This is a genomic window from Caulobacter sp., from assembly GCF_039596335.1.
Classification (GTDB): domain Bacteria; phylum Pseudomonadota; class Alphaproteobacteria; order Caulobacterales; family Caulobacteraceae; genus Caulobacter.
Genome location: NZ_JBCNJZ010000005.1, coordinates 56,001 through 113,671, shown reverse-complemented (window position 1 = coordinate 113,671; position 57,671 = coordinate 56,001). Strand labels below are relative to the sequence as shown.

General features: G+C 67.4%; 55 protein-coding genes (2 of these 55 cut by a window edge). 41 read left to right on the top strand and 14 right to left on the bottom strand.

Features of this window, described 5'->3' with window-relative positions:
• The 11 genes from ABDW31_RS11945 to ABDW31_RS11895 form a co-directional block, all read right to left on the bottom strand.
• Positions 1–698: the 5' end (the start) of a monovalent cation/H+ antiporter subunit A gene (locus tag ABDW31_RS11945; RefSeq protein ID WP_184718583.1), read on the bottom strand. 2,215 nt of this gene lie to the left of the window's left edge; 698 of the gene's 2,913 nt are visible here — the first part of the coding sequence; its start codon is at positions 696–698; its stop codon lies beyond the left edge, outside the window.
• Positions 699–880: 182 nt separating this feature from the next.
• Entirely contained in the window at positions 881–3,379 is a 2,499-nt protein-coding gene (locus ABDW31_RS11940; RefSeq protein ID WP_184718582.1) for a TonB-dependent receptor, read from the bottom strand.
• Between the two features lie 118 nt (positions 3,380–3,497).
• Positions 3,498–4,433, bottom strand: coding sequence for a FecR domain-containing protein (locus ABDW31_RS11935; RefSeq protein WP_184718580.1), 936 nt, complete (start codon positions 4,431–4,433; stop codon positions 3,498–3,500).
• Complete coding sequence (locus tag ABDW31_RS11930; RefSeq protein WP_184718578.1) at positions 4,433–4,957, bottom strand: sigma-70 family RNA polymerase sigma factor; 525 nt, start codon at positions 4,955–4,957, stop codon at positions 4,433–4,435. Before ABDW31_RS11930 ends, ABDW31_RS11935 begins: the two co-directional genes overlap by 1 nt.
• A gap of 42 nt (positions 4,958–4,999) precedes the next feature.
• The gene (locus ABDW31_RS11925; RefSeq protein ID WP_343698882.1) at positions 5,000–7,951 is read right to left on the bottom strand and encodes a TonB-dependent receptor; all 2,952 of its coding nucleotides are present in this window, start codon (positions 7,949–7,951) and stop codon (positions 5,000–5,002) included.
• A 104-nt stretch (positions 7,952–8,055) separates the two neighbouring features.
• A complete protein-coding gene (locus tag ABDW31_RS11920) occupies positions 8,056–9,051 on the bottom strand; it encodes a FecR domain-containing protein (protein ID WP_184718576.1) in 996 nt (331 codons plus the stop codon).
• A gap of 87 nt (positions 9,052–9,138) precedes the next feature.
• Entirely contained in the window at positions 9,139–9,714 is a 576-nt protein-coding gene (locus tag ABDW31_RS11915; RefSeq protein ID WP_184718574.1) for an RNA polymerase sigma factor, read from the bottom strand.
• Positions 9,715–9,871: 157 nt separating this feature from the next.
• Entirely contained in the window at positions 9,872–12,652 is a 2,781-nt protein-coding gene (locus tag ABDW31_RS11910; protein WP_184718572.1) for a TonB-dependent receptor, read from the bottom strand.
• 152 nt (positions 12,653–12,804) lie between these two features.
• A complete protein-coding gene (locus ABDW31_RS11905; RefSeq protein WP_184718570.1) occupies positions 12,805–14,127 on the bottom strand; it encodes a hypothetical protein in 1,323 nt (440 codons plus the stop codon).
• 76 nt (positions 14,128–14,203) lie between these two features.
• Entirely contained in the window at positions 14,204–17,260 is a 3,057-nt protein-coding gene (locus ABDW31_RS11900) for a TonB-dependent receptor (protein ID WP_184718568.1), read from the bottom strand.
• A 49-nt stretch (positions 17,261–17,309) separates the two neighbouring features.
• The gene (locus ABDW31_RS11895; RefSeq protein ID WP_343698881.1) at positions 17,310–18,644 is read right to left on the bottom strand and encodes a dicarboxylate/amino acid:cation symporter; all 1,335 of its coding nucleotides are present in this window, start codon (positions 18,642–18,644) and stop codon (positions 17,310–17,312) included.
• Between the two features lie 246 nt (positions 18,645–18,890).
• Between ABDW31_RS11895 and ABDW31_RS11890 the strand changes: the two genes are divergently transcribed.
• Positions 18,891–20,729, top strand: a complete 1,839-nt coding sequence (locus ABDW31_RS11890; RefSeq protein WP_184718564.1) for an ATP-binding protein — start codon at positions 18,891–18,893, stop codon at positions 20,727–20,729.
• The gene (locus ABDW31_RS11885; RefSeq protein ID WP_184718562.1) at positions 20,729–22,081 is read left to right on the top strand and encodes a sigma-54 dependent transcriptional regulator; all 1,353 of its coding nucleotides are present in this window, start codon (positions 20,729–20,731) and stop codon (positions 22,079–22,081) included. Before ABDW31_RS11890 ends, ABDW31_RS11885 begins: the two co-directional genes overlap by 1 nt.
• Here the strand turns inward: ABDW31_RS11885 and ABDW31_RS11880 are convergent.
• The 3 genes from ABDW31_RS11880 to ABDW31_RS11870 form a co-directional block, all read right to left on the bottom strand.
• Complete coding sequence (locus ABDW31_RS11880) at positions 22,078–23,058, bottom strand: alpha/beta hydrolase (RefSeq protein WP_184718560.1); 981 nt, start codon at positions 23,056–23,058, stop codon at positions 22,078–22,080. The genes ABDW31_RS11885 and ABDW31_RS11880 overlap by 4 nt on opposite strands.
• A gap of 60 nt (positions 23,059–23,118) precedes the next feature.
• On the bottom strand, positions 23,119–26,232 hold the full coding sequence (locus tag ABDW31_RS11875) for a sugar-binding domain-containing protein (RefSeq protein ID WP_184718558.1): 3,114 nt from the start codon (positions 26,230–26,232) through the stop codon (positions 23,119–23,121).
• Positions 26,233–26,341: 109 nt separating this feature from the next.
• Complete coding sequence (locus ABDW31_RS11870) at positions 26,342–29,119, bottom strand: TonB-dependent receptor (RefSeq protein WP_184718556.1); 2,778 nt, start codon at positions 29,117–29,119, stop codon at positions 26,342–26,344.
• A 309-nt stretch (positions 29,120–29,428) separates the two neighbouring features.
• Here ABDW31_RS11870 and ABDW31_RS11865 point away from each other — a divergent pair, with 309 nt between their 5' ends.
• The 39 genes from ABDW31_RS11865 to ABDW31_RS11675 form a co-directional block, all read left to right on the top strand.
• Positions 29,429–30,709: a family 43 glycosylhydrolase gene (locus tag ABDW31_RS11865; RefSeq protein WP_221444659.1), complete on the top strand. Its 1,281-nt coding sequence runs from the start codon at positions 29,429–29,431 to the stop codon at positions 30,707–30,709.
• A gap of 94 nt (positions 30,710–30,803) precedes the next feature.
• Complete coding sequence (locus ABDW31_RS11860) at positions 30,804–31,457, top strand: hypothetical protein (protein ID WP_184718554.1); 654 nt, start codon at positions 30,804–30,806, stop codon at positions 31,455–31,457.
• Positions 31,458–31,469: 12 nt separating this feature from the next.
• Complete coding sequence (locus tag ABDW31_RS11855) at positions 31,470–32,474, top strand: hypothetical protein (protein WP_184718552.1); 1,005 nt, start codon at positions 31,470–31,472, stop codon at positions 32,472–32,474.
• Between the two features lie 378 nt (positions 32,475–32,852).
• Complete coding sequence (locus ABDW31_RS11850; RefSeq protein WP_343698880.1) at positions 32,853–35,333, top strand: DNA-directed RNA polymerase; 2,481 nt, start codon at positions 32,853–32,855, stop codon at positions 35,331–35,333.
• 72 nt (positions 35,334–35,405) lie between these two features.
• Entirely contained in the window at positions 35,406–35,858 is a 453-nt protein-coding gene (locus tag ABDW31_RS11845; RefSeq protein WP_343698879.1) for a hypothetical protein, read from the top strand.
• Positions 35,859–35,939: 81 nt separating this feature from the next.
• Complete coding sequence (locus ABDW31_RS11840) at positions 35,940–36,173, top strand: hypothetical protein (RefSeq protein ID WP_343698878.1); 234 nt, start codon at positions 35,940–35,942, stop codon at positions 36,171–36,173.
• Positions 36,174–36,176: 3 nt separating this feature from the next.
• Positions 36,177–36,470 (top strand): hypothetical protein, encoded by a 294-nt coding sequence (locus ABDW31_RS11835; protein WP_343698877.1) that lies wholly within the window; start codon positions 36,177–36,179, stop codon positions 36,468–36,470.
• Positions 36,467–36,883, top strand: coding sequence for a hypothetical protein (locus tag ABDW31_RS11830; protein WP_343698876.1), 417 nt, complete (start codon positions 36,467–36,469; stop codon positions 36,881–36,883). Before ABDW31_RS11835 ends, ABDW31_RS11830 begins: the two co-directional genes overlap by 4 nt.
• A complete protein-coding gene (locus tag ABDW31_RS11825) occupies positions 36,883–37,044 on the top strand; it encodes a hypothetical protein (protein WP_343698875.1) in 162 nt (53 codons plus the stop codon). The genes ABDW31_RS11830 and ABDW31_RS11825 overlap by 1 nt, the downstream gene beginning before the upstream one ends.
• 45 nt (positions 37,045–37,089) lie before the next feature.
• On the top strand, positions 37,090–37,329 hold the full coding sequence (locus tag ABDW31_RS11820; RefSeq protein ID WP_343698874.1) for a hypothetical protein: 240 nt from the start codon (positions 37,090–37,092) through the stop codon (positions 37,327–37,329).
• A gap of 11 nt (positions 37,330–37,340) precedes the next feature.
• Positions 37,341–38,003 (top strand): hypothetical protein, encoded by a 663-nt coding sequence (locus ABDW31_RS11815; RefSeq protein WP_343698873.1) that lies wholly within the window; start codon positions 37,341–37,343, stop codon positions 38,001–38,003.
• Positions 37,993–38,475, top strand: coding sequence for a RusA family crossover junction endodeoxyribonuclease (locus ABDW31_RS11810; RefSeq protein ID WP_343698872.1), 483 nt, complete (start codon positions 37,993–37,995; stop codon positions 38,473–38,475). The genes ABDW31_RS11815 and ABDW31_RS11810 overlap by 11 nt, the downstream gene beginning before the upstream one ends.
• An 8-nt stretch (positions 38,476–38,483) precedes the next feature.
• Positions 38,484–38,945: an N-acetylmuramoyl-L-alanine amidase gene (locus ABDW31_RS11805; protein WP_343698871.1), complete on the top strand. Its 462-nt coding sequence runs from the start codon at positions 38,484–38,486 to the stop codon at positions 38,943–38,945.
• A 29-nt stretch (positions 38,946–38,974) separates the two neighbouring features.
• Complete coding sequence (locus ABDW31_RS11800; protein ID WP_343698870.1) at positions 38,975–39,766, top strand: hypothetical protein; 792 nt, start codon at positions 38,975–38,977, stop codon at positions 39,764–39,766.
• A gap of 36 nt (positions 39,767–39,802) precedes the next feature.
• Positions 39,803–40,084, top strand: a complete 282-nt coding sequence (locus tag ABDW31_RS11795) for a hypothetical protein (protein ID WP_343698869.1) — start codon at positions 39,803–39,805, stop codon at positions 40,082–40,084.
• Positions 40,077–40,292 (top strand): hypothetical protein, encoded by a 216-nt coding sequence (locus ABDW31_RS11790; protein WP_343698868.1) that lies wholly within the window; start codon positions 40,077–40,079, stop codon positions 40,290–40,292. Before ABDW31_RS11795 ends, ABDW31_RS11790 begins: the two co-directional genes overlap by 8 nt.
• Positions 40,289–40,537 carry a hypothetical protein gene (locus ABDW31_RS11785; RefSeq protein WP_343698867.1) on the top strand — a complete coding sequence of 83 codons (249 nt, stop codon included), beginning with the start codon at positions 40,289–40,291 and terminating at the stop codon, positions 40,535–40,537. The genes ABDW31_RS11790 and ABDW31_RS11785 overlap by 4 nt, the downstream gene beginning before the upstream one ends.
• A 176-nt stretch (positions 40,538–40,713) precedes the next feature.
• Positions 40,714–42,222, top strand: a complete 1,509-nt coding sequence (locus tag ABDW31_RS11780) for a toprim domain-containing protein (RefSeq protein WP_343698866.1) — start codon at positions 40,714–40,716, stop codon at positions 42,220–42,222.
• A complete protein-coding gene (locus ABDW31_RS11775) occupies positions 42,212–42,661 on the top strand; it encodes a DUF3310 domain-containing protein (protein ID WP_343698865.1) in 450 nt (149 codons plus the stop codon). Before ABDW31_RS11780 ends, ABDW31_RS11775 begins: the two co-directional genes overlap by 11 nt.
• Before the next feature lie 131 nt (positions 42,662–42,792).
• Complete coding sequence (locus tag ABDW31_RS11770) at positions 42,793–44,745, top strand: DNA polymerase (RefSeq protein WP_343698864.1); 1,953 nt, start codon at positions 42,793–42,795, stop codon at positions 44,743–44,745.
• A 412-nt stretch (positions 44,746–45,157) separates the two neighbouring features.
• Positions 45,158–45,361, top strand: coding sequence for a hypothetical protein (locus tag ABDW31_RS11765; protein ID WP_343698863.1), 204 nt, complete (start codon positions 45,158–45,160; stop codon positions 45,359–45,361).
• Entirely contained in the window at positions 45,358–45,678 is a 321-nt protein-coding gene (locus tag ABDW31_RS11760) for a hypothetical protein (RefSeq protein ID WP_343698862.1), read from the top strand. Before ABDW31_RS11765 ends, ABDW31_RS11760 begins: the two co-directional genes overlap by 4 nt.
• Positions 45,675–45,878, top strand: coding sequence for a hypothetical protein (locus ABDW31_RS11755; RefSeq protein ID WP_343698861.1), 204 nt, complete (start codon positions 45,675–45,677; stop codon positions 45,876–45,878). Before ABDW31_RS11760 ends, ABDW31_RS11755 begins: the two co-directional genes overlap by 4 nt.
• Positions 45,875–46,162 carry a hypothetical protein gene (locus tag ABDW31_RS11750; RefSeq protein WP_343698860.1) on the top strand — a complete coding sequence of 96 codons (288 nt, stop codon included), beginning with the start codon at positions 45,875–45,877 and terminating at the stop codon, positions 46,160–46,162. The genes ABDW31_RS11755 and ABDW31_RS11750 overlap by 4 nt, the downstream gene beginning before the upstream one ends.
• Entirely contained in the window at positions 46,159–46,416 is a 258-nt protein-coding gene (locus ABDW31_RS11745) for a hypothetical protein (protein ID WP_343698859.1), read from the top strand. Before ABDW31_RS11750 ends, ABDW31_RS11745 begins: the two co-directional genes overlap by 4 nt.
• On the top strand, positions 46,413–46,724 hold the full coding sequence (locus ABDW31_RS11740; RefSeq protein WP_343698858.1) for a hypothetical protein: 312 nt from the start codon (positions 46,413–46,415) through the stop codon (positions 46,722–46,724). The genes ABDW31_RS11745 and ABDW31_RS11740 overlap by 4 nt, the downstream gene beginning before the upstream one ends.
• On the top strand, positions 46,721–47,542 hold the full coding sequence (locus tag ABDW31_RS11735) for a hypothetical protein (protein WP_343698857.1): 822 nt from the start codon (positions 46,721–46,723) through the stop codon (positions 47,540–47,542). Before ABDW31_RS11740 ends, ABDW31_RS11735 begins: the two co-directional genes overlap by 4 nt.
• Before the next feature lie 102 nt (positions 47,543–47,644).
• On the top strand, positions 47,645–47,848 hold the full coding sequence (locus ABDW31_RS11730) for a hypothetical protein (RefSeq protein ID WP_343698856.1): 204 nt from the start codon (positions 47,645–47,647) through the stop codon (positions 47,846–47,848).
• A gap of 1 nt (position 47,849) precedes the next feature.
• A complete protein-coding gene (locus ABDW31_RS11725) occupies positions 47,850–48,134 on the top strand; it encodes a hypothetical protein (protein ID WP_343698855.1) in 285 nt (94 codons plus the stop codon).
• Positions 48,135–48,137: 3 nt separating this feature from the next.
• Positions 48,138–49,655, top strand: coding sequence for a portal protein (locus ABDW31_RS11720; RefSeq protein ID WP_343698854.1), 1,518 nt, complete (start codon positions 48,138–48,140; stop codon positions 49,653–49,655).
• Positions 49,652–49,855: a hypothetical protein gene (locus tag ABDW31_RS11715; RefSeq protein ID WP_343698853.1), complete on the top strand. Its 204-nt coding sequence runs from the start codon at positions 49,652–49,654 to the stop codon at positions 49,853–49,855. The genes ABDW31_RS11720 and ABDW31_RS11715 overlap by 4 nt, the downstream gene beginning before the upstream one ends.
• On the top strand, positions 49,855–50,781 hold the full coding sequence (locus tag ABDW31_RS11710) for a hypothetical protein (protein WP_343698852.1): 927 nt from the start codon (positions 49,855–49,857) through the stop codon (positions 50,779–50,781). The genes ABDW31_RS11715 and ABDW31_RS11710 overlap by 1 nt, the downstream gene beginning before the upstream one ends.
• A gap of 233 nt (positions 50,782–51,014) precedes the next feature.
• On the top strand, positions 51,015–51,965 hold the full coding sequence (locus tag ABDW31_RS11705; RefSeq protein WP_343698851.1) for a hypothetical protein: 951 nt from the start codon (positions 51,015–51,017) through the stop codon (positions 51,963–51,965).
• Positions 51,966–52,043: 78 nt separating this feature from the next.
• Positions 52,044–52,664, top strand: coding sequence for a hypothetical protein (locus ABDW31_RS11700; protein ID WP_343698850.1), 621 nt, complete (start codon positions 52,044–52,046; stop codon positions 52,662–52,664).
• An 8-nt stretch (positions 52,665–52,672) separates the two neighbouring features.
• Complete coding sequence (locus ABDW31_RS11695) at positions 52,673–54,844, top strand: hypothetical protein (protein ID WP_343698849.1); 2,172 nt, start codon at positions 52,673–52,675, stop codon at positions 54,842–54,844.
• Positions 54,841–55,332 (top strand): hypothetical protein, encoded by a 492-nt coding sequence (locus tag ABDW31_RS11690; protein WP_343698848.1) that lies wholly within the window; start codon positions 54,841–54,843, stop codon positions 55,330–55,332. Before ABDW31_RS11695 ends, ABDW31_RS11690 begins: the two co-directional genes overlap by 4 nt.
• Positions 55,333–55,342: 10 nt before the next feature.
• On the top strand, positions 55,343–55,825 hold the full coding sequence (locus ABDW31_RS11685) for a hypothetical protein (RefSeq protein ID WP_343698847.1): 483 nt from the start codon (positions 55,343–55,345) through the stop codon (positions 55,823–55,825).
• A gap of 9 nt (positions 55,826–55,834) precedes the next feature.
• The gene (locus ABDW31_RS11680) at positions 55,835–57,466 is read left to right on the top strand and encodes a hypothetical protein (protein ID WP_343698846.1); all 1,632 of its coding nucleotides are present in this window, start codon (positions 55,835–55,837) and stop codon (positions 57,464–57,466) included.
• Between the two features lie 12 nt (positions 57,467–57,478).
• On the top strand, positions 57,479–57,671 hold the 5' portion of the coding sequence (locus ABDW31_RS11675) for a hypothetical protein (RefSeq protein ID WP_343698845.1). Its footprint extends 3,776 nt past the window's final position; only the first 193 of its 3,969 coding nucleotides appear in the window; its start codon is at positions 57,479–57,481; the stop codon falls past the right edge of the window.

Below are 57,671 nucleotides of genomic sequence, written 5' to 3'. Positions count from 1 at the left end.
CAGAAGTGGAACGGGAACTGGGCGCTCTTGGTCAGGGCGCCCAGCAGGATCAGGCCAAGCGCGGGTACGTAGCGCGGATCGGCGAGGATCTGGTCCTTGGCGGCCAGAACGACATCCAGATCATAGCTGCCGACGATCGCGCCCAGCAGGATCATCCCGACCAGCAGGGCCAGGCCGCCCAGGGCCGTGACCGTCAGCGCCATCCGCGCGCCTTCACGCGCCGAGGGGTTCTGGTGCCAGTAGCCGATCAGCAGGAAGGAGAAAAGGCTGGTCAGCTCCCAGAAGACGGCCAGCTGGATCAGGTTGCCCGACAGCACCACGCCCTGCATCGCGCCCATGAAGGCCAGCAGAAACGAGAAGAACCGCGGCACCGGGTCCTTGGGCGACATGTAGTAGCGCGCATACAGCACGACCAAGGCGCCGATCCCCAGGATCAAGGCGCAGAAGATCCACGACAGACCGTCCAGCCGCAGCACCAGATCCACGCCCAGCGACGGCAGCCAGGGGATCTCGAGGCGCAGGATCTCGCCGTCGGCGAACATCGGCCACAGCGCGCCCAGGCTGATCAAGCACACCAGCGCCACGATCCACGACAGGATGGCCGCCGAGGTGCGGGCGTGGCGCGGAAGGCCAGCCGCAATGGCTGCGCCGACGAATGGCGCCGCCAGAATCAGAAGGATCAGAAAATTGGAAGACAAACGGTCGGCAGCCCCCGCCTTGAGACAGATCTGAGCGAACCCAAGCTCAGAAGGTTCCAAAGCTAGGATAGAAGCCGGTTCCGCGCATCAAAGTGACAAAACTTTGCAGCGGTTGTCGAGATCGTCGTTTCGCCTGAGCGAAACGGAGCGGTCCGGCCGAATGACCAGACCGCCCCATACCGTCAGAAGTCGAAGCGTGCGCCAATGCCATAGGTGGCCGGCGCGCCGACCAGGCGGGCCGCACCGTTCAGCTCAGGGAAATAGACCTCGTCGGTGATGTTGCGGCCGTAGGCGTACAGCGTCCAGTTCGACGGGGTGGCCAGGTCCAGGCGGGCGTTGACCAGGGTGTAGGCCTTGGCCGTGTTGCCCGGCGTGGCGTTCAGGCGGTTGGACTCCTCGCCGTGGTGGGTGACGCCCACGCGGCTACGCAGTTCCCAGCCCGGCTGCAGCATGATGCTGTGGTTCAGCGACGCCGTCGCCGAGACATCCGGTGCGCCCGGCAGCGGGTCGCCGACCGTCTGCAGCACCTCGGCCACGCGGTTGGAGGTGAACGACAGCACTTCGGTGTCCAGCCAGGCGGCGTTGACGTCGAAGGTCAGCTGCTGGCGTTGGGTGCGCAGCAGCTGGGCGCTGAGCGCGACTTCGATGCCCTTGCTGCTGGCCTTGCCGACATTGGCGCGGCCGTTGGTGTCGTTGGCCAGGCGGGTCGTGGCCTGCAACTCGCTGAAGCGGTAGTCGAAGGCGTCCAGCGACAGGCGCAGGCGCGGGATGCTCCAGCGCAGGCCGGCCTCGTAGGCGCGCACGGTTTCCGAGGCGAACGGCTTGGTCTCGGCGACCGTGAAGATCGAGGTGCCGTCGAAGCCACCGCCGCGATAGCCGGTGCCAGCCGAGACGAAGACGTTCAGGCTGGGCGTGACATCGTACTTCACGGTCAGACGGCCCGAGACGTTGTCGTCCTCGAACTTCTCGTCCCACGAGAAGGGATTGGTCGTGGCGAAGGTGGTCGTGAAGGTGCTGATGCCCCACGGATTGTGATCGACGTTGCGGCCGACATAGTGGGCGTCGTCGCGGGTGTAGCGCAGGCCGCCCGAGACCTGCAGGCGCTCGGTCAGGTGATAGTCGGCCTGGCCGAACAGGGCGAAGCTCTTGCGCTCCTGGCGGTGCAGGTTGTCATACATGGTCAGCGCCGAATAGCTGATCCAGTTAGTGTCGAACTTGACGTCGTCGGTCACGTAGAAGGCGCCGACGATCCAGTCGACCTTGCCGCCGGTGTCGTCGGCCAGGCGCAGCTCCAGCGACGATTGGCTCAGCTTCTCATTGGCGTCGAAGTACGAGGCCGGATAGGGCGAGCCGTCGCCATTGCCCTTGACCGAACGCTTGCTGCCCTGCCAGCCGCCGACGGCGGTGAAGTTCAGGTTCTCGCGCACCTTGTGGGCGAAGGTGGCCGAGCCGCCGTAGATGTCGATGCTGTGGGTCGGATAGCCGGTCGAGTAGAACTCGTACGGGTCGGCGTTCTCGCCGGCGTTGGCGACCGTGGCGTCCAACGAGCGAGCGATGCGGTCGTACTGGCGGGTGTCGCCGCGATCACGGCTGCCGAACAGCTTCACCGTCAGATCGGACTCCGGCGCCATCTTGAAGTCGAAGGTGGCGCGGCCGGCGAACAGGTCCTTGTCGCCAAAGCCCTTGCGGCGGCCGGGATCGGCCAGGGCCGGCACCTGGGTCTGGACGACGCCGCGCACCGACGGACGGAAGCCGGCCAGCAGCCCAGCCCCTGCCCCGTCCATGAAGCCGCCGCCGCTCTGGGCCAGCACCACCAGGCGGACGCCCAGGTTCTCACTGACCGGGCCGCCGACCGAGGCTTCCATCTCGGTGTACTTGTAGCTGCCGTACTCGAGGCGCCCCGAGCCTTCCACGATCTCGCCGGGACCGCGGGTGATGGCGTTGATGACGCCGGCCGTGGTGTTGCGGCCGTACAGCGTGCCCTGCGGACCTTTCAGCACCTCGATGCGGTCCAGGTCGAACAGCGGCATGCCCAGATACGCGTTCGAGGTTTGGTAGACGCCGTCCACGTGCATGGCCACCGACGGGTTGCCGTTGGGCTTGTAGTCGTCGGCGCCGCCGATGCCGCGGATGCTGATCAGGCCGTAGTTGGTGCCGCCAAAGGCGTAATTGACCGAGACGCCGGCCACCTGGTCGACCAGGTCGGTCACGCTGGTGATGCCGCGGCGCTGGGCGTCGCCGCCGTCCACGACCGTCACCGCCAGCGGGACGTCCTCGATGCGGGCGGCGCGCTTCTGGGCGGTGACGACGACTTCGTCGAGCTCGCTGACGACCGCACTTTCCTGCACCGAGATCAGGAAGGTGCGCGGCCCGGTGGCCGTCGCCTTCAGGCCCGAACCGGCCAACAGCTCACGCAGGGCCTCGGCCGGCGCGCGCGTGCCGACCACGGCGTTGGCGCGCTTGCCCTTCACCAGGCCCGACGCATACAGCACCTGAACGTCCGCCTGCTTGGCGAAGGCCGGCAGGGCCAGTTCCAGCGGCTGAGCCGACACGGTGAAGGCGACCGGCGGCGCGGCGCTTTCCTGAGCAAAGGCCGGCGCGGCCGCGCTCAAGACGGCGATAGCGCAGCAGGCCATCAGGCTCCGGCGAAGACCGGCGGCGTGGGAAACTCGGTTCGTCATCGTGATGTCCTAGACATTCGCCGGCCCCCGTCGACCGATCATCCCCAGGAACTTCGCCGTCGCCGAAAGCCTCACCTTGTCGTGAAAATTTCATCGAACGCCGGTGGGGCGGCCCGCGTCAGGCGGCGATCTCCCACGTCGTTTCGTCCACCTGACGGACGCGCAGGCCAAAGCCGGCGCGCAAGGCGTGGGCGAACTCACGCGTGCCGTCGTAGCGGAACGATCCGGAGATGCTGATGCCGTCCAGCCCCGCCCCCGGCGCCAGGGAGAGCCGGTCGCTGGAGTAGCGATTAAACGCCGCGGCGACCTGCGGCAGCGGCGCGTCGCTGAACACCAGCCGCCCATCGCGCCAGGCGGTGAGCTCGTCGAGATCGGTCGCCGCGACCGGCCGGACATCTGCCTGGCCCGAGATCATCTGGCCCGTCGTCAGCCGCTGCCGGGCATTGGCCGCGACGACGTCCAGCACGCCGTCCTCGATCAGGATCTGGGCGGTCGTCCCTTGCTTGGTGACCTGGAAACGGCCGCCGCTGCTCTGGGCGTGCTGATCGCCGACGAGGATCTGGAACGGCCGCTCAGGGGCCGAGCGGGCGTCGAAATAGGCCTGCCCCTCGACAAGCCGCACCCGCCGGCGGGCGTCGTCGTACTGCACCCGCACGGTCGACAGCGGCGCCAGGGTCACGCTGGACCCGTCCGGCAGCGGCGCAGTCAGGCGCTCGCCCGCGCCCGTGCGGATCGTGGCGCCGGCCGCGCTGGCCATCATCAGCGCTGCGCCACCCGCGCCGGCCGCCCCCGCGGCGCCGGCCAGACCGAAGATCGCGCGCCGGCGGCTGACGCCCGAGGCGTCGCGCAAGGCAGCCGCCCGCATCGCCATCAGGCCGTCGGCGCGCTTGGCCGCGCCCAGGGTCGACCAGGCGTCGGCGGTCTCCTGATAGGCCTCGGCGTTCTCGGGCGTCTCCAGCCATTCCAGGAACGCCTTGCGATCCTGCGCCGACATCGGCCCGCGATCGGCCTTGGCGAACCAGCGGGCCGCCTCATCATCGTGAAGGCGCGCCATCAGCCCTGCTCCCGCAGCGCATTGCGCAGCACCGCCATCGCTCGCATCAGGTGCTTCTCCACGGCGCTGACCGAGATGTTCAGCCGCGCCGCGATCTGGGCGTGGCTCATGTCCTCGAAGCGGCGAAGGACGACGATGGTCCGCGCCCGCGGCGACAGTGACTTCAGGGCGACCTCGATGCGCTCCAGGCTCTGCCGTCCGCCGACGACGTCCTCGGCGCCCGGCAGGTCATCGGCCAGGTCGATCCGGTCCAGGTCCACAGCGCTCAGCATCGGACGGGTCCGTTCGCGCCGGACCTTGTCGCGCAGCAGGTTCGCGGCCGCTTCGAAGACGTAGCCATCGACGCTCTCCAAGGCCATCAAACCGGGACGGCGCAGAAGCCGTAGGAACAGGTCCTGCACCAGTTCCTCGCTGTCGATCTGCGACCCCGTACGCCGGGTGAAGTAGCGGAGAAGCGGGTTGCGCAGGCGGCGGGTCAGGGCCTCGAAACGCTCAGCGCCAGGATCGTAGGCGGGCATGGACATGGCGTGGCCGAATGCCATCGCGACGCGACAGACGTGTGACGTCTACCAGCGCCAGTTCAGCTTCACAGAGAACCACCGCCCCGACGAACCGATCTGCAGGATGCGCGCCTTGCTGCCCTCATAGGCCAGGTCGTGGGTGTTGGTCAGGTTCGAGGCGGCGATCACCAGCTGGGTGCTGTCGGTCAGGTCGTAGCTGGCCTGGGCGTCCAGATAGCCGGCCGCCGCGATGGTGAAATCCGAGACGCCGCCGCCCTGCATGTCGGCTTCGGACCGGAACGCCGAGCGCCAGGACCACGAGACGTTCAGCGCCAACGGCCCCCGCTCCAGATACGGACTGATGGACCAGGCCAGGTCCGACACCCCGGTCAGCCGCCGGCCGTCCACGCGGCTGTGGGTCCAGGTGGCGCTGGCCCAGACGCCCAGCGTGTCGGTCAGGCGCTGGTGCACGCCCAGCTCGGCCCCGGCGACCTGGGCCCGGCCCAGATTGCGCGGTCGCGACATTAGCACCGACGTCGAGACGGGCGGACCGCTCTGCGTCTCGAAGGTCAGGGTTTCGGGCGCCTCGACCATCTGGATGAAGTTGCGGATGGTCTTGTGGAAGACCGCCAGGCTGTAGCTGGAGCGGCGACGGATGACCTCGTACGAGAGATCCAGATTGTCGGAGACGTAGGGCTTCAGCGCCGGATTGCCGCCCACGCCGCTAAAGATCACACCCGGTTCCGGATCGTCGATCGCCGCCTGGCCCTTCACATAGATCGAGGACACCAGGACGCTGGCCGGCACCGTCGAAGCGCGCAGGTCCGCCAGAGATGGCCGGGTGATGGTGCGCGAGGCCGCCAGGCGCAGGACCGCGTCCGGCGCCGTCTCGAACGCCATGTTGAAACTGGGCAGCAGGATGTCGTGCACGCCGTCGAAGGTCACCGGCCGAACCACGCCGGCCCCGCCGACGAACTCCAGCCGCGCGCCCTCGACCTCGGTGCGGGTGCGGACCTGCCGCAATCCGACATTGCCCGAGAACGGCCAGGCCCCGCTCCGGCCGTCGAAGTCGAGACGGGAATAGGCCGCCGCCACCTGTTCGCCGACGCGATAGGAGTTCTGCAGATCCGCGCCGGTGGGCGTCAGGTCGTCCGGCGTGACGACGACGTCGCCGCGCTCGCCCGGCAACAGGAAACTGGCACGCAGGCGGTCATAGTCGGCCGCCGCCCAGGGCGCGGACCGCGCCCGGACCAGATCCTCGAAGACGCTGCCCATCGTGGACTGACCGTACAGCCCGCCCATGTCCAGGCTCGCCGCGCGCGGGGCGGCCCGGCGGTCGCGGCGCTGATAGTCGCGGCTGCGATCGCTGAACTGCCCGCCCAGCCGCAGCGCCGACAGGCGAAGCCCGCCCAGGTCGACGTCGATGACCCGCCGCGCGTTGAAGAAGGCCGTGACGTCGTCGTCGCGCGACTCTACCGCCCGCAGGTTCAGCTGCGCCAGGGTCAGCCGCGCCGGGTCCCGCAGGTTGAAGTCGGTAGTCAGGCGCGCCGCCCGGCGGCTGGAGAGAGCGTCGCCCAGGTCGAAGTCGTAGGCCACGCCCTCCGGTGATTGGGCCGACAGGCGCAGTAGCGGCGTATCGAGCACGGAATGGGCGCTGGACACGCTGAAGCGCGGCGTCAGGGTCCAGTCGCCCGTCCGCCATTCGGCGCCCAGCGAGGCGGCCAGGTTCAGGTGGGATTGGTCCGAAAACTCGGTGTTGTTGTCGATCCGGCCGTTGGCGATCCGCGCGGCCACGACGACGCCCTGATCCACTCGCACACGGGCGTCCGGCGCGGCCAGACGCGCGCCCAGGCCGTAGACCAGACGGTCCTCGCGGATGGTGTTGTCGAATGTCGAGACCAGACCGTCGAAGTCCAGCTTCAGGTCGGGCGACACGCGCCAGTCCGCGCCCAGGAACGCGCTGCGGCGGCGGCGGTCCTCGCTCTCGACGGTGGTGCGCAAGTCGTTGGGCGCGGTCAGCGTCACGCCGTCGATCTTCAGCTGGCTAAACCGCATGATCTGGAAGCGGTCATACCGGACTCCCCGCTCCTCCTGCGAGATCCCCGCCACTAGGCCCCGGTCGCCGTGCTCGGAAACGATCCGGCCGGCGATGGAGATGTCGGGCCCGAACCGGCCGGTGCGCGCCTCGATGTCGCCGCCCGCGCGTACGGTCGCGAAAGGCTCGCCGTCCAGGCCGCCGGCGGTCTCGATGTCGATATTGGCGCCGATGCCGCCGTCGATCATGTCGGCCGTCGCGGACTTGGCCAGGCGCGCCCCCGCCAGCAGGTCCACCGACAGGGCGCGGAAGCGGAACTGCCGGCCACTCTGGGTCGAGTTGCGGATGTTCTCGTTGAAGGCCACCGGCGCGCTGTTCAGCGTCACCGACTGGAACAGCGGCCCCAGGCCCCGGACGCTGACGAACTGCCCCTCGCCCACCTCATGTTCGATGGTGACGCCGGGTACGCGCTGCAGGGCCTCGGCCAGGTTGGCGGCAGGCAGATCGCCGATCTGCTCGGTCGAGACACCGTCGGAGATCACGTCGGCGGCGCGCTTGCGGCGCAGGGATTCGGCGATCTGGGCGGACGGGCGCCCCACGATCTCGACCGCCTCGACCTCGACGGGCTCAGGCGGCGGCGGGGCGGCCCGCGGCGATCTGGCCAGCTGCGGCGCGCTCCAGATGCGTACGCCGCGAGCGCCGACGAACCGGTGATGTAGCCCGCTCCCCTCCAGCATCCGCGCCAGCGCCTCGCGCCAGGTCATCTGGCCGCGAACGGCCTGGGTTCGCGCCGGATGGTGGGGCTGCGGCACGAAGGCCAGCTCACAATCGGCCTGCAGGCACAGTTCCAGCAAGGCCGAAGACGCGTCCTGGGCGGGAATGTCGAAGCGCTGGACGCGTGCGCTGAACGATTGCGCCCAGGATTCCGGAGCAGCCGCCAAGGCAAGCGCCAGCGCGGCGACGCCCCATAGGCTACGTCGCACGCCGGCGGGCGGCGATGCAGCAGGCGGTTTCAAGGACGACAGGCCCCGACGAGACGATCCGTGTCCCCCTTAGCGCGGAGGCGTGACAGCTCTGCGATACGACCCTACTCGGCGCGGACCAGTACCCGGCCGTCCGCGGTGCGCTCAGTGCGGACCGGCAACAGGGCCGCCATGCGATCGGCCAGTGCGCCCTCGCCCTCCAGCGGCAGAACCGCCGTGACCTTGATGCGCGCCAGGCCAGCGTCGGCGACGACCAGCGGCGCGTCTGAATATCGGGCGGCGGCGGCGACGACATCGGTCAGCGGGGCGTTGCGGAACACCAGCTTGCGCCGACGCCAGGCCGTGGCCGTCTCGATGTCTGCGACGGTCTTCTTAATCTCGGGCTGGCCGGGGCGGAAGACCGCGCGCTCGCCCGGCGACAGGGCCAGGGCGTCGTCCAGCGCCGCCTTGTCGGCCGCGTCGCGGCGACCGACCAGCACGCGGCCCTGCAGCAGCGAAACCTGGGCGCCGTCGCCGGTCAGGGTCGTGACGAAGCGGGTGCCGGTGACGATCACCTGGCGGTCGCCGATGCTGACCTGGAACGGATGAGTCGCGTCGTGGGCCACGTCGAAATAGGCCGCGCCGCGGTCGAGGGTCACCCGTCGCACGTCGTCGGCCAAGGCCACGCGGATGGCCGAGCCGGCGTCCAGGGTCACCCGCGAGCCGTCGTCCAGCGTCACGTCCGTGATCTGCCCCGGCGCGCTCTCATAGGTCATCTCGACGGGCGCAGCGCCGAACGTTGGGGTCAGGACGACCACCGCGACTGCGGCGGCGGTCGCGGCCAGGCCACCCGCCATCACCAGACGGCGCGTGAAGGCCGAGGAACGCTCGCGTCGACGCAGGCGGGCGATGTCCATGATGAAATCGCCGCGCAGGCTCTCCAGCGCGGCCTGGTCGGCCTTGGCGGCCTCGTACTGGCGCAGATGGTCCGGATCGGCCTCCAGCCAGTCCAGGAACGCGGCCTGGTCGCGCGCGCCCACGCCCGGCCGGCCCATGCGCGCCAGCCAGTCCTCGGCCGTTCTCGGCCGGGAGACAAACATGGCGGTCAGGCGGCCAAGCATAGGCGGCGGAAGTCCTCTTGCGTCCGACGGCTCGGCGCGTCTTGCCCCGCCGTCTCAGAAGCCACAACGATCCAGCAGCGCGAGACCTCAGTCATGCCGCGCTTTCTTCAGCTGTCGCAGCGCCTCAGCGATATGCTTTTCGACCATACTGACCGACACGCCCAGGCGGTCGGCGATCTGGCGATAGGTGTTGGCCTCGAACCGGTGCAGGAGGAAGGCGTCGCGGGTCTTCGGCGGCAAGGCGCGGATCACGGCGGCGGCGGCGGCCAAATCCTGGCGGCCGATCAGCCGCTGGTCGGCGGCCGGCGTTTCGCTGGCGATGGCGTGCGGGCCGGCGTCCAGGTCGTGAATGTCGTCGACGCTGCGGCGCGTCTTTTCCCGGCGACCGGATTTCCAGCCGTCCAGCTGCAGATTGCGGGCGATGACGAACAGCAGCGGCCGCGCATCGGGCGCGGTCAGGTCGTGGCCGGCGCGATGAAAGCGGACGAAAGCCTCCTGGACGACGTCCTCGACCTCCCCTGCCCGATCACGACGCTGGAGATAGGCGATCACGTCGCGGCGCAGAGTGGCTGCCACAGCGTCGGCGCGCACAACGCCGCCACGCTCCGCGCGCTCGGGAACCGCGAACGTCCCCGGGGCCGCGGCGTGAAGCCGCGTTCCCATGCTCGACCCTGGCGCCAAATGCCTCTTCGCCTTCATGGGTCGCAGCCATCGCCGAAAAGCGTGACACTTTTTCTGGCGAGCAACGGGCGACCAAAAAGAACCCAAAAAGAACAGGGACGGCCGGCTTTCGCCGACCGTCCCGTTGTCAGTTTACGGATTAGAAGTTCAGGCGCAGGCCCAGGCTGAAACGACGACCTGACTTCTCGTCCATGGTCGGGAACGAGGGATCCATCGTGTAGCCCTTGGTGCGGGCGTCGGTGATGTTGATGCCTTCCAGGCTGACCTGGACGTTCTCGTTGATGTTGTAGCTGACCGACATGTCGGCCTGACCATAGGCCTCGCGCCAGATCGGATACATCTCGTAGCCGATGCTTTCGACGTACTTGCCCTTGTTGTTGTACGAGACGCGGGCCTGGAACTTGGCGTTCTCGTAGAACAGGGTGACGTTGTAGGCCTTCTCGGCCAGGCCCGGCAGCGGCATCTTAGCATTGATCAGCGACTGGCCGTTCAGCGAGCTGTCCAGGATCGTGTAGTTGGCGTTGATCCCGAAGCCCTTGGCGGGCTCCCAGAACAGGCCGAACGGCACGATCGCCACCATTTCGACGCCGGTGGCCTTGCTGGTCCCCGCGACGTTGATCGGCTGATAGACGTCGAAGTCGTAGACGCCGTCGATCGTGCCGTTGGCGTTGTACTTGGTGACGTTCGGCACCGTGCCCGTCAGGGCTTGGCGGATCACGCCTTCAAGCTTCTTGTTGAAGTACGAGACCGCCAGCAGGCCGCCTTCCGGCAGGTACTTCTCGAGACCGATTTCCCACTGCTCGGCAAAGATCGGCTTCAGGTTCGGGTTGCCGTCGGTGAAGCGGAACGAGTTCCAGCTGGCCGTGCGCTTGTAGGCCAGGTCGGTCAGGCCCGGACGCATCAGGGTCTTCGACGCGGCGCCGCGCAGTACGATGCTGTCGGTCAGTTCGGCGGTGAAGTTCACGCTGGGTAGCAGCTTGTTGTAGCTGCCGTCGCTGGACACCGGCTCGGGGGTGTAGGTCGTGCCGCCGGTCGGGGTCTGGATCTGGTGATAGCCCGACGAGGTCACCGCGGTGTCGACGTAGCGGACGCCGCCATTGATCGCCACCGGCACCGGACCGACGTCGAAGCCCAGGTCGGCCATGGCGTAAAGGCTCTTCACCTCTTCCGACACTTCATAGAAGTCGCCCGGCGTGAACGGCGTCGAGAAGCCGGCGTAGCGGAAGGTCTTGCGCGCGTATTCGTTCGAGATCTGGCTCCAGGTGATGTCGCGGATGCTGTACTTGCCGCCCGGCACCAGCTGATCGATCGGCGTCAGCGGGCTGTCGGACATCTTGCGGGTGTTGAGCCAGGCGGTGCTGCCGGCGCTCGGGCCCTGGATGTTCAGGGCGCCGTATTGACGCTCCTTCGACCGGTCGGTGTAGCGGGCGCCGACTTGAACGCTCTTCAAGGCCGGGAAGAAGCTCAGCGCGAAGTCCTTGGTAAAGTCCAGCTGGGCCGCATACTTGTCGTCCTGGATCTTCTCGACATTAGTCTCATAGGCCTCGAACAGGTACGAGGCGGGGCTGTTGTACATGTCGATCGAGGCCGGGTTGGCGCTCTTGACGGTCTCGCCGCCCTTTTCCGTCCAGCGGGTGCGCGACGGAGCGTAGGCCACGTGCTTGAGGTTGGAGAAGTCGATCGTCTTCTCGGCGCCCGAATAGCCGGCCAGACCGTGCAGGACCCAGCTGTCGCCGCGCCAGTTGAACTCGGTGCCGAACTGGGCGTAGTCGGTCTTGCTGATCCGCTCCTTGCTCAGCATTTCGTGCTGGGTGGCGGTATAGGAGACGTCTCGCAGAACGACGATGCCGTAGTCCGACAGCGTCTCCTTGTCGTAGCTGTGGATGGTCTCGAACGTGCTGCGGCTGGAGGCCGAATAGGCCGCCGCGTCATACTCGTCCTCGGTGCTGTCGAAGCCGCCGACCATGGCGTCGAAGGCGATGTCGAAATTGGCCGAGGGCTTGTACTGCAGCGCCGCCGTGCCGCCCCACTGGTCCTGGGTGTTCAGATAGGCGCGGTCGCCGACCTTGTCCTGGAAGATGATGCGGCCGGTCTGGTCGCGGTTGCGGACGTCGCTGACGACAACGCCGGCGTCGCGCGCCAGCACCGAGACGGCCTGGGACGCGCGCGTCCCGCCGGCTTCCAGGAAGCGGAACGCCGGGCGGAAGTTGATGCCCGAGTTGCTGTCGGTGCGGTTGGTGCGGCGCGCGGCCGAGAACGACACCAGGCCGCCCCAGTCGCCCCACGTGTCGCTGGCCAGGAACGAGACCTTCGGGTCGCTCTTCTTCGAGATCGAGTTGTAGGCGCCCTCGGCCGAGGCGACCAGCTTGCGGCCGCTATAGTCGAACGGACGGGCCGTAGAGATATAGACTGAACCGGCGATGCCGCCCTCTTCGTCCGAGGCGCGGGGCGACTTCTGGACGGTGACCTGCTGGATCACTTCCGACGCGAAGATGTCGAACTCGACGTCACGGCCGCCGCCGCTCGAGGCCGTGGCGGTGCCCAGATTGTTGATGGTGACGAAGGTGTATTCGCTGGGCAGGCCGCGAACGCTGACTCGGCCGCCCAGGCCCTTGTTGCGCTCGATGGTGACGCCCGGCATGCGCTGCAGCGCCTCGGCCAGGTTCTGCTCGGGGAAGTTGGCGACGTCGGTGGCGACGATCGAGTCCGAGAAGCCCGTGGTCTCGCGCTTCATGTCCACGGCCTTCTGCAGGCTGCGACGATAGCTGCCGGTGACGACGATCTCTTCGATCGACTCGTCTTGCGGCGCGGCGACCTGGGCGTGGGCGCCCGTGGCGGCGAACAGGCCGATGGCGGCGCAGCTGGTCATCAGCCAGGCCGTTTGGCGCGCGCGGCGGGCCTTCGTGTTGAGTTCGATCATCGCTATCCCCAGTGTCGTTGTTGCGACGGCGGGGAGCCGAACGATCTCGCTCAGCCCACGCCCCTGACGCCCTCAACGACGCGGCAGGGGGAGGCCTCAGCGCGGCCCGTTTGATTTCATCAAAACTTCACGTCCGGGGGATGAACGGTGGATCAAAGCCCCGGCTTGGCCCGCGGATAGCTGCGGCTGGACAGCGGCGCGGGTCGGTAGTCGACCTTGAAGTGGCAGGCCTCACCATAGGTCTCGACCGCCTTCGCACAGCCGGCGGCCAGAGAGGTCGGGCTTGGCTTTTCACCCTGCTCGATCCAGGCGGTCATGGCTCGGAACAGGGCGGCATATTCCGGCGTCGCCAGCTTGGAGTGCTCGCTCTCGTCGGTGAACGACTGGACCAGCAGGTCGCTCTTGCCGGCCTTGGCGACGGTGTCGTGCAGCACCTGCTCCAGCTCGACGAAGGCGGTCGGGTCGTCGATGGCGTGCATCGTCAGTGTCGGAACCGTCAGCTTGCCGGTCAGGTCGCTGTCCTCGGACAGGCGGCGCACGCCCACCGGGTCGGCCTTGAAGCGCGGCACGCCCTTGTTCAGCGCCTTGTCGTCGTCCGAGCCCTTGTAGGTCACGCCGACATTGGTGAACGGGTTCGCCCCGCCCAGCCGCTTGTTGACCATGTCGGCGAAGGTGAAGGTCGCCCAGTTCAGGTGGTTGTCCAGGGTCCGCTCGGGGATCCTGGTCACCGCCAGGATGTTGGCCAGCTTGCGCGCCTGCTCAGGGCTGCGCTGGGCAGCCGGCAGGTTGAAGCCGGTGCAGGCGTTGAGGCGTTCTTCCAACTGCTTGTTGGTCAGCTTGGAGCTGACCGGCTGGCCTTGCCACAGCGGGTACTGGACCTCATCCTTGGCCGGATGGTTGCCGCAGTAGAACTGGTAGACGGCCCGCAGGTCGGCGCGGAAGTCGTAAGCCCGCGTGCCACCCGAGACCACGCCGTTGGTCAGGATGACGCCGTCATAGACCGGCTTGCCGTCCGCGCCCTGGCCATAGAGCTCGGCCGTCTTGGCCGCGACGTTGCCGCCCCACGACTGGCCATGCAGCAGGGTGCGCTTGGGTCGGCCATAGGTGGTCCAGAACAGCCTACGCAGATTGTCGCTGTCCTCGGCCGCCGAGCGTACGCCGAAGCCCTCGCGGCGGTAGTTCGAACCGGCCCAGGCAAAGCCCTCGGCCACGGTGACGGCGAAGCGCTGCAGGTCCTCGATGGCGTCGTCGGGCTTTGGCGTCTTCAGGCGCGGGCCGCCGTGCGTGTGGACGACCAGGCTGCCGTTCCAGACCTTAGGAATGGCGATCCAGTAATAGGCGCCGTTCGGGTCCTGGCCGGCCAGGCATTGGGTCTCGGCCGGCAGCCCCTCCGGACAGGTCTTCGGCGCGGGCGCCTGCGCGTGGGCGGCCGTGGCGACCATCAGACCCAGAGCCGCCGAGAGAAGCTTGATCACCTGCGAGACCTCATCACGCGAGAAGAGAAAGGGGCCGGCCGCCCCAGGGAGACAGGAGCGGCCGGCCAACTCGGCGTCAGAACGACTTGCTGACGCTCATGTACCAGTAGCGGGCATAGGGGTTGTAGAGCGAGCCGATGAAGCCCCCTGACGACAGCGGCGGATCCTTGTCGAACAGGTTGCGCGCCCCCACGCGGATACGGGTGTCGTTGGCCCAGCCCTTTTGCTCGAAGCGGTACTGGCCATACAGATTGACCGTGGTCAGGGGCTGCACGCGCCAGGGCTCGCCGGCTGTGGACAGCAGGTCGGTGTCCAGCACCGAGCCGGTATAGATCACCGAGGCCCCGACCTGGAACGGACCGCCGCGCCAGGTGGCGTTGCCGCTCCACTTCCACTTCGGCTTGCCGTTGCGCTTGAGCAGATCGCCCGGATCAGTCAGCGGCGTGGCGCGGTTGATCGTGCCGGCGGCGCGGGCGGCGAACAGCTCGGCGATGGGCGGGGCCAGCTCCTGCGAATACTTGTCCATGTAGGTGCCGTCGACATTGACCGTGAAACGGCCGGCGTTCTCGGTGCGCAGGGACCAGTTCAGGCCGAAGTCGATGCCGCTGACGGTCTGGGGCTGCAGGTTCTTGAACTGGTCTCGGATCTCCAGGATCTGGCCGACCGGGGTCAGGCCCGTGCCCGCGAACGCCGCAACGTCATCCACGGTCGGCGCCGAGCGGATCACGGCCGGATTGTTCGTGCCGCCCAGGCGCGCCAGGTAGTCCTGGATGGCGATGTTGGTCGAGCCCAGCGTGCCGACGATGCCTTCCTGCTTGATCTGCCAGCGGTCGACCGTGAGCGTGAAGCGGCCGAATTGCTCGGGGATGAAGGTCGGCTGCAGCACGACGCCCACCGAATAGTTCTCGCTCTCCTCGGCCTTCAGGTCAGGGTTGCCAGCCGTGGTGAAGCGGATGCCCACGCCGCGCGTACAGGCGGTGAAGTTCGCGATGCGGCCGGCGCGCAAGTCGGCCTCGCAGCGATAGTAGTCGGTGACCGTGTTGGTCCGCGAGTAGTTGAAGGGGTTGGTGGTCTCCAGGTTCGGGGCGCGGAAGCCCTGCTGCCAGGAGCCGCGGAGCCGCACGCCGTCGACCACGTCCCAGGCAAACGCGATCTTCGGCTTCGCGACCGAACCGAAGTCGCTGTAGTTCTCGAAACGGCCGGCCAGCTGCAGGTCGATGCGGCGCACCAGCGGGATGCTCATCTCCGGCGAGACCAGCGGCACGGCGAATTCGAGGAAGGCCGAGCCGACATCGCGCGAGCCCTTGGTGCTGGGCGTGTCGTTGACGCCGGTGACGTTGCTGGCCGAGCGGTTGCCGGTCACCGGATCAGTAAACGGCGTACGGCCGTCCAACATCGGATCGCGGCGGTCTTCTTGCGTCTCGTGGCGGAACTCGACGCCGGCGGCGACGCCGACCGGACCGGCCCAGATATTGATCAGGTCGGGCTTGGAGACCTTGAAGTCGGCCAGGGTCAGGGTGGTGGTCGAGTGGCGCTTCAGGCGGAAGCGGATGGCGTCCAGCGCGGCCTTCGAGCTGGGCGTGCAGTCGCCGCCGCCCGTGCCGTCCAGGCAGCCGCCATTGAAGGGATTGTAGGCGTCGGGGGTCGACAGGGCCAGCGAGGCGGCCAGCTTCTGGCTGTCGATGCCGTCGCTCTCGTCCTTGGCGTCGGCCTTGGAGTACAGCAGCGCCGAGTCCCAGGACCAGCCCCACGTCTCGCCCCTCAGCCCGCCCAGGAAGCGGGTCTGGTAGTTCTCGACCTCGACCTTGTTGGGACCCAGGTCGTTGAAGCGATAGTTGGTGAAGGTCACCGGCAGGCCGGCGGCCGGCACGTTGGTCAGGTTCGCCAGGCGGTTGGGGTTGGCCTGGCCGTTGGCGAAGGTCACCGGGCCAAAGGGGTTCCAGTAGTTGCTGGCCGGCACGCCGATCACCACCAGGCTGGTGCCCTGGGTGGTCAGGGCCTCGGAGGTGGCGTGGTAGAAGCCGACCTCGCCATAGGCCGTCAGGGTGTCGCTGATGTCGTAGTGACCGTTCAGGAACAGGTTCTGGCGCTTGATCTCCGGCGCCACCGTAGTCGCGTCGTTCTGGGGCGCGTTGTAGCGATAGGCGTTGGCGGTGCTGCCGGTGGCCAGGTTGCCCGTCCCCAGGCACAGGCCGTTGCCCAGCTGGGCCGCGCAGCCGGCGATGGTGTTGGGCTGGACGTGGGTCGCGCCCGCCGCCGAGGTCAGGGCCGTCGTGCCCTGGCGGATCACGCCGGGACCGCCGAACACCGTGAAATTGGCGAACGAGTTCTGGTTGCCGCGGTTGTCCGGCGCGGCGCTGACGGCGTACTCCGGATAGCCGGCGAACAGCGGGCGCAGGTCCTGGGTGGCGGTATAGGGCCGGTCGCTGGGGCGCTGGGCCGTACGCCAGGTGAAGTTGGCGTTGACCGAGATGTTGCCCCGCCCTTCGGCGAAGTTGCGTCCGGCGAAGATGTTGCTGCTATATTCCTTGCGGTGCGTGCCCTCGGCCCAGCCGTACTGGGCGTCCATCGACAGGCCGTCGAAATTGCTCTTCAGCACGGTGTTGACCACGCCGGCCACGGCGTCCGAACCGTAGATGGCCGCGGCGCCGTCGCGCAGCACTTCCAGGCGGTCCAGGTTCGAGGTCGGGATGGCGTTGGCGTTGAAGCCCAGCAGCGGCACGGTGCCCGATGACTGGCTGGTCGGGTGCGAGACCAGGCGGCGGCCGTTCAACAGCACCAGGGTGTTGCCGACGCCCAGACTGCGCAGGTTGATCGAGTTGACGTCGCCGCGCGTGGAGTTGCTGGTCTGCGGGCTGTTGCTGGGATTGATGAAGACATCGCCCATCTGCGGGATCGAGCGGAACAGGTCATCGCCCGAGACCGCGCCGGTGGCGGCGATCGCGCTCTCGTCCAGCACCGTGACCGGCAGGGCCGCCGTGGTCTTAGCGCCCTTGATCTGGGTGCCGACGACGACGACTTCCTCGACGCTGTTGGCGTCCTGGGCGGCGGCGCCGGTGGCGATCAGGATGGCGGCCAGGGCCGCGCCCTGAGCCAGCCGGCGGCGATAACCGCGAAGGCTTTGGTAGTTCATGTTTCAGCTCCCCAATATTTCTTATTTTACGGGTCTTTAGGGTCCGGCGCTAAGGGCGCGCTGGATCCGGTAGTGGTCCATCCGACGGCGGCGGCGGCGCCTTGCCGGGATTGAGCGCCGCCTTCAGCGCGTCGGCATCCAGGCCGCGCTCCCAGCGCGAGACGACGATGGCGGCGACGGCGTTGCCGATGAAATTGGTCAGGGCCCGGCACTCGCTCATGAAGCGGTCGACGCCCAGGATCAGGGCCATGCCGGCCACTGGCACCGAAGGCACCACCGACAGGGTTGCGGCCAGGGTGATGAAGCCGGCGCCGGTGACACCCGCCGCGCCCTTGCTGCTCAGCATGGCCACGCCCAGCAGCAGCGCCTGCTGCTCCCACGACAGGTGCACGCCGGTGGCCTGGGCGATGAACAGCGCCGCCAGGGTCATGTAGATGTTGGTGCCGTCCAGATTGAATGAGTAGCCCAGCGGGACCACCAGGCCGACGACCGACTTCGGGCAACCGGCCTTCTCCAGCTTCTCGATCAGGCTGGGCAAGGCCGCCTCCGAGGAGCTGGTGCCCAGCACCAGCAGCAGTTCGGCCTTCAGGTAGCGGATCAGGCTGAAGATCGAGAAGCCATTGGCCCAGCCGACCGCGCCCAGCACCACAATCACGAACAGGATCGAGGTCAGGTAGAAGGTCCCGACCAGCATGGCCAGGTTGGCGATCGAGGCGATGCCGTACTTGCCGATCGTGAAGGCGAAGGCCCCGAAGGCGCCGATCGGGGCGGCCTTCATAACGATGTGCACGAACTTGAAGAAGGCCTGGGCGATGCGCTCCAGCATATCGACGACCGGCTCGCCGGCCTCGCCGATCAGGGTCAGCGACAGGCCAAACAGGATCGAGATCAGCAGCACCTGCAGGATCTCGCCGTCGGCGAACGCGCCCACCACCGTGTTTGGGATGATGTGCATCAGGAAGCCGACGGTCGTCTGGTCGTGGGCCTTGGCCGCATACTCGGCGACCTTGTCAGTCTTGAGGGTGGCGGGATCGATGTTCATGCCCGCGCCCGGCTGGACGACATTGGCGACGACGAGGCCGACCACCAGGGCCAGGGTCGAGAAGACCAGGAAGTAGCCCAGGGCCTTCAGCGCCACGCGGCCGACCTTCTCCAGGTCCCGCATCCCGGCGATGCCGGTGACTACGGTCAGGAAGATCACCGGCGCGATGACCATCTTCACCAGCTTGATGAAGGCGTCGCCCAGCGGCTTCAGGGCCTGGCCGGTGTCGGGTGCGAAATGGCCGATGGCGCCGCCCAGCACGATGGCGACCAGCACCTGGAAGTACAGGTGGCGGTAGAACGGCAAGGGACGCGCCGGAACGGCCGGTTGGATCGTCTGCACTCAGAGCCTCTTCACCTGGTCCCGAGGGACCGCATTTCCACCCTGCGTCCCTTTGCCGGGACGCCTGGATAGACGATCCTTGTCAGGAGGAAGCCGCGCAAGCGGTCCCGGAAAAAGCTGCAAGACCTTGGTTTACCTGTCGATTTCCATCACCGACGTGATCCGCCCGCGAGACGCCGGAGCGAATATCCCCACGCCGGATGCGCGATCTGTGCGAAAATCCGCACAGATCATGGAAAGGTGCTCATGACCCCGTCGCGCTGGCCGACTCTCAGCGACCCCGCCGTCCGGCATTGGGCGGTGTTCCTGGCTGCCGGCCTGGTGCTGCTGGCCGCTCTGGTGGGCTTCGCCGGCGCGATGGCCGAGCGCCGGGCGACGGCGGACCTGGCGCGCCAGGCCCAGGCCTCGGCGACCCTGCACGCGGCGGTGCTGCGCAGCGAACTGGCCAAGCACCGCTCCCTGCCCTTCGTGCTGGCCCAGGACCCGGACGTCGCCGAACTGCTGCGCGCACGCGATCCGCGCGGCGTCGAGGCGATGAACCACAAGCTGGAAACCTTGAGCGGCGGCACTCGCGCGGCGGTGATCTATCTGCTGAACGCCAAGGGCATGGCCTTGGCCGCCAGCAACTGGCGCGAACCGACCAGCTTCGTCGGCTCCGACTACAGCTTCCGACCCTACTTCAAGGAGGCCCAGGCCGACGGGACGGCCGAGCTGTTCGCGCTGGGCACGGTCAGCCGCCGGCCGGGCCTGTTCATATCAAAGCGCATCGACGGCCCCGAGGGCGTACTGGGCGTGGTGGTGGTCAAGGTCGAGTTCGACGCGCTGGAGGCCGAATGGTCCGCCGCCGAGCCGGCCTTCGCCGCCGACGCCCGGGGCGTGATCATGGTCACCTCGATCCCGGCCTGGCGCTTCTCGACCCTGACGCCCCTGCCCCGCGCCGAACAGGCCCGCCTGCACGCCGAGCATCGCTTCGGCGACGCGCCGTTCGCCTTGCTGAAAACCTCGCCCATGTTGCGCGCCGGCCGCGCGCCGACCCTGACGAGCGTTTCGCCGCCGGGCCAGGACGAGAACCGCTTCATCGCCGCCAGCGCGGAACTGGGGGCCGTGGACTGGACCGTCTACACCCTGACCCCGGTCGGCGCGCCGCTGCGCACGGCCGTGGCGGGGGCGCGGGCCATCGCCGTGCTGATCGGCCTCGTCGCCTGCGCCATCGCCGCGGCCCTGCTGCGCTGGCGGGGTCAGTCCAGCATCCGCGCCGCCCGCCAGGAGGCGGCGCGCCTGGAGCTAGAGGCCCGCGTCCAGGAACGCACCGCCGAACTGCGCAAGAGCAACAAGCGCCTGACCGTCGAGATGGAAGAGCGCCGCCGCGCCGAGGCCCACGTCCACCGGATGCAAGACGAGCTGATCCAGTCCAACAAGCTGGCGACCCTGGGCCAGATCGCTGCCGGCGTGGCCCACGAGATCAACCAGCCGGTGGCCGCCATCCGTGCCTATGCCGACAACGCCGCCGTCTTCCTGGAGCGGGCCGACGACAAGACCGCCAAGGCCAATCTCGGCCTGATCGCCGGCCTGACCGATCGCATCGGCCTGATCACCGACGAACTACGCGCCTTCGCCCGGAAGTCCAGCGCCCCGCCAGCCCCCGTGGTGGTGCGCGAGGCCATCGACGGCGCCCTGCTGCTGGTCGGCCCGCGCCTGCGCCAGCAGGGCGTCAGCGTCATCCGCAGCGAGGCCGATGAAGCCGCGCCCGCGATGGCCGAGCGCTTCCGGCTGGAGCAGGTGCTGGTCAACCTGCTGCAGAACGCCGTCGAGGCGATGGAGGGCCAGCCCGATCCGGAGATCCGCATCCAGGTCTCGATCAAGCGCTCGCAGGTGCGGATCCTGGTCGCCGACAACGGCCCCGGCGTCGCGCCCGAGGCCGCCAAGACCCTGTTCACGCCGTTCGCCACCACCAAGACCCGCGGCCTGGGTCTGGGCCTGGTGATCAGCCGCGACATCGTCGCCGAGTTCGGCGGCGAGCTTTCCCTGGAGCCCGGCCCCGGCGGGGCCCGCTTCGTCCTGTCCCTGCCCAAGGCGCGTTCGTAATGCCGATCACCGTCAACCAGGTCGCCTTTATCGACGACGATGACATCCTGCGCGACGCCAACGTCCAGACCCTTCAGCTGGCCGGTTTCGAGGTCGCGGCCTTCGCCTCGGCCGAGGCGGCGCTGGCCGCCCTGTCCGAACGTTTCGCCGGCGTGGTGGTCAGCGACATCCGCATGCCGCGCATGGATGGCCGCCAGCTGTTCCGCCGCCTGCAGGAGCAGGATCCCGACCTGCCCGTGCTGCTGATCACGGGCCACGCCGACGTCACCGAGGCGGTCGAGGCGATGCACGACGGCGTCTACGACTTCGTGGCCAAGCCCTATGCGCCCGAGCGGCTGGTCAGCAGTATCCGGCGCGCGATGGAGAAGCGGCGGCTGGTGCTGGAGAACCGCGAGCTGCGTCGTCTCTCGGTCGAGGCCCAGGGCGACTGGCCGCTGATCGGCCAGACGGCGGTGATGGAGCGCCTGCGCGCCACCCTGCGCCAGCTGGCCAATGCGGACGTCGACGTGCTGCTGGAGGGCGAGACCGGAGTGGGCAAGGAGCTGGCCGCCCGCGCTTTGCACGCCTGGGGCCGCCGGCGGGATCGCGAGTTCGTCGCCGTCGACTGCGCCGCCCTGCCCGCCCAGGCCCTGGACAGCGAGCTGTTCGGCCACGAGCTAGGCGCGTTCAGCGGCGCCATGCGCCAGCGCGCGGGCCGCATCCAACAGGCCGACCGCGGCACCCTGTTCCTGGACGAGATCGAGACCCTGGCCCCCGAGGCCCAGGGCAAGTTCCTGCGGGTGCTGGAGGAGCGCGAGGTCACGCCGCTGGGGGCCAGCCGCGCCCACACCCTGGACCTGAGGGTGATCGCCGCCGCCAAGGGCGACCTGGGCGAGGCCGTCGCGGCGGGGACCTTCCGCGAGGACCTGTTTCATCGCCTGGACGTCGTGCGGGTGCGCATCCCGCCGCTGCGCGAGCGGCGCGAGGACGTGCCGCTGCTGTTCGCCCACTTCCTGGCCCGCGCCTGCGAGCGGCTGAACGGCCCGCAGCCGGTGATCGGCGACCAGGTCCGCTGGCGGCTGCACGACCACGACTGGCCCGGCAATGTGCGCGAGCTCAGCCACTACGCCCAGCGCGTGGCCCTGGGCCTGGCCGACCAGGCGAGCCAGGCCGAACCCGGCGGTCCCGCGCCCCTGCCCGCCCGGGTGGCGACCTATGAGGCGCGCCTGATCGAGGAGGCCCTGGCCGGCGCCGAGGGCGACGTTCGCAAGGCGCTGGAGGTGCTGGGGATCCCGCGCAAGACCTTCTACGACAAGGTCGAACGCCACGGCATCGACCTGGCCAAACACCGCAAGCGCACCCGCGGCGCCTAGGGCTTGGTCGCCTTGTAGCGCGCGTCCAGGAAGGTGGCGATCTCGCCGACCAGCGGCGTGAACCAAGGCTCCAGCAGCCAGAACGGATGCGGCGTGCCGGCCGGCAGGTCCTGGACCTCCGCGGCCAGGCCCAGGGCCTGCAGCCGCGCCGCCATCTCCACCCGTCCCGGCAGGATCGGCGACTTGCCGTTGGTGGCGAAGAACAGCGACGGCGCGCTGGCCGGGCTGACATAGGTCAGCGGCGAGGCGGCGAACCAGGTCTCGCGACGCTGCACATAGTTGCCGCCCAGGAAGCGCGAGGTCGCGCCCTGGCGCTTCTGCTCCTGGGCGATCAGGGCCGCGTCGGGGAAGCTGGCCGCGCCGTCGATGTCGACCATGGCCTGGACGGCGCTGGCCTTGGCGTCGAACGCTGCCCCGTCCTCCAGGCTGGCCACGCCGTTGCTGGCGCCGACCAGGGCGGCCAGATGTCCGCCGGCCGAGCCGCCGGCGATGGCGATGAAGTCGGGATCGATGTCGAACCGCTTCGCGTTGGCGCGCACCCAGCGCACGGCCGCCTTCACGTCATGGACCGCGCCCGGGAAGCGTCCGCTGGCGCCCAGGCGATAGCTGACGGGAATGGCGATAAAGCCTCGGGCGGCCAAGGCCTTGGCCAGACCTCTTTCCATCTGGCGTGTACCGGACTCCCAGCCACCGCCGTGCAGGATCAGAACCGCCGGACGCGGGCCCGCCGCGCTGGGGCGATAGATGTCCAGCCGCAGAACCTCAGCGCCGCGCCGGAGGTACTCGACGTCCTCGCTGGCCTTGATCGCGCCGGCCGGCGGATCGGCTGGCACCGAGACGGCGATGCCCGCCGTTCGCATCTCGCCCAGCACGCGCTCGACCGTGAACGGCGCCGGAGCGCTGCTCTGGGCGGAGGCCGCGCCGGCCGTGGCCAGCAACAACAGGGACAGCGACAGACCCGCGATACGCGCTTGCAAGAACCACCTCATGAAAGGAAGGGCGTAGAGGGCCTTATACCCTTGGCGACCGCGACCGGCCTAGGTCGCGATCAGCCAGCGCACCGCGTTGTTCAGGAAACGGTCCTGCATCGGTCCGGCCAGGTCGGGCATGCGGTGGAACAGGATGCGCGCCCGGTCCTTGCGGATCGTGAAGCACGCCGCGCCGTTGCGGCGGTCATGGTCGCGACTGTAACCGGCCATGACCTCGATCCCGTCGCCATCGACGACCAAGCCATTGGAGGCGTGGCTGTCGATCTGGTGCAGGACGCCGGCGGCCTGGTCGACCGGCAGACCGTCGAACAGGGCGTGGGCGCGCAGGTAGTTCCAGTTGCCCATCCACGGCGCGCGGGTGGTGCCGACCTCGCCGTCGAACTTGAGCAGGCCGGCCTTGGCCAGCTGCTGGGCCGCGCCGCGCGCCAGACCGTCTTCCGGGACCATGGCCAGGAACGGCGTGCCGGCGACGGCGGCGTCGATGATCACCTGCGGGACCTCGCCGACGGCGACGATCGTGCCCTGGCCGCGGCGAGGACGGATCTCCAGCCCGGTCTGCTCGCCCACTTGGCGACGCGCGATCTCGTCGGCCTTCAGGCCTGAGGAGACGATCAGGTCGTATTTCACGCCCGGCTTGAAGTCCTCGACCGTCACGCCTGGCATACGGGCCAGGCGCTCGCGGAAGGACTGGGCCACGCGGTCGACGCCGATCCGCACCTTGCGCGGCAGTGCCGGTCCGGCCGCGACCACCCAGGCGGCGCGCTGGAACGTCGCCTCGGGACGGCTGTCCAGCTCGACCTCGAACCTGTGCAGCCCTGGCGCCGTGAACGCTGGCGCCATCACCTTCTCGGCCAGCAGATAGGCGAACTGATCCGGGGTCTGGGCCGGAGCGGGATAGGTCTGCACCAGCGTCTTGCGGCCGCTCGGGTCGACCACCGAGACACGGACGGTCCCGCCGACGGCCTCTGGCGTGTCGTTGAACAGCCAGATGTCCAACTCGGCCTGCTCGCCGACCGCGAAGGCCAGCTTGCGCTGCTTGGCGATGGCGCGGACCGGCAGCAGGCTGCCCTTGATCACCGCCGGATCGCCCTTGGGCAGGCGCAGGTTGTCGACCAGGCCGGCGTGGTTGTCGATCGCCGTGGTCTCCCAGCCGGCGATGCAGGCGATGTCGACGCTCTCGCCCAGCCGGATGTTCTCCATGTAGTTCTGCCAGGCGTCGAACTGCTTCTGGCCCAGCGACGCGAACAGATGGTCGGCCGTCGGGAAGGCCTGTCGGAAGCCCCACTTGTCCAGGAAGGCGTCCGTGCCCTTCAGGATCTCCTCGTGGTCCTCGCGGTCGTAGGACGCGCCGGCCGGGGCCTTGGCGATCTCGGCCAGCATGCGGCCGTGGTGATCAGGGACGGCGGTGGCCTCCATCTCGCCGAACTCCACGATGAAGGGCTTGCCCTTCTGCATGTGGATGTATTCGTCCTTGGACTTGTAGAACTTGTCGTACCACTGGTCGCCGGCGCCCTGGTGATCGACCCACCAGCCGCCCCACTGGTCCTTGTCGGAACTGTAGTAGCGGTCGCTGTAGGGCAGATACATCGCCTGGCAGTTGCCGCGCACGACATAGCCGTCGTTCAGGATCACCGCCCGGCTGGGGTCGGCGTCGTGGATCAGCTTCAGCGCGATCTGGATGTCGGGATTGCTCATCTCGACGCCGATCTCGTTCTGCAGCGTCCAGTGCATCAGCGAGGGGTGCGAGCGGAACGCCTTGACCATGGCCACGCACTTCTCGCGCATGAACTCCCGGCCGAACGCCTCGGCCGGCGTGGGCGCGACGCCCGGCTTGGCCGGCACGAAGATGGCGTGCTTGCCGCCGCCCGGCTCCATCACCCGCAGCAGGCCCTGGCGATCGCCGACCTCCATGACCTCAGGCTTGCCGACGTTGCGGTGGAAGTGCAGGCAGTTGAGGCCCATGGCCTGGGCCGCATCGACCTCGCGCTTGGCCAGTTCCGGGGTCGGGAACATGCCGTTCAGGCCCCAATAGCCCCAGGAGATCGAGGAATAGAGCCGGATGCGGCGGCCGTTCAGGCGCAGCATGGCGTCGGTCCCGATGCCCTCGGGCGAGAACCAGCGGAAGCCGAAGGTGACGGTCCGCTCGTCGCCGCCCCAGCGGAAGCGCAGGCGATAGAGCTTGGGCGTGGCCATGTCCCACAGCTGCGCCTGCGGGGCCTCGACCTGGAAGACGGCGCGGGCGGTCTTGCCCTCCACGGTCAGGGTCTTGATCTGCACATCGCCCGGAACCGGCTTGCCGTCGGCGTCCAGCAGTTCGACCTGCGGCTTGTGCTTCAACGCCGCGGCGGAGGCGACGGCCTTGTCCAGCACCAACTCGGCGTGGGCGGTGACGGTCTTGGGCTGCGGCGTGTTCAGCACCCAGGCGTCGCTGATGCGGGCGTCCAGCGGGTGCAGGGTCAGCGTCATCCCGCGATCCAGGCCGCCGAAGCCGTGCGAGCTGAACAGCAGCACGCCGCCCCAGTCGAACTGGGCCGAGTCCCGCCAGTCCAGCCGCCCGCCCGGATTGGTGATGCGGATGGCCAGCTCATTGGCCCGGCCCGGTCGCATGGCCGCGGTCAGGTCGCATTCGAACGGCAGCTCCGACATGATCGAATAGCCGACCAGCTTGCGGTTCAGATAGACCTCGGCCCGCAGGCGGGCGCCGCGCACATGCAGGATGACCCGCTTGCCGCGGGCGTTGGCGGGGATGTCCAGGCTGCGATGCCACCACGAGACGCCCTCGTAGGCGCCGAACTGCGGGACGGTGTCCTCGTCGGCGAAACGATACTCCTCGGTGGTGTAGGGCTGCTTGCCGAACGCCCCCCAGAGGTACTGTTCGACCGTCGCCGGCAGGGTCACCGACAGCTGGTCCTTGGAGGTCAGGGCCGCATCCCAGCCCCCGGTCGGCGGGTTGACCGGCAGCTTGGCCAGGTCGACCTGCGAGGGCAGGAAGATCTTGTCCTCGGCGAAGGTCGCGGCGCGGTCGATCCACATCCGCCAGCCCTGGTCGGGCACGTCGATCGCGATGGCGTCCTGGCGCGGCGCGGCCATGGCGTTGACGGCGGACAGCGCCAGCACCCCGGCGCCGGACGCGCCCATGAAGTCACGGCGGTTCAGTCCCATAAGCCCTACCCTTTGAATTCAAGCTGCGAGGCGGCGGCCGCCTCCTGGTTCCCACGTCCCGAAAAAGTCGCCGGACGGCCAGCGGCCGCCCGGCATAGGGAGGGTGGCCTTAGAACTGGTACCGAAGGCCGACGAAGAACTGCCGGCCGGTGTGCGAGTACACGCTCATGCGATTGCTGGAGTCGACGTACTGGTCGTTGATCTCGTCGCTGAGATTGATGCCCTCGAAGGTCAGCTTCAGCTTGTCCGTCACGTTGTACGAGGCGGACATGTCGAAGTTGGTCGTCGAGTTCGTACCCTGGACGTCGTTGCCCTCGCTGCCCGGGACTTGGGTCAGGTAGCCCTGGCGATACGCGACCGAGCCGCGGATGCTGAAGCGCTCGGTCTCATAGTAGAGCGTGGCGTTGGCCGCGTGCTTGGACAGGCCCACCAGCGTCTGGTTGACGGTCGGCGCGCCCGGGGTCGTCGAGGTCAGGTACTCCATGTCGGAGTCGACATAGGTGTAGTTGGTCTGGACGCCGAAATTCTTCAGGAAACCCGGCAGGAAGTCGAAGTTCTTCTGCAGATTGACCTCGAAGCCCTTCAGCTCGCCGCCGGCGGTGTTGACCGGCTGGCTGACCAGGAAGAGCTCGCTCCCCTGCACGCCCGTGCCGTCCAGCAGCGCCGAAGGCAGGCCCAGCTGATTGAACGGGATGTCCTGGCGCAGCGACTGAACGAAGGTGCTGATGTTCTTGTAGAACAGGCCCACGGCCACGACTGAGCCGTTGTCCGGGTACCATTCGAACGACAGGTCCAGGTTCTTGGACTCCGTCGGCTTGATGTCGGGATTGCCGCGCGAGAAGCTGCGGTTGCCGCCCTGGATCGAGATGTCACCGCCGGGCGACAGCGCCTGGATCGACGGACGCGCGATGGTCTTGGCCGCGGCGGCGCGGATCACGAACTGGTCGGTGACGTCGATCGCCAGGTTCGCCGAGGGCAGCAGGGTGTTGTACTTGCGCTCGGCCGTGACCAGCTCGATCGAGGAGCCGACGGCGGTGTAGCCGGTCGAGGCCTGGTCGGTCTTGACGTAACGCAGGCCGACGTCGCCGCGCATGGGCAGGCCGAACATCTCCTTGTTGTAGTCCAGCTGGGCGTAGAAGCCGGTGTTCTTCTCGGTGATCGTGCGGAATTCGCCGCGAGCCGAAGAGTTCTCGACGCCGGTCAGCTCGTAGATGCCGCAGTTGCAGTAGATGTTGTACTTGGAGATGAACTTGTTCAGGTCCGGCACGACCCAGCCCGTGGCGTTGCCGGCCGGCAGGTTCAGGTTGCGGCCAAAGCCGGAGAACACGGTCGAGACATCGGCCAGGTCGGCGGCGCTGAGCGTGTTGATCTGGGTCTCGCTGCGACGACGGCGGCCCTGGGATTCGTACTCGAACTCGCGGTAGTCGACGCCGGCCTTCAGCGACAGCGCCTCGTTCAGCTCATAGACGCCGAAGACCTTGCCGGACGTGAAGGTGTTGTCGACGGAGTTGGGGCGCAGGCGCACCTCGGACGTGCCGTTGGTCATCGACCAGTTGGCCGGATTGGTCGTGTCGAAGCCCTGGTTCAGCGTCGGCAGGCGCGAGGTGAAGTCCCAGGAATAGTTCTTCGAGTCGATCCGGTCGAAGGTGATGATCGTCGAGACCGGGTTGTTGAACTTCGAGCTGGCGTGGCCGACCGAGAAGCCGCCCTTCAGCTTGTCGGAGAAGTGGTGCTCGCCGGTCAGCGAGATCTGGCGGAACTTGGTCGACAGCTCGTCGTGCGCAGCCTGGGTGCGGATGTCGACATTGTCGAACACGCCCTTGATCAGGTTGCGGTTGGCGTCGACCGTGCCCGAGCGGATGATCGTCGCCGGCTTGCCTGCGCCGGTGCGGGTGAAGCTGAGATTGCCCAGGTTGAACTCGTCGCGCACGCCGTCCGAGGTCGAGGCCAGGACGTCCAGGGTCAGTAGGGTGTCGACCGTGGGACGGAACTGCAGCGAGCCGGTGATACCCAGACGCTCGGTGTTGAAGTCGTAGCGGATGTAGCCCGGCGTGCGGGGGTGGAATATCGCCTTGCTGGTGTCGGTCTCGTTGATCTGAGCCAGGGTCAGGCCATTGATCGTCGAGGCGGCGTTGAAGCCGCCGCTGGCGCCGCCGAACGCCCAGCGCGTGGTGTTGGCGCCCTCTTCAAACAGGTGGCGCTTTTCATAGGCCACCGAGACCAGGGCGCCGATCTTGCCGTCGGCCCAGGTCCGCGAGGCCAGGGCCGTGAACCGGGGCTTCACGTCGCGGGCTAGGTCGTTGTAGCTGCCCTGGGCGCTGATCACCAAAGTCGGCTTGCGGTAGTCGAACGGGCGGGCGGTATCCAGGTCGACCGTGGCGCCCAGCGAGCCCTCCTCGACATCGGCCGAGGCGGACTTGCGCACCGTCAGGCTGTTGAAGAGCTCGGACGCAAAGACGTTGAAGTCGAAGCCGCGGCTGCGGTTGGTGCCGCCGGAATTGTTGGTGCCGCCGGTGGTGGCCATGGCCTCCATGCCGTTGATGCGCACGCGGGTATATTCCGAACCCAGGCCGCGGACCGAGATCTGACGGCCCTCGCCATTGGCGCGGGTGATGGCCACGCCCGGGATGCGCTGCAGCGACTCCGCCAGGTTCAGGTCGGGGAAGTCGGCAATGTCCTCAGCCTTGATGGAGTCGGTGACGCCCTTGGCCAGGCGCTTGGCGGAAATGGCGTTGGCCAGACTGGCGCGATAGCCGGTGACGACCACTTCCTCGACGGCCGTATCGGCGGGCGACGTCGATTCCTGAGCCGACGCCATGCCGGCCGCCAGGCTCCATGCAATCGCCGAGATACTGGCGCACGTCATCAATCGCATTGAAGTATGCATGTTCGTTTCCCTTGCGCGCACCCTGCGATGCACGTCCCTAAGCGCCCTGCTTATTGCAGGTTATGTTACCGATAACATGACCATTACTCCGACAAGTCCATTTCCATTGCGGCATGGATCGTTGCCTAAACTGGAAAGATTGGACCCGATCTGAGTATCGATCGGGCGTTGCTTGGCCGATTGATGCAGAACGGGTCTCGTTCCATTTGATTTCTGACTTGGACCGCTTGTATCGCCGTCCATAGCGTGAGGTCGCGACGCCTTTAACGAGGAGCGGAAAACGCTCGTGGCGCGCCGGAGGAGACGATGATGGCCCACCCGCGTGATCCCGATCGCCGCGCGATGCTGTTCGGCGGCGCCGCCATCGGCACGGCCGCCCTCACCGGCGCAGCCCAAGCAAGCGGCGCCTTAACTCAGACTTTTCAAGAGAGCGGCGGCAAGCCCGCTACACCGGTCGAGGCCGACGACACCGGCCGCCCGACCGATCCGCCGCCGCCCGGCCACTACACCTATCGCGGCCGCAGCGGCCCCGGCGCGCCCGTCACGCCAGAGTCCGAACGCGGCGGCTGGGTCTCCAGCGAGGCCGCCGTCGCGCGCAAGGGCGTGCGTTACAAGGGCCCTGGCCCCGTGCCGTTCGACCCGCTGCCGTGGGAAAACTCGGACTCGGCCCGCGCAGTGACCCAGGGGCTGATCCCGCCCATCAAGCCGCTGTGGAACGTGCACATGCGCGACCCGATCATCTGCCTGGGCGGCGACGGCCACTACTACATGACCGGCACCACCGGCGATAACGTCTGGACCTTCAACGACGGCATCGAGCTGTGGCGCTCGCCCGACCTCAAGCGCTGGGACTATCTGGGCCTGGTCTGGAGCATCGAGAAGGACGGCGTCTGGGAGAAGCAGTGGCGCGTGCGCAAGGGCATGCCGTTCCGCGCCGTCTGGGCGCCCGAGATCCACTTCATCAAGGGCAACTACTATATCTGCCACTCGATCAGCCGTTCGGGGTTAGCCGTACTCAAGAGCACCACGGGCAAGGCCGAGGGTCCCTATGTCCACGCCTTCTCGCCCGAAGCGCCGCTGAAGAATGGTATCGACGCCACCCTGTTCGCCGATGACGACGGCGCGGTCTATTTGACCTATGGCGCGGGCGACGAGATGGTGCGGCTGAAGGACGACCTGTCCGGCTATGCCGACGTCTGGAAACCCATCCGCTTTGAAACGCCCGATCCCGATCCAACCCACCACAACAAGAAGTGCGTCCATCGCGGCTTCTCGGACGTCGGCTTCGAGGGCGTGACCATGTTCAAGCACGAGGGCCGCTACTATCTGGGCGTCGTCGACCGCTTCGACGGCCGCTACTCGTTCGCCCTCACCCACGCGGACAAACCGTTCGGCCCCTATCGCGGCCGCTACGAGAGCGTGCCCTGCGCCGGCGGCGGCAACTTCTTCCGCGACAAGGAAGGCCGCTGGTGGTGCACCCTGTTCGGCAACGACAACGAAACGCCCTTCCGAGAAATGCCCGGCATCGTTCCGGCCCGCATGGACGCGCAGGGCCGCCTCGTCACCGACCACGCGCCACGCCGGCTTTGACGGCTCACCCAACCCTGGCAGCTGGGCTGAAAAGGCCGCAACTCCAACCGACGCCACGCGTTCCAGCCCGGACTGCAAACGCGAGGGGCGGATCATGCATTTCCGGTGGATGGGCGCGGGCCTGCTCGTGCTTTTGGCGGCCTGCGCGCCCCGTCCCGAAGACCAGGCCCGACGCTCGATCGAAAGCGGCGAGGCCGTCCGCGAGATCCAGGCCCATTTCGACAAGGATCCCCGGCAGTGCACGCCCGTCCTGACCGGCGTCTCACCGATCGAGATCAGCGCCGACAGCCTGGACCTCAGGGGCGTCCGGGCGCTGCTCGACGCGGGCCTGTTGGAGCGGGACACCGGCGCGCCTGAAGGCCAGGTGCGTTTCAAGCCGACTGCGATGGCGCGTGCGGACTTTCGCGCACGCACGAATGCGCGCGGCAAGACCAGCGCCGAACTCTGCTACGCTCGACGCCAGATCACCCGGGCGTGGCCGGTCGGCGACGACGGCAAGATCCTGAACTTCGCCTACCGTCTGGTCGACAGCCCGGCCTGGGCGCGCGATCCCCGCCTGCAGGCGGCCTTCCCCTTCCTGGGCCCCGCCCTCTCGCAGGAGCTGGTCGCCACGGGCATCGTCCCCTTCCGCGATGGCCACTGGTTCCTGGATCTCGCCGATTCCGAAGCCTCGCTTCCTAGCCAACAGGAGGGCTTCTGGGCCTGCCCGGACGACCCAGCCGGGTCCGATCGCGGCTGCCGATCGTAAGGAGCCGCGGGCATGAACATCGTCGAGAGGGCCGCCTCGGGCCTTCCGAGCCGCCCCGCCGAGGCCTCCGTGCTTTGGCGGACGGTCATTCCAGGTGCGCGCGCCCATGGGCTCTGGATCGATCCGGACGGCGATCGTGTTCTCGTCAGCGATGGATGGGGCGTGGCGTTCTCGGCGCTGCGGTTGCGGGCGCTCAGCCTAGAGGACGGACGGGAGCTGACCTCCGTCAGGCTCGGTAACGCCCCACGGACCATGGCCCTGGAGACCCAGGGCGCATGGCTGGCCGCCACGGACACCAAGCTCTTTAGGCTCGACCGCAAGAGTTTGAAGGTCACCACGAAATGGACCACGCGGGTTCCGCGCTACAGCGACGATCTCGTCGTCGGGGGCGGCTACGCCCACACCGCCAACCACGCCGCCCCTGCACTGCACAGCATCGACCTTGAAACCGGAGCGGTGAAACGGCGTCTGCTGGAGAATGACGTGCGAGTCCACGCCTCGCGCGGACGCCTGATCGCCATCTGTGGCGACGGCGGCGTGTGGTCGGCGGACTTTGGCCTTGCGACCGCACCCAAGCGGATCGCTCAGGCGCCGCCGGTCTGCGCCACCGCCACGGACGGACACGGCGGCCTCTGGCTCTCGCTGGGGCAAGGCTTGGTGCGCGAGCCCAGCAAGGTCTTCAGGGCAGAGCCTACGCCCTGGCTGGGCGTTGTCGCGGACGCCGCGTTCAACGACCTCCTCTCCGTCGACCTGGGCGCGCTCTTCTGGGACTTCGCCGTCTCGTCGGACGCCCGCAGGATAAGCGTCATCACCGTGGCCCCTCGCGGCGAGAAAAACGCCGTCGCGTCGTTCCGGACGTCCAACTACGACTGCGAGGGCTGGCTAAGGGCGCCGGCGGGCTTCGAGGTCCAACGGGTGAGTCCCGACCGAAAACTCGGCTTCGCTACAAAGCCGCTCGACGGCGAAGACGTCAGCGCCGTGGAATTGATCTGCTTCGGCCTGTCGCGGGCGGGCTGACGTTCCCCTTCAATATCAATACCCTACGCCGAGGGCTCATCGATGAAGCAAGGTTGCTGAGCGCCTGAAGCGGCAACCGACCGCAACAAATTTCTCGATAGAAATCAGAGATTTGCGGGGGATGGCGGAGACGGGGCCATTAAAATCCCCGTCCCGCTTGGCTGCGACGCCCCTTCTCCGGGGGTGTGCCGTTGACACACCGTGCCAAGGCACGTCGATGGCACACCTCTGGCACACTACCCAACTCAGAGCGGAGGCCGCCTTGAGTTGACATCCGCAGAGCCGCCATTTATTCCCCAACTCAGAGCGGGAATTAAAGCTCACCCTTGGGGCCGAGGAACGAGGCTCACCTCAAGTTAACTTGGAGATCACCTGAAGATGCCGACCGCACGGGAGCTGATCCAACGACAGCTCGATCTCGAAGACGACAGCCGGGCCTTGGGCTCGGCAAGGTACCGGGCAAACCGCCCGCTGCCCTGGCGCACCGAGACGGCCAGCACCGAGGAGGAAGCCGAGCTTCCGCCTGGCCGCCAGCTCCTGAAGCTGACCATCGAGCCGCTCTCCGCAGCGCTCTGGGAATGGTGCGAGCGCATCCGTAACGGCGGCGCTGGGCGTCGTCCGGGTGGCTTCAAGCTGCTCGGGATGGTCTCCCCAAAGGAGGCCGCCTACCTCATTTCCCGCGTCGCGGTGAACGCTGCGGCCAACCGCCTGACGGCGACGGCGACGTCCTTCCAGATCGCCAACGCCCTCATCGACCACGTCGAGATGCTGAACCTGAAGTCCGCCAACAAGGCCGGCTACAAGGGGCTCGTCGAGAAGCAGAAGAAGGGCGCGAAGCGCCGTTCGGCCATCCGCGACATCATGGACAAGGAAGGGGCGAAGACGGACTTCTCGGAAGCCGACAAGCTCCAGGCCGGGATGCGCGCGCTAGAGCTGCTCTGCGCCAGCACCGACCTCTTCGTCCTCGACACCATGAAGATCGGGCGCGGCGAGACCTTCGTCCTGCGGCCCACCGAGGCCTGCGCGACGTGGCTGGAGCGCCAACACGCCCGCTGCGAGATCCTTGAGCCCATCCACATGCCCATGGTCGTGCGCCCCCGCCGTTGGCGGACGCCGTTCTGGGGTGGGTACCTGACCAAGCGCCCCGGCATGAGGCTGGTGAAGCAATGGTCCGGCCCCTACCACAGCGAGCTGCGCTACGTGGATATGCCCGAGGTCTACGCCGCCGTGAACGCCGTCCAGGAGGTCCCGTGGGTGATCAACACCCGCGTCCTGGAGGTGATGCGCGAGGTCTGGGACGGCGGTGGCTGCCTCGGCAAGCTGCCGCGCCGCGACGACCTCCCCATGCCGGCCAAGCCGGACGACATCGAGACCAACGACCTCGCCCGCGCCGCCTGGAAACGGGAAGCCGCCAGGGTCCACGGTCGGAACCAGCAGGCCATGTCCAAGCGACTGGCCTTCAGCCAGCGCCTCTGGATCGCCGACAAGTTCAAGGACGAGGAGGCCATCTACTTCCCGCACGAGCTGGACTTCCGGGGCCGCATCTATCCGATCCCCATTGGGGGTCCGCACCCGCAAGGCGACGACAGTGCCAAGGCCCTCATCAAGTTCGCCAAGGGGATGCCCCTCGGTGACGCCGGGGCGTGGTGGCTGGCCGTCCACATCGCCAACCTGTTCGGCGTCGACAAGGTCGAGTTCCAGGAGCGCCTGGACTGGGTCTTCGCGAACACGCCGGCCATCTTGGACAGCGCCGATGATCCGCTCGACGGTCAGCGCTTCTGGACGAAGGCCGATAGCCCCTACTGCGCGCTCGCGGCCTGCTTCGAGTGGGCCGGGTTCATCCGCGAGGGTGCCGACTTCGTCAGCCACATCCCGGTCGCGCTGGACGGCTCCAACTCAGGCCTCCAGCACTTCTCCGCGATGCTTCGAGACCCTGTCGGTGCCCGTGCGGTCAACCTGCTGCCGGTCGACAAGCCTCAGGACGTCTACTCCGAGGTCAAGGACCGCGCCCAGGCTGTCGCCGACACCACCCCCTTCTTCACCCACAAGCGCCGGAACTCGGCCGGGGAGGAAGAGAGCGTCGAGATGGAGAACCCCTGGCAAGGCGGTAAGATCACCCGTGGTCTCGCGAAGCGCCCGACCATGACCTACTGCTACTCGGCGACCCGCTTCGGGATGCAGGACATGGTCCTGTCGACCCTGAAGGAGATGGACAAGGAGGCCCAGGAGGAAGGTCAGCCCCCACACCTGGGCGGCTACGACAACTACGCCTCGGCCAATTGGCTGTCCTTCGTCCTGTGGGACGCCATCGCCGACACCGTGGCCGCCGCCTCGGGGGCCATGGCCTGGCTGCGGGAAGCCGCGAAGATCGCCGCCAAAGCGGGCCAGCCCATCTGGTGGACCACTCCGGTGGGCCTGCCGGTGCTCCAGGCGTACCGCAAGGTGACCGGGGAGCGGCTTAACGTCCACTTCAACGGCCAGCGCATCCAGCTCCAGATAGCCAAGGACTCCGAGGCGCTGGACACCAACGGGCAGACGAACGGCATCGCACCGAACTTCGTCCACTCCAACGATGCGGCCCACCTGAAGGCCACGGTCAACGCCTGCGTCCGCAAGGGCATCACCGACCTCGCCGTCATCCACGACAGCTTCGGCACCCACGCAGCCAACGCGGCGACCCTGTCGCACACGCTGCGCGCCACCTTCGTGGAGCAGTACACGCCCAACGTCCTCGCCCGCTTCAGGGATGAGCTGGCTGCCCAGCTCCCGCCCGAGGTGGCCGAGCTGCTACCCGAGCTGCCTCCGATGGGGGACCTCGACCTGAACCTCCTCCTGGAGGCCGAGTACATGTTCGCCTAACCAATTCCCAACTCAGAGCGGGAATTAAAGCTCACCCTTGGGCCTGACGCCCTCCTCAACGGAACGAGAAACATGAAGCGCATGATCCTCGCGGCGACCGCCGCTGCTGCACTGGCCCTGACCGCCTGCTCGGCTCCCGATGCCAACGGCCTGCCCGGCCAGCCCGCCCAAGGTGGTGGCAACGACAACGGCCTGCTCTACTTCCTGGGCGGCGCGATGCTGGGCAACATGATGGCCCCGCGTCAGCCGGTGGTCGTCCAGCAGCCGCACCAGACGACCGTCGTCCATCGCTATGAGCGCCCGAAGCCGCAGCCCAAGCCGGCCCCCGCCCCGCGCCGGTCGTTCTTCAGCTCGTCGCCGAGCAAGCCGGCGGCGACCTCGGCGTACTCGAAGCCCAGCTACCGGGTGACCCCGAGCTACTCGTCGAGCTACCGGCCGTCGTCCAGCTACAGCGCGCGCTCCTATTCGAGCCGCTCCTCGTACAGCTCGGGCTCGTCCTACCGCTCGTATTCGAGCCGTCGCTAGGCCCGATACCCAACTCAGAGCGGGAATTAAAGCTCATCCTTGAGGCCACACGCCTCGCCCCTTTCGAGAGACCAGAACCTCATGAAATTCATCACGAACGACCGCCCCGCTGACAGCGTTGAAGTGGGCCTGACCGTGGACGAAGACGGCGACGCGCTGATCACCGCTTCGGTCGGCGGCACCGTCTGCAAGCTGGCTTTCATCAGCCGCATCGACGGGTCGCTCAACCGCTTCTCGTTCGGGTGCGCCGATCTGCGCCGCCTGAAAGACGCCGGGTTCACATTCGACACCAACAACAAGATCAGGGTCGCTTAGGCGTTGAGCCTCGCCTCCGTAGCCGACCGCGTTCGGCTCTCTTCGACCGTCTCCAACCTCCGTGACCCGGCCTTTGAGCTGCTCCGCCGGAACGAGACGATCAACCCGAGCGACCAAGTTCGCGCCCTGCTCCTGACCGCCGTCGTGGTCTGCCAGGGCTGCGGCCTCGACCCCCACGAGGAAGTCGCCCGGACCCTTCGGATGCTCCGGCAGGCCGAAGGCCCCTTCACCTACCACGTCCAGGCCATCCGCGATTACGCGGCCGGCGAACTCACGCGAAAGCAACCGCAACAATGAAGTTCATCTTCCCCTTCGTCCGCGTCTCCTTCGGCCGCAGCCTGCCGGTCATCTGGGGCTTCGACGCCTACCGCCCCCGCAAGGTCGGCAGCGAGCGCCGCGTCCGCTTCGACTTCGACCTGGGCAAGACCTACGCCTACACCTGGATCGGCCTGAAGACCGTCGAAGTCGACCTGAAGCTGGCCCGCCGGGCTCACGCCCTGGTCGGCCTGATCTCGTTCCCGCTGCTGATCCTGCTGGCGGCCCCGCTGTTCGCCCTGATGTGCATCGCCAAGGGCGTGGACAAGTTCATCGAGTTCGCTGGCGACGCCATTTTCGGCCCGCTGGGCACGATCCTGCTGCCGGATGCCGCCTGGGGTCCGTCGTTCCGCGTGACCTTCCGTCGTCTCTGGAAGCTGCTGGTGGCCCGCTAATGCAGCAGCGCACCATCGCCGCCCTGCTCAACACCGCGACCGCCGAGATGCAGATCGACGGCGTCGTCAACAGCCACACCGAGATGCTCCTGGCTGCCGAGGGTTACGACCTGTCGGTCCTGGAGCGGGACATCGAGCAGCGGATGAAGACCGCCTCGTAGGCCCTGCCTCAAAACTGATCCCCAACTCAGAACGGGAAACCCCAGATGCGTCACAATCACAGCGACTTTGCTGACCGCCCCCTGCCCGCTTGGTTCAACGGCCGCCGATACGACCGAATTGCTGTGGGCAACAGTCGCCTTGACGGCTCGGTCGGCATCTCGCGGGGCCGTGACGGTGCGTTCATCTTCGAGAGCCCTGAACAGGTCTTGAAGTTCGCCACCGCCTTGGCCGAGGCCGCTGACTACTGGGCTTCCCTTCCCCAATCTCCAACTCAGAACGGATAACTCCCGAACCTATGGCCCAAAACTACCCGACCCTGATGGCCCCCGCTGGCATCGCTATCTGGCCCAAGCTCAATGAGCCGGACACGAAGTTCAACGCTGCTGGCGAGTTCCACACCAAGGTCGCCTACGACGCCGACGACGCGGCGGTCCAAGACTTCGTCGCCAAGCTGGAGAAGATCCGCGACGAGTTCTTCGACACCACCGTGGCCCGCCTGATCGAAGAGAAGAAGGCTGGCAAGGCGAAGAACCTGAAGAAGCTCGAAGTCGCCAAGGCCGAGCTGGACGAGGAGACCGGTGACGAAACCGGTCGCCTGCTGATCAACGCCAAGCTCAAGCACAAGGTCACCACCAAGACCGGCAAGAGCTGGGAGCAGAAGCCGGACTTCTTCAACGCCCAGAAGGTCGTCCTGAAGAACCCGCCGAAAATCGGTGGCGGCTCCAAGCTCCGCCTGGCGGTCGAGGCCAGCCCCTACCTGCGCGAAACCGATGGTGTCGTGGGCGTCAGCCTGCGCCTGAAGGCCGTGCAGATCATCACCCTGGTCTCGGGCGGCGCTCGCTCGGCTGACCAGTACGGCTTCGGCGAGGAAGAGGGTGACGACGTCGGCGATGCCGAGGCCGTGACCAACGACACCCCGCCGTTCGACGCTGACGACAACGCGGACGATGACATCTAAGAGCCCCCTGGCTCTTACGTTCTCCGTCCCCTTCGCTCCGATCCCCAGCCCCCGGCCACGCGTAGTGGTCCGGGGGAAGTTCCCGACCGTCTACATGCCGGCCGAGTACATGGATTGGAAGAAGGCGGTCGCCCAGTACGTCCGGGACAGCGGCCTCGCTGCTCCCGAAGGCCACTTCGAGTCTCCCGTGGTCGTCCGCCTGACCTGTCAGGTGCCGGCCCCCAAGACCACCAAGCTCAACCACCCCAAGCCCGACGTGGACAACTACGCCAAGTCGGTCCTCGACGCCTTCAACGACAGCGAAGTCCTCTGGAAGGACGACGCCCAGGTCATCGGCCTGTCGGTCGTGAAGACGTGGTCCGACGCCGAAGGCGGGGTGGACGTCACCATCAACTATGCGCCCGCCCCTGAACTTCTCGCCGAGATGGCGAGGGGCACCGTGCTCAGCGGGCCGCAAGACCCCGGAACCTGATGAAAATCATGCCGATCAAGCAAGTCGACTTCCTCGTGGTGCATTGCAGCGCCACCCCTGCCTCCCGCGACATCGGTCGCGCCGAGATTGACGTGATGCACCGCCAGCGCGGCTTCCGCATGATCGGCTACCACTACGTGATCCGCCGGGATGGCCGGGTCGAGAAGGGCCGCCCGGAGACCGAGCCGGGTGCGCACGTCGAGGGCTACAACAGCCGCTCGCTCGGCATCTGCTTGGTCGGCGGCGTGAAGACTGACGGCAAGACGCCCGAGGACAACTTCACGCCCGAGCAGTTCGCCGCCCTGCGCCATATGCTGGCCAACCTCAAGCATGCCTACCCCAAGGCCGAGATCCTCGGTCACCGCGACCTGTCGCCGGACAAGAACCGCGACGGGAAGATCACTCCTAACGAGTGGCTCAAGTCCTGCCCCTGTTTCGATGTGCGCGCCTGGCTGTCCAGCGCCGCCTAATCTCCAACTCAGAACGGAAATACGCAAACATGACCAAGACCTTCAACGTCGGTGACCGCGTCCGCTGCATCGCGCCGACCTACAGTGGCTACTCCCACGTCGACCGCAACCAGCTCCGTCGCGGCGAGGAGTTCACAGTGACTGGCGTCCGTCGCGACGGCGGCACCTTCGCTCTGACCGTGAAGCGCGACGACGGCAGTGTGGCCTCCGGCTGGTACGCACGGCGCTTCGAGCTGGTCAAGGCGGCCACGCCGGCCGTCAAGAAGCTGACCCTGACGGACGTCGCCGTGGGCGACACCGTCGTCCTGCTGCCTCCGAGCCGCTCCATGAACGCCAAGGCTGGCGCTACGGCCTGCGTGACGGCCAAGGACCATCACAACGGGTGGCTGCGCCTGGAATGGGACCGCTCCAACGCCCTGTCGGGGCAGCAGGCGGATGGTCATTACCCGGTGAGCGACTTCGAGATCGTCCCGAAGGCCAACCCGGACCTGCTTATCGACCTCTCGAAGCTGAAGGTCGGCGACCGCATCACCGTCACCCAGGTGGTCGAGGTCACCCAGGCCAACCCGCTGGGCGGTACTGTCTTCACGAAGACGGTCTCGGGTGCCCCGGTGTCGGGCTGTCTGACGCCCGGCACCAAGTACGCCTACGCGGCCTTCACGCCGGCCCTGAAGCCGGACCTCAAGGTCGGCGACAAGGTCACCGGCAAGCACTCCGGCAAGACCGGCACCATCCGCTGCATCGCCGCCGAGCGCGCCTTCGTCGAATGGGACAACGGCACCGCCGGGTCGCCGCCGCTGGCCAACCTGCTGGCCGCCTAGTCCCCAATCTCCAACTCAGAACGGACATCAAGCAACATGCGTAATCCCCTCACGAAACCCCAGCTCGTCATCCGTCACCTGAAGATCGACGGCCGGATCACCGACGCCGTCGCTCGGGCCACCTACGGCAGCTTCCGCCTGGCGGACGCCATCTACCGCCTCCGCAACGACCGCGCCGACCTCGTCCCGAAGGGGATGCAGATCGTCACCATCGACCGCGAGGACGTCGAGGGCAACCAGTTCGCCGAGTACCGGCTGGTTCCGAAAACCCCCCAATTCATGGCCGCTCCGGCCCAGGAGACCCAAGCACATGCGTGATCCTCAGGGCCGCGAAATCACCCGCACCTCGACCCACATGCGCGCCGCCTTTGGTAGCGCGCTGATGGCCAAGGCGCTCACCTTCTCCGCGACGAGCGAGGCCCCGCAGCCCCCACTATACAGCATGGTGCTGGGCGTCTTCGCCTCCGGCGCTGGCCGCAAGAAGGCCCCGGCCTGGACCGTCAGCCGCAAGGGAGCCCGCGCTTGATCCGCCGTATCCTGCGCTTCTTCGGGCTGGTCCCGGCCGCCGACGTCGTGGTGCTGGAGCGTGATCTCCGCCGCATCCGTGGCGAGTACGAGAGCGTCCTGTACCGCTTCAACGACCTTCACTCGAAGGTCACCCTCGGCCGCGCGCGCCGCCTCAAGCCGGTGCACGTCGAGTATGACCGCTTGAGTGGCGGCGTGATCGCCACCGGCAGCCACGCCCTTCGGGCTCCGCGCTTCGCCCTTTGAGCCAACCGGACACTGAGTCCGTCCTAGTTCGCAAAGAGCCATGCCCAGAGTGCGGGTCGAGGGACAACCTCGCCCGCTACTCGGACGGCCACGCCCACTGCTTCAGCATGGGCTGCGGTTATCGCGAACGTGGCGACGGCGCTCCGCAAGACATCCCCAGGTCAGAACGGAGAAGCATGGACCTACTAACCGGGGTGGTTGAAGCCATCCCCAAGCGCGGCCTGACGCGCGATACGGCCGACAAGTTCGGCTACAAGGTCGGTACCTTCAAGGGCCACAAGGCCCACATCGCCACCTACCACGACGCCGCCGGCCGACCGGTCGCCCAGAAGATCCGGTGGCTGGAAGACGGCAAGAAGCAGTTCACCTGGATCGGCGACCCCAAGGCCGCCACCCTCTACGGTCAGAACGTCTGGCGTGACGCCGGCAAAATGATCGTGATCACCGAGGGCGAACTCGATGCCCTCGCGGTCAGCCAAGTGCAGAACAACCGCTGGCCCGTGGTCTCCATCCCCAACGGGGCGGGAGGCGCGGCCCGCGACCTCGCCAAGCAGGTTGCGTGGCTGGAGCGCTTCGAGAAGATCGTCCTCTGCTTCGACATGGACGAGCCCGGCCGCCAGGCGGTCGAGGCCTGCGCCAAGCTGTTCACGCCGGGCAAGGTCTTCGACTGCCGGCTGCCGCTCAAAGACGCCTGCGACATGGTCAAGCACCACCGCTCGGCCGAGCTGGTGGACGCCCTCTGGGGTGCCAAAAGCACACGCCCGGACGGCATCAAGACCGTCGCGGACCTCCGCGAGAAGGCCCTGGAGGTCACCCAGTGGGGCCTCCCATGGCCCTGGCGCTCCCTGACCGAGCGGACCTACGGCATCCAGCGCCGCTACGTCTACTCGTGGGGTGCCGGCGTCGGCTCCGGCAAGACCACCACCATGAAGCAGCTCATGCTGACCGCGATGCGGCCGGACTTGCTGGAGAGCCATGAGGGTCTCGTCGACTACGCCGGGAACCCCATCGTTATCCCGCCGCCGCGCAAGGTCGGCACCATCCTGTTCGAGGAGAACCCAGCGAAGACGCTGCGTTCCCTGGCCGGCATGGCGATGGGCAAGCGGCTCAACAAGCCGGACGTGCCCTACGACCCGGCCGAGCTGGAGGCCGCCATCGACAGCCTCGACGGTCTCTTCCTGCCCCTCGACATGTTCGGGGCGCGGGACTGGGACACGGTCAAGGCCAACGTCCTGTACCTCATCCTCGCCGAGGGGGTGCTGGACATCTGGGTGGACCCCCTCACCGCCCTGGTCGCCAACGCCGACGACGAACGCCGCGCTCTCGACGAGATCATGGCCGAGCTGTCCGGCATCGCCGAGGCGCACGGAGCCACGATCCACCTCGTGAGCCACCTCACGACCCCTCAGGGCACCGCCCACGAGGAAGGCGGCCGGGTACTGGAGAAGCACTTCACCGGTAGCCGCGCCATCGCCCGTTGGTCCCACGCCATGATCGGCCTGGAGCGGGACAAGCAAGACCCCGACAGCCCCACCACCGTGCGGGGCCTGAAAGACCGCGAGTTCGGTGAGGCCGTTGGCCCGCTGCTCGGCCTGACCTTCGACCGGGAGACCGGCCGGATGGTCGAATGTCCGCTGGAAAGCGGCTGCCCCTTCAAAGACGAGACCCAGAACCATGACCTATAAGCCCCAGGTCGGCGACACCGTCGAGTGCGTCGATGCCCACGCCTCCTGGCGACACACCAAGGGCCAACGACTAGTCGTCCACAGCGTCTCTGCCTGCGGCTACTACCTGCGCTTCAACGCGCGGGAGACCCTGGAGCAGAACGGCTGTCCGGCCCAGCGCTACCGCGTTGTCCAGCCTGCATCCGCCGCTGTCGCCGCCAGCGCCACGGCACTGACCACCCAGGTGGGCGGCGGTCACTACAAGGACTGCGCCATCCAGCCGGTCGAGTTCATCCACGCCAACGGGCTGAACTTCATCGAAGGCTGCGTGGTCAAGTACGTCAGCCGCTGGCGCAAGAAGGGCGGCATCCAGGACCTGAAGAAGGCCCGCCACTTCCTGGACATGCTCATCGAGCTGGAGGGGAAGACGCCGGACCCGACCGCCACCGTCACCGCCTAGCCCCCTCCCGACTATCCCCACCCCTCGCCCTCGGCCTCACCGCCGGGGGCTTTTTTTTGCCTTGAGCGCCGCTGGCCGTGAGCCCCGGCGAGGAGCCCCCACTGCTCATCTTCGATACCGAGACTGACGGCTTGCTCGACAAGCTGACCCGCATCCACTGCCTGAACATCACCAACACGGCGAGCGGGAAGAAGAAGCGCTACAACTCCGGCCACTACGACGACGGCACCCCCACGAAGCGCGATGGCTCTCTCGAAGAGGGCCTACGCCTGCTCATGGAAGCCGAGTGCATCGGTGGCCACAACGTCATCGGCTTCGACGTCAAGGCGATCCAGAAGCTTTTCCCCTGGTTCCAGCCCAAGGGCTACATCCGGGACTCCCTGGTCGAGGCCCGCGTCGTCTGGCCGAACATCTTCGACATCGACAACACGGCCCTGAAGGCCGGCAAGCGCACCCCCGAGTTCGTCAAAGAGCGGCTCATGGGCACCCACAAGCTGGCGGCCTGGGGCCACCGGCTGGGCCTGCACAAGGGCGACTACTCGGCCCGCCGCAAGGAAGAGGGCAAGGCTCTCGGGCTGGCTGGCGATGAGCTGGAGGCCTTCGTCTGGCGGACCTTCACGCTGGACATGGACGACTACTGCGCGCTCGACAACGACGTCACCGAGACGCTGTTCGCCAAGATCGACAGTAAGGAATGGGATGCCGAGGTCTTCGTTCTGGAGAACGAGGTCGCCCACATCCTCCGGCTCCAGGAGGACCACGGGTTCCTCTTCGACCGCGCTGCTGCCGACGAGCTGATCCATATCCTGCAGCGTCGCCATGCTGAGCTAGGCGACCAGCTCCGTCAGGTCTTCAAGCCCTGGTTCGCGCCCGTCCGCAAGAAGGGCAAGCACGACCTCATCTGGCCCGCCAGGGACAACAAGAAGTTCGGCTACGTCGCCGGCTGCCCGGCCACGCGGGTCGAGGAGACGGTCTTCAACCCGGCCTCCCGCGACCACATCGCTGACCGGATGATCACCCTGTTCGGTTGGACCCCGCTGGAGTTCACCCCGACCGGGAAGCCCGAGGTCAACGAAACGACCCTGGAAGGCCTGGACTACCCCGAGGCCAAGCTCCTCGTGGAGTACCTGACGGTCGAGAAGCGCCTCGGCCAGATCGTCGAAGGCAAGCAGGCGTGGCTGCGCAAGCTGGCCGCTGATGGTCGCATCCACGGACGCGTCAACACCAACGGCGCTGTCACCGGCCGGATGACCCACAGCGACCCGAACATGGCGCAGGTTCCTGCGGCCAAGTCGGCCTACGGCAAGGAGTGCCGTGCCCTCTTCATCGTCCGCCCTGGCTACAAGCTGGTCGGCTGCGACGCCGAGGGCCTGGAGCTGCGGATGCTCGGCCACTACCACCATCGCTACGATGGTGGGGCCTTCTCCGAGTCGGTCGTCAACGGCGACAAGACCAAGGGCACCGACGCCCACACCATCAACAAGAACATCGTCCGGCTCAATAGCCGCGACGCGGCCAAGACGTTCATCTACGCCCTGATCTATGGGGCCGGGAACGGCAAGCTCGGGGCCATCGTCTACGACGACTACACCGAGGCCCAGCGCTCGCGCTTCCACGCCAAGTACCCGGCAGGGGAAAAGCGCGAGGAAGCCCTGGTCCGCGTCGGCTCCACCGCCCGCCGCCGGATCATGGAAGGCCTGCCCGCGCTGGCCAAGCTCACCGAGATGGTCAAGGCCAAGGCCAAGCGCGGCTACATCCTGGGCCTGGACAAGCGCCGGCTGATCATCCGGTCGGCCAACGCCAGCCTGAACACCCTCCTCCAGTCCGCCGGGGCCATCGCGATGAAGCGCGCTCTGGTCATCGCCTACAACCAGTACCTCGCTTTGGGCTGGACCTGGGGCGACGACTTCGCGTTCACCGCCAACGTCCACGACGAAGTCCAGATGGAGGTCCGTGAGGATCTGGCCGAGCAAGCCGGCCGCATCTTCGCCGACGCCATCCGCCTGGCCGGTGAGTTCTACGCCCTGCACTGCCCGCTCGCGGGTGACTACGGGATTGGGAACAACTGGGCGGAGACCCACTAACCCAAGGAAAACAAGTAGTTACCCCGACAACCTCGCAGCCGCGGGCGTCTCGTCTGGTCGCTTTGATGCTGACCGGAGCGAGGCGTCGCGCGGCTGCTGCCGGTGTCCCCTTCGACCTCACGGCGGCGGACATCGTGATCCCAGACAATTGCCCGGTCCTCGGCATCCCTCTCGTCAGCGGCCTAGGCCAGGGCAAGAAGGGGCCGAGGTTCAACTCCCCCACCCTCGACCGCCTCGACCCTGCCGCCGGCTACACCCGAGGCAACGTGGTGGTCGTCTCGTTCCGGGCCAACCGGTCCAAGAACGACCTGACCCTCGCGGAGATGGAGGCGCTCGCCGCCTACTACGCCCGCGTCATCCCTCCCCCCAAGCATAGGAAACTCCGGTCATGCTCAGAGCCCTGAGAGACCTCGTGACGACCGCTGCGGACGACTTCGATGTCATCCGCGTCGGCCTCATCGTCACCGGCTTCGCCCTTGTCGTGTTCACCGGGTGGGCCGTGGTCATCAACAAGCAGCCCTTCGACGCCCTGTCGTTCGGCGGCGGTTCGGCCGCCATCTTCGCGGGCGGCGGCTTCGGCATCGCGGCGAAGGTCAAGGATGAGGGTCAGGCATGAGCCTGTCTCGTCTCCTCGCCGGCCTCTTCGCCGCGCTGGCGATCTTCGGCTGGATCGGCTGCTTCAGTAATGCCGCCCAGGCCGACAAGGCCGAGACCCAGGTCTCCCAGCTCCAGCGGGAGGCTGAGACGGCGAAGACCATCGCCGAGTTCCAAGCCCTCGCCGGGGCTGCCGCCCTGGAGCAGGCCAAGGCCCGCGCCGCCGACAACCACAAGCAGGCTGTCACCTACCTTCAACTGCCCACCCCGGCACCTGAGGACCGCTGCCGTGCGGCCCAGGAGCTGGTGGACGAGGCCATCGCCAAGGAACGCCAATGAAGCGCTACGTCCTCCACAATAAGAAGACCGGCCAGTTCAAAGGGTCGGGTCAGTCCCACTACGCTTCGAGCTGGGTCGATACGCTCGACCGGGCCAAGGTCTATTCGAACAAGGGCGGCGCGACCAACGCGATCCCCTACAAGGCCGACCGCGCCGACTACGACTTCCTGCCCGTCGAGCTGACGCTGGTGGCCGCATGAGCGGTAAGCAATTCCCCAGCCGCGAGCTGCGCGAGCTGACCTGGGGCGACGCCCCGGAGACCTACACGCTGATCTCGGACACCATCGTGGATAATGGCCGGTGGTCGATCCACCACGAGATGATCTTCCAGTTCGACGGCCTGTTCTATCGGACCCACTACAGCATCGGCGCAACCGAGTGTCAGGACGAGCGCCCGTTCGAATACGACGGCGAGTTCGTCACTTGCGAACAAGTCGTGGCCGTCGAGAAGACCGTCACGGTCTACGAAGCGGTGCCGGCTTGATCCGCCGCTTTTACGCCGCCATCGCCGCGACCCTGGCCATGATGGCGCTGGCCCTGGCCGGGTGCGCCAAGCCTCCGCCCCCGACCGTCTACGTCCCCTGCCGCGTCGAGCAGATCGCCAAGCCGATCTTCCCGTTCGACCGGCTGAACCAGGGGGCGGACATCCACACCCAGGCTAAGACGCTCCTGGCCGACCGCGAGGAGCGGAAGGGGTACGAAGGGAAGCTCGAGGCCGCCAACAAGGCTTGCCCGTGAGGTTTGGCTTCGCCCCCAAGGTTCTCCGCGCCGTCAAGGCCGAGCCGGTCATCGCCCCTCCCCCGCCGCCGACCGCCTGGACCGACAGCTCCGGCATCTCCTGGCGCTACTTCACGGACCATCAGGCCCTCGCCGCTCAAGGTGAGTACCTGGAGGCGCGTTACCACGGTGTCGCCGCTCAGTCGTTCCGACCGCTGCCGCGCTTCGAAGAAGACGACGGCGTCTACATCGAGGAGACCAAGAAGGCCCTGATGAAGCTGTTGACCCCGCTGGAGACCTACCTCCTGTCGGGCCGGTGCTTCCATTGAGGACCCTCCTCATCGACGCGGACATCCTCGCCTATCAGGCAGCGGCCTCCAACGAGCGCCGCTACGCCTGGGACGATGGCGAGGTGTCTGTCGTGGCCGACGAGGACAAGGCCAGAGAGTTCGCCAGGGAAACCTTGGACAACTTGATGACCGCCCTCCAGGCCGACGACTTCCTGATCTGCCTGTCGGACGACTTCCACAACTTCCGCAAGGAGGTGTCGCCGACCTACAAGGGCAACCGCACGGGCGAGCGCCCGGTCCACCTCTACGACATCAAGGACTGGCTACGGGACAACTACCCGCACCGCCTGATCCCCCGTCTGGAGGCCGACGACGTCATGGGCATCCTGGCCACGGAGCCGGGTTGCACCGACGAGCGGATCATCGTGTCCGCCGACAAGGACATGATCACGATCCCCGGCCTGCTCTACCGGCCGCACGAGAAGAACCCGAAGGTTCGCTTTGTGTCCGTCGAGGAGGCCGACCGCTACCACCTCTACCAGACCCTCATCGGCGACAGCACGGACTTCTACCCCGGCTGCCCCGGTGTCGGCCCGGTGCTGGCCGAGGAGATGCTCGACGGCAAGCTGCGGTTCGTCCGTCGCGAGCGCGAGATCACCCGAGGCAAGAACAAGGGGACCATCAAAGTAGAATGGGACGTCGAGCCCTCGCCCTCCCCGTGGGCGACGGTAGTCTCCTGCTACGAGAAGAAAGGTCTGACCGAGGCGGATGCTTTGATCCAGGCACGACTTGCTAAGATCCTCCGTCACGAGGACTTTGATGGCCGTGTCAAGCTCTGGAAACCTGGGGCGAATTAAAGCTCACCCTTGGAGCCCGCAGGGCGACCACTTCTGGTTCTCTCCAAAATAATCCCCAAGATACCCCTCGGCTCGCGCCGGGGGGTTTTCTCGTTGGAGCCCATGCGACCCACCACAACCACCGCCCCGGCGGCGCGTCCCTTCCCTCGCTCTGTTGATGCTCTCATCGCCGAGCTGGAGGCCGCCTACCCCGAGTTCATCCCTGCGCCGGGTACGACCAACGACGCCATCATGTTCAAGGCCGGGCAGCGCTCCGTCGTCACGGAGCTGCGCCGAAGGCTCGACCGGGCCAACGCCCAGGACTGACATGTGTCTCGTCAAGAAGCCTAAGTCCGTCGCCGTCACCCAGACGGAGAAGGAACCTGCGGTCCTCCGCAACCCGTTCCTCGACGGCATCGACCCCATCATCCGCGCCCAGAGCACCGGCCTGAAGTCCCTTCGAGTGGACGCCGCGTCCACCAAGGGCCGCGTGGGGAACCCCGCCCTCACCATTTCCCCCACCGCCAGCCCGACAGCTACGACGTCCGTCACGGACGAGCAGCGCAAAGTCCTCGGGATGGTGGCGGGCAACAAGTTCGCCGCGAGCCTCTAACGAATGGCCTACGCCTCGGCACGGTACGCCGTGCTGTCGACCCCGCGCAGCTCACCGCTGGAGCGGGCGCGTGATGCCGCCAAGCTCACGATACCCGGACTAATCCCCCAAGAGGGGCAAGACGAACACACCGTCCTGGAGCAGCCCTACCAATCGGTCGGCGTCCACGGCGTGACCAACCTGACCAGCCGGGGCCTCCTGGCCCTGTTCCCCCCGAACGTCCCCTTTTACCGCCTGGCGGTGGACGCCGACACGGCCAAGCAACTGGGCACCCAGCTCGGCGAGGCCAACACCCGCCTGTCCGACATGGGCGGCGTGGTCTACGCGATGTTCGAAGGCCAAGTCTCCCGCGCCGTCCTCAACATGGCCCTGACCCACCTCGTGGTCGGCGGCAATGCGCTGCTCTACCAGCCTGCGGACGGCCCCACTCGCATGTTCCGACTGGACCAGTATGTGGTCCAGCGCCGGCACAGCGGCGAGTTCAAAGAGATCATCGTCCGCGAACAGGTCTTCCCCTCGGTCCTCTCGGATGAGGTCCGCCAGGCCACTGGTCTGACGGAGACAACCGATGAGAAGCCGGTCGAGCTGTTCACGGTCGTCCAGCGCCGTGGGTCCAACGTGGTCCACTGGCAGGAGATCAAGGGCGTCGAGGTCCCCGGCTCGCGGGGCCAAGCCCCTGCTGAATCGTGCGGCTGGCTCCCCCTCCGCTGGGAAGCTGTCCCCGGCTCGGACTACGGTCGCGGCCAAGTCACCAAGTACATCGGCGACCTCCTGTCGCTCGAAGACCTCTCCCAGTCGATGGTCGAGTTCGCCAAGGTGGCGGCCCAGATCATCCGCATCGTCGACCCGAACTCGGGCCTCGATGTCGAGGAGCTGGCCAACGCCCGCTCTGGCGACTGGCTGACCGGCTACGCTGACCGCGTTCAGACCCTCGGCCTGGACAAGGGCCAGGACTGGCAGGTGATGAACGCGCTGGCCTCCCGCCTGGAGGACCGGCTGTCCAACGCCTTCCTGCTCCGCTCGTCCGCGATCCGCAACTCGGAGCGCACGACGGCCGAGGAAGTCCGCATGGTCGCCGAGGAACTCGAAACGATCCTGGGCGGCACCTACACCCTGCTGTCGAGCGAGCTTCAGCTCCCACTCGTCCGCCGCTTCCTCTACCTCGGTGCCCGCTCGGGCCGCGTCCCCAAGCTACCCAAGTCCATCGCCGTGCGCGTGGTCACGGGCTTCGACGCGCTCGGCCGCACCGCCGAGGTCAACCGTCTCCGTGACGCGCTGGCCGACCTGACGGCTGCTCTCGGCCCTGGTGCCGTGGAGCGCTACGTCAACGGCGAGGAAGTCACCAAGCGCATCTTCGAAGGTCGCAACGTTGAGGGCATCGCTGATCTCCTCAAGACCTCCGAGCAACTCGAAGCCGACCAGCAGAACGCCGCCACGGCGCAAGCCGGTCAAGCTGCCGCCCCCGCCCTGGCCAAGGCCGGCGTGGAGGCAATGGCTCAACCCCAACAGGACATTGAATGACGAAGGCTACCCCCGCCGTGGAAGCCGCACCCGAGCTGACCTCGGCGGCCCCCGGCACCACGATCACGTCGAACGACGCGGTCGCCGACACCACCGCCTCGACGGTCGAGTACCACGAGGACACGCTGGCTGACGGTACCGTCGTCCGCACCTTCGTGGGCGTGGACCCGTTCATCACGGGCCGGATCAGCTCTAACTGATGTCTGTCGAGAACCAGACGCCGGAAGTCGCCCCGTCCATCCCGGCCTCGGCCTACCCGCCCGGCGTCGACCCGGTCGCCTACGCCGCCCAGATGGCGGAGAAGGTTACGGCCCCGACTGAGCCGGCGATCAAGACCGTCGAAGAACTCGCTGCCTCGCGCCGGCCCGAAGGTGTCCCGGAGAAATTCTGGGACGCCGCCAACAGCCGCGTGAACACCGACGCTCTCCTGAAGTCCTACACGGAGCTGGAGAAGATGAAGGGTGCTCCGGCCGCACCGGAAACCCCTGCCGCTCCTGTTGCTGAACTTCCGGCCCAGCCTGAGGACAGCCCGAAGATCACCCCGGCCGCGCCGGAAGGTGAAAGCGAGAAGCCCCCCCAAGGTGAGCCCCAGCCGGTCGCCGCCGCCATCCAGACCCTGACTTCGAAGTTCGAAGCGGGCGACCTGGGCGACGCCGACTTCGCCGCTGCGGAAGCTGCCGGTCTCCCGCGAGGCGTCGTCGAGACGTACTTCGCCGGCCTGAAGGCCCTGGAGGCCGCGTCCACCCTCGCCGCCCATGAGGTGGCCGGTGGCAAGGACGCCTTCGAAACCGCTCGGAGCTGGGCCGCAAGTGGCCTGACGCCCGCTGAGCTGACCTACTACAACGACGCCGTTGGCGACCCCAAGACCTCGAAGCAAGCTGTCGAGTGGCTGGTCGGCAAGCACCGCGCCGCCAATCCGACCGAGGGCACCCTGCTGGGTGACACCACCCCGGCCGTCCAGGCTGGCGACGTCTTCACGTCCCAAGCCCAAGTAACCGCCGCCATGGCGAGCGCCCAGTATCGTACCGACCCTGCGTTCCGCAATCAGGTCGCCGAGAAGCTGGCCCGCTCGCGCGCTTCAGGCTCCCTGAACATGGCCGCGTCCTACCACAGCCGCACCCGCTAGGGTCCGGTAGCGTACCTCAAGACCCTCTCCGCCAATCTGGGAGAGGGCCAGCTCCTCGTGCTGTGAACGAGTGACCCCATGGCCATGGGGACAGCCGGTGAAAGTCCGGCCACCTATACGCTTCTGGAACAATCCAAGCGGGGGCCGCTCGCGGGCGACAACCCCGACACGCATGGACTCTGAGGCCAAAGGGCAAGTCACCTCCCCTTTCCACTAGAGACCTCAACTAGACTATGACTGCATCTACCCCTTCGCGCGCCGGTATTAAGCAAGGCGGTTCGGGCGGCAACTACGAGCTGTACCTGGACCTGTTTGGCGGCGAAGTCGCCACCGCGTTCGAAACGACCACCATCATGCGCGACAAGCACATGGTGAAGACCCTGGAGAAGGGCAAGCAGTTCCGCTTCCCGGCCACCTGGCGCACGACCGTCGCCTACCACACGCCGGGCACCGACATCCTGGGCAACCAGATCCCCCACACGGAGATCGTGGTCAGCCCGGACGACAAGCTGATCAGCTCGGTCTTCGTCGCCGACATCGACGAGATCATGTCGCACTACGACTTCCGCTCGCCGTACACGGCCGAGCTGGGTCAGGCGCTGGCTCGCTTCTACGACACCAACGTCATGCGTACGATCATCCGCGCCGCCCGCTCGGGTGCCCTGTTCACGGGCGACACCGGCGGCACGGTCCTGACGAACGCTGCCTACGGCACCGACGCGTCTGTCCTGATCAACGGCCTGTCGGCCGGCAAGGAACAGATGGACCTGAAGGACGTCCCCATCGAGACCCAGCCGGTGTACGCCGTCCTGGCCACCTCGCTGTGGTACCTGCTGGCCCGCTCGGACAAGAACCTGAACCGCGACGTCAACGGCGGCACCGCCTCGATCCGCGACATGGCTCTGACGACCATCGACGGCATCCAGATCCTCAAGTCGAACATCACCCCGTTCGGCAAGAACGACACGGCCAACGCCGACATCCCGGCCAAGTACCGCGCCAACTTCGGCACCACGGTCGGCGCGATGTGGACCCCGTACGCTGCGGCCACCGCCGAAGTGCAGGGCCTGTCGTCGCAAGTCGTCGACCAGCCGGACAAGCAGGGCACCCTGATGCTCTCGCGCCTGATGGTCGGCACCGACCCGCTGCGCTCGAAGTGCGCCGTCGAGCTGAAGACCTCGTAAGTCTTCGACCACCCAGAGCCCCCCATGAGCGCAAGCCCGTGGGGGGCTTTGTTTTGTCTCCTCACATCACGGAGCCCCATGGGCCTACTGTCCCCCCTCACCGAGCTGGACGCGGTGAATGAGATGCTGATGTCCATCGGGCAGGCCCCGGTGAACACCCTGGCTGTCAGCGGCATCCGCGACGTGAACATCGCCAAGGCCGAGCTTGCCAAGGTCAACCGCTTCGTCCAGCTCTACGGTTTCGCCTTCAACACCGACGACGACTACGTCCTCACGCCCGACATCAACGGGCGCATCGGCATCCCGAACGGCGTCCTCCGCATCGACCCCATGGACCCGCGCGCCAACATTGTGCAGCGCCGTCACCCCACCGCCGGCCTCTGCCTGTGGGACGGGGCTAACCTGACGTGGACCATGGACGGCCCGGTGGCCTTCTCGGTCACCTGGGGTTTCGACTTCGCGGACCTCCCCGAGACCGCCCGCTATTTCATCGCCATCGCCGCCGCCCGGAAGTTCCAGAAGCGGATCATCGGGTCCACCGAACTGGATGGCTACAACAAGGAGGACGAGGAGAAGGCCTGGGCCATCCTCATCCGTGACGAACGGCGCAGCCGCGACACGAACTCCTTCCGCACCAATCCCCAGCTCCGCCGTGCGTACAACCGCTCGGGCCGGTCGGGCACGCGAGTGACCGGCTGATGGGGCTGATGTCCGACAACCTCCCGGCTCTGTACGAGGGGGTCTCCCAGCAGTCACCTATGGTCCGCTCGAAGGGTCAGATGGAGACCCTGGTGAACTCCTGGCTGTCCCTGGCGGACGGCCTGGGCAAGCGCCCTCCGACCGAGCATGTGGCCCGCCTCCTGCCCACCGCGCCGACCAACGCCCTCATCCACGACATCAACCGCGACACAACCGAGCGCTACTCGGTGATCGTCGCCAACGGCGTCATCCGTGTCTTCGACCTCACCGGGGCGGAGCGCACGGTCTACGCGCCGGGTGGCTGGGGCTACCTCGCGGGCGTCGCCGACTACAGCGCGGACCTCTCCCTGTTCACCGTGGCGGACTACACGTTCGTCGTGAACCGCAAGAAGGTCTGCGCCATGTCCCCCGCCGGGACTGACGTCGAGGCTGACCCCACGTTCTACCTCTGGATCAACCGCGACTATGGGACGGACGCTCAGTCCCAGCCCTACGGTCCCGGCTACGCCTATCAGTACGGCGCGAACGCCGAAGGCTCCTACGCCGGGGAAGTGCAGCGGTTCGACAAGCTGCCCACCACGGCGGCCGAAGGGGCCATCTATAAGGTGACCGGAGACGACACCTCGGGCTTCGTCTCCTACTACGTCCGCCGCACTGGCGGCGTCTGGGACGAGACCGTTCGGCCCGGCCTAGTGAACCAGCCTGATGCCGCCACCATGCCTCACGGTTTGGTGCGCCAGCTCGACGGCTCCTTTCTCTTCGCGCCGTTCTCCTGGGCTCCGCGCCGCGTCGGTGATGAGGTGACCAACCCTTCGCCGGGCTTCATCGGTCGGACGATCCGCAAGGTCTTCTTCGACCAGAACCGCCTCGCCTTCATCTACGATGAGAACGTCTCGCTCTCGGTCGCGGGTGACTTCGGCAACTTCTGGCGGATGACCGTGCTGGACCTCCTGGACAGCGACGTGATCGACGTCTCGGCCACCACGACCAAGGTCTCGATCCTCTACGACGCGGCCCCCTGGAACGGCGGCATCATCCTGACGTCCGACCAGACGCAGTTCTCGATGTCGAACGGTGAGGCGGGCATCACGCCAGCCAGCATCGCCATCAAGCCGGTCACCAGCTATGGCGTGAACGTCCGCGCCGGTCTCGCCGTCTCCGGCTCTGAGGTCTACTTCAGCGTCGAGCGCAGCGGCTTCGCGGCCCTGCGGGAATACGCCCTGATCACCGGCAACGCCGAGTCCACCTCGGCCGCCGACATCACGGCCCACGTCCCCCGCTACGTCCCTGCTGGCGTCTCGAAGATCGTCCCCGCCGAAGACCTCAATGCCCTGTTCGTCCTGACGGACGGAGCGCCGTCGCGGGTCTACGTGTACCAGTATTACTGGCTCTCCTCGACCGAGAAGGCCATGTCCGCCTGGCACTACTGGGACCTCGGCCCTGGCGCTCGGGTCCTCTCGGGGACCTACGTCGGCGGCTTCCTGCTCCTCGTGGTCGCCCGCGCGGACGGCTTGATGCTGGAGAAGGTCAGCCTTCAGTCCGGCGCACAGCCGCCCGAGGCTCCGCTCCAAGTCTACCTCGACCGCCGCGCCGTAGTGACCGGCCAGTACAACAGCATGAACAACACCACCGTGTTCGTGCTGCCCTACCAGCCTGTCCAGGCGACCTTCCGTCTCGTCCGGGGCAACGCCTTCACGGCTCGCCCTGGCTCCCTGGTGGACCCGGCGTCCTACGAGTGGCTCAACGCCACCACGGTGCGCGTCCCGGGGAACGAGGCGGCAGGCCCGGCCCTCGCTGGTGGCAAGTACGAGCTGCGCTTCCGGTTTAGCCAGCAGTTCCCCCGCAAGTCGGACGGGACCGCTGTCGCCTCCGGCCGCCTCCAGCTCCGCACCATGACCGTCTCCTACCAGGGGACGGGCTTCTTCCGCACCGAGGTTGCGCCCTATGGGCTCGACCCGCTGGTGGAGGAGATCATGCCGGCCAAGCTGTCGGACTTCTCCGGCAAGGTGGTCGGCGCTGCGGACCTGATCCTGAACAAGCCGGTCCTCCACAGCGGGGACTACACGTTCCAGGTCTACGGCGACGCGGCCCAGGCCACCATCGACATCAGCAACGACACCCACGTCGCCTCGACGTTCGTCGCTGCGGAGTGGCTGGCCTTCTACTGGAACCGCGCTTGATCGAATACCAAGACCTCCGCGAGGCCTCCTCCGAGCAGACCATTGCTTGGCTGGAGGTTCTCGCGGAGAACCTTCGCCCATCGGATCTCGACGAGATCACGGCGACCTCGGACATGGACCCACTCCTGTCCCTCACGACCAGCGTCATGCTCTCGCAGCGCGCCTGGGTCATCATCTCCAGCGGCGTCCCTGTCGCCGTCTTCGGGTGCGCCCCGAGCGGTCCGGCGGACAGCGGACTGGTCTGGATGATGGGCACCCCCGCCATGGATGAGCGCCGGACGGCGATCTCCATTGCCCGCATGACCGTCCCCTATCTCCGCCAGATGCACCGGCTCTATGCCTGCCTCTGGAACCACATCGACGCCCGCAATGAGAAGTCCATGCACTGGCTCCGTTGGTGCGGCTTCCGTCTTCTCGAAGCCATCCCGAGCTACGGCCGGGAGGCCCGCCCCTTCTACATCTTCGCAAGGTACGAACCTGATGTGTGATCCCGTCACCATGGCGACCATCGCTGTCGTCTCGACGGCGGCCCAGGTCATCACCGAAGTCCAAGCCGCCAAGGCCCAGAAAAAGGCCATCACGGCCCAGCTCGCCGAAGCCGAGGGCGAAATCCGCACGGCCGAGACCGCCGACCTGAACGACCGCGCCCGCGAGGCCCGTCGCGAACAGGCCCGCATCAAGGTCGCCGCTGGCGAAGCCGGGCTTCAGCTCGGCTCCGGCTCTCTGGAAGCCATGCTTCTGGACAGCGTGATGCAGCAGGAACTGGCCGGCGAACGGACCAGCCTCAACGCTGAGAACCAGCTCCACGCTGCCCGCGCCGAGGCCAACAGCCAATACTCGCGGGTCTCGCAGCCCACCCTCCTAGGCGCTGGCCTGCGCATCGCCGTCTCCGGCGTCTCCGGCTACGCAGCCGGCGCGGGCGCTGCCTCTGCCAAACAGGCCGCCAGCTCCAAGGCCGCCGCCCTCACCACCTCCGCCTAAGGCACCGCCATGGTCAACCTAGCCCAGACCGCGTCGCGGCAGACCGACCAGACGCGGGTCACCAACAACCGCGACGTCGTCCTCCCCCGCGCTCGCCAGACCAACACCCCCGAGGTGCGGGTCCGCGCCGACATGCGCAACGCCTCGCGCGGCAACGCCGTGGACGAAGTCCGCCAGGCGCTCGGCCTCGTGGACAAGGTGGTCGACGACTACGCTGAGATGTCGCTCCAGCAGCACTTCGAGGCCGAGAAGACCCAGGCCCTCCAGGCCCAGGCCGACTACGCCACCGGCACCGTCGATCCTGAGGCCGTGAAGCGCTCCGCCGCGTATGCCGAAGTGCTGGCCGTGGGCCGCGCAAGGACTACTGCGGCCGACCTCGAAGCCCGCGCCAAGACCGAGGTGGAAACCCTCCTGGCCGGCGGCGAGGCCGACCTCGACGACGTCAACGCCAAGCTCGACGAACTCTTCAAGCCCTCCTTGTTCAACGAGGACGGCTCGAAGCGCGACTACGGGTCGCCTCAGGCCAACGCCGCGCTTTACCGCGAGTTGCTCGATGTCCGCACGAAGACCCACGCCCAGGCGCAGGAGGTCATCGCCGGCCAAGTCCGCCAGAAGGGTCTGACCGCCACCATCGACACCTTCACGCTCGACGCCCGCAAGGGCAACGTCGACGTCGAGGGGGCCATCCAGACCGCCGGCCGGCTCGGGATTACCCCGCAGGCCGCCAAGCTGGAACTCCGCGGTGCCCTGGTGAACCTCGCCATGGCCACCGACAACCCCGAACTCCTGGAGACCGCCGCCAATAGCCGTAAGGCTGACGGCAGCCGGACCTGGAACGCGGGTGAGGAGAACGGCCTACTCGACGCAGCCCGCACGCTGCGCGCCCAGGTCGAAGCCAAGACGGCCAAGGCCGCCCAGGACGCCTCCAATGCGACCCTCGGCGCGATGGCCATCAAGGTCCGCCAAGGTCACCGCCTGACTACCGGCGAGGTCCAAGCCTACGTCGACAGCGGTCAGCTCCGGCCGCAGGACGTGGACAACCTCTTCGCCGTGCAGGAACACTGGGACGACGAGCAGCGCCAGAAGCTGGAGCGAGGCCGGTCGGACATCCGCTGGGCTCAGAGCCAGCAGGAACACCGCATGGCGCTCGCTGACCGGGCACAGGCCCGTGCCGACCGCGCCGCAGGCCGCGCCGCTGACGAGTTCATGCTCCAAGCCTATTCGGTCGGAGCCAACCCGCAGTCCGCTCTCGCCACCGCGACCCGCCTCTACGCCAACCGGAAGATCGACGGGGACACCTTCAGGGTTCTCCAGTCGGAAATCGGGAAGCTGCCTGCGGACAGCGATGTGGTGAAGCAGGCCGGGGCCGAGGACTTCAAGTACGTCTTCGACGACAACTGGTCGACCTTCGCCTCCCGCGCTGGCCGTCCCGGCTACATGCCCCGCGAGACCTTCGAGCAGCGCAAGCAGGCCGCCTACCTGAGTTTCTACCGGAGCCTCCGTAAGGGGGCCAAGCCGGAGGAAGCCATGCGGGCCGGCTTCGCTGCCGCCAACATCCCTGAAGACCGTATCGACCCGGCGATCCGCGAGGCGTCTGCCCGTGCGACCACCCCGACCCGCACCGAGGTCAAGAAGAAGTAACCCAGGAACCTGATGACCGATCTCTCCGACGCCTTCCACGACGCCTACCGCGAAGAGACGGAGGAGATCGACAAGGCTTTCCGACAACCTGCCCCGCCCAAGGGCACCCCTGTCCTGACGAACCGCACCCCCGTCCACGTCCGACCGAAACCTCCGGCCAAGCCGGGGGCTTGGGAAGACTACGGGTGGCGCGGCGTCGTCGGCG

Coding starts and splice junctions, on each gene's coding strand:
- ABDW31_RS11940 (WP_184718582.1), bottom strand. CDS start 3,379: ATGACGAACCGAGTTTCCCACGCCGCCGGTCTTCGCCGGAGCCTGATG.
- ABDW31_RS11935 (WP_184718580.1), bottom strand. CDS start 4,433: ATGGCGCGCCTTCACGATGATGAGGCGGCCCGCTGGTTCGCCAAGGCC.
- ABDW31_RS11930 (WP_184718578.1), bottom strand. CDS start 4,957: ATGTCCATGCCCGCCTACGATCCTGGCGCTGAGCGTTTCGAGGCCCTG.
- ABDW31_RS11920 (WP_184718576.1), bottom strand. CDS start 9,051: ATGCTTGGCCGCCTGACCGCCATGTTTGTCTCCCGGCCGAGAACGGCC.
- ABDW31_RS11915 (WP_184718574.1), bottom strand. CDS start 9,714: ATGGGAACGCGGCTTCACGCCGCGGCCCCGGGGACGTTCGCGGTTCCC.
- ABDW31_RS11910 (WP_184718572.1), bottom strand. CDS start 12,652: ATGATCGAACTCAACACGAAGGCCCGCCGCGCGCGCCAAACGGCCTGG.
- ABDW31_RS11900 (WP_184718568.1), bottom strand. CDS start 17,260: ATGAACTACCAAAGCCTTCGCGGTTATCGCCGCCGGCTGGCTCAGGGC.
- ABDW31_RS11890 (WP_184718564.1), top strand. CDS start 18,891: ATGACCCCGTCGCGCTGGCCGACTCTCAGCGACCCCGCCGTCCGGCAT.
- ABDW31_RS11885 (WP_184718562.1), top strand. CDS start 20,729: ATGCCGATCACCGTCAACCAGGTCGCCTTTATCGACGACGATGACATC.
- ABDW31_RS11875 (WP_184718558.1), bottom strand. CDS start 26,232: ATGGGACTGAACCGCCGTGACTTCATGGGCGCGTCCGGCGCCGGGGTG.
- ABDW31_RS11870 (WP_184718556.1), bottom strand. CDS start 29,119: ATGCATACTTCAATGCGATTGATGACGTGCGCCAGTATCTCGGCGATT.
- ABDW31_RS11865 (WP_221444659.1), top strand. CDS start 29,429: ATGGCCCACCCGCGTGATCCCGATCGCCGCGCGATGCTGTTCGGCGGC.
- ABDW31_RS11860 (WP_184718554.1), top strand. CDS start 30,804: ATGCATTTCCGGTGGATGGGCGCGGGCCTGCTCGTGCTTTTGGCGGCC.
- ABDW31_RS11855 (WP_184718552.1), top strand. CDS start 31,470: ATGAACATCGTCGAGAGGGCCGCCTCGGGCCTTCCGAGCCGCCCCGCC.
- ABDW31_RS11850 (WP_343698880.1), top strand. CDS start 32,853: ATGCCGACCGCACGGGAGCTGATCCAACGACAGCTCGATCTCGAAGAC.
- ABDW31_RS11845 (WP_343698879.1), top strand. CDS start 35,406: ATGAAGCGCATGATCCTCGCGGCGACCGCCGCTGCTGCACTGGCCCTG.
- ABDW31_RS11840 (WP_343698878.1), top strand. CDS start 35,940: ATGAAATTCATCACGAACGACCGCCCCGCTGACAGCGTTGAAGTGGGC.
- ABDW31_RS11830 (WP_343698876.1), top strand. CDS start 36,467: ATGAAGTTCATCTTCCCCTTCGTCCGCGTCTCCTTCGGCCGCAGCCTG.
- ABDW31_RS11825 (WP_343698875.1), top strand. CDS start 36,883: ATGCAGCAGCGCACCATCGCCGCCCTGCTCAACACCGCGACCGCCGAG.
- ABDW31_RS11820 (WP_343698874.1), top strand. CDS start 37,090: ATGCGTCACAATCACAGCGACTTTGCTGACCGCCCCCTGCCCGCTTGG.
- ABDW31_RS11815 (WP_343698873.1), top strand. CDS start 37,341: ATGGCCCAAAACTACCCGACCCTGATGGCCCCCGCTGGCATCGCTATC.
- ABDW31_RS11810 (WP_343698872.1), top strand. CDS start 37,993: ATGACATCTAAGAGCCCCCTGGCTCTTACGTTCTCCGTCCCCTTCGCT.
- ABDW31_RS11805 (WP_343698871.1), top strand. CDS start 38,484: ATGCCGATCAAGCAAGTCGACTTCCTCGTGGTGCATTGCAGCGCCACC.
- ABDW31_RS11800 (WP_343698870.1), top strand. CDS start 38,975: ATGACCAAGACCTTCAACGTCGGTGACCGCGTCCGCTGCATCGCGCCG.
- ABDW31_RS11795 (WP_343698869.1), top strand. CDS start 39,803: ATGCGTAATCCCCTCACGAAACCCCAGCTCGTCATCCGTCACCTGAAG.
- ABDW31_RS11790 (WP_343698868.1), top strand. CDS start 40,077: ATGCGTGATCCTCAGGGCCGCGAAATCACCCGCACCTCGACCCACATG.
- ABDW31_RS11780 (WP_343698866.1), top strand. CDS start 40,714: ATGGACCTACTAACCGGGGTGGTTGAAGCCATCCCCAAGCGCGGCCTG.
- ABDW31_RS11775 (WP_343698865.1), top strand. CDS start 42,212: ATGACCTATAAGCCCCAGGTCGGCGACACCGTCGAGTGCGTCGATGCC.
- ABDW31_RS11760 (WP_343698862.1), top strand. CDS start 45,358: ATGAGCCTGTCTCGTCTCCTCGCCGGCCTCTTCGCCGCGCTGGCGATC.
- ABDW31_RS11755 (WP_343698861.1), top strand. CDS start 45,675: ATGAAGCGCTACGTCCTCCACAATAAGAAGACCGGCCAGTTCAAAGGG.
- ABDW31_RS11750 (WP_343698860.1), top strand. CDS start 45,875: ATGAGCGGTAAGCAATTCCCCAGCCGCGAGCTGCGCGAGCTGACCTGG.
- ABDW31_RS11730 (WP_343698856.1), top strand. CDS start 47,645: ATGCGACCCACCACAACCACCGCCCCGGCGGCGCGTCCCTTCCCTCGC.
- ABDW31_RS11725 (WP_343698855.1), top strand. CDS start 47,850: ATGTGTCTCGTCAAGAAGCCTAAGTCCGTCGCCGTCACCCAGACGGAG.
- ABDW31_RS11720 (WP_343698854.1), top strand. CDS start 48,138: ATGGCCTACGCCTCGGCACGGTACGCCGTGCTGTCGACCCCGCGCAGC.
- ABDW31_RS11715 (WP_343698853.1), top strand. CDS start 49,652: ATGACGAAGGCTACCCCCGCCGTGGAAGCCGCACCCGAGCTGACCTCG.
- ABDW31_RS11710 (WP_343698852.1), top strand. CDS start 49,855: ATGTCTGTCGAGAACCAGACGCCGGAAGTCGCCCCGTCCATCCCGGCC.
- ABDW31_RS11705 (WP_343698851.1), top strand. CDS start 51,015: ATGACTGCATCTACCCCTTCGCGCGCCGGTATTAAGCAAGGCGGTTCG.
- ABDW31_RS11700 (WP_343698850.1), top strand. CDS start 52,044: ATGGGCCTACTGTCCCCCCTCACCGAGCTGGACGCGGTGAATGAGATG.
- ABDW31_RS11695 (WP_343698849.1), top strand. CDS start 52,673: ATGTCCGACAACCTCCCGGCTCTGTACGAGGGGGTCTCCCAGCAGTCA.
- ABDW31_RS11685 (WP_343698847.1), top strand. CDS start 55,343: ATGGCGACCATCGCTGTCGTCTCGACGGCGGCCCAGGTCATCACCGAA.
- ABDW31_RS11680 (WP_343698846.1), top strand. CDS start 55,835: ATGGTCAACCTAGCCCAGACCGCGTCGCGGCAGACCGACCAGACGCGG.